Here is a 52,395-nt window from a genome sequence, read left to right as displayed (position 1 = left end):
GCTCCCATGCATGGGAGCCGGCGGTTCCGACCCTGGCGGCGGATGTCCGCCGCCGGCCCGCGCCTATTGCGTCAGGTCGATCTTGTAGCGCGACAGCTGCGTCACCGGATCCGGCGTGGCGTCATGCACGGACACGTTGCCCACGCCATGCGCCGTGGCCATCGCCAGGGTGCCCGGCACCGAGGCGAACACCACCGGTCCGGCCTGCCCGGCCAGCTTGACGAAGCGCCAGCTGCGGTCCAGGCCGTAGGTGGCCAGGTCCAGCGAGGGATGGCGCTTGATGTAGCTGATCAGCACGTCGCGGCTGGCGTCCGGCGCCTGCAGCACGATGTCGCCCTTGCCGCCGGCCAGGCCCGGGAAGTCGCCGCCGCCGCTGGCGCGGTAGTTGTTGGTGACGACCAGGAACTGGGTGGCGGGATTGAGCGGAGCGCCCTTGTAGGTCAGGTTGGCGATGCGCGAGCCCACCGGCTTGGTGACATCGATCTCGTAGCGCAGCGTATTGCCCTCGGCATACAGCACGTCGAAATTGAAGGTGGGGAAGGTCGTGTCGACCAGGTCCTGCGGCGCCACCTGGGCGGGGTCGATCAGGCGGAACTGCTCGGCCGTCTTCTCCAGCCACTGGCGCACGATGTCGCCGCTGACGCGCACCACCTGCAGCGTGTTGGGGTACAGGTACAGGTCGGCCGCGTTGTTGATCGCGATGTTGCCCTGCTTGACGAAGGTGAAGTCGCCGGGGCCATTGCGCCCGCCCTTGAACGGCGCCGCCGCCGACAGGATGGGCAGGGCGGCATAGGACGGGTTGTTGCGGGCGATGTAGTCCTTCAGGTAGTCGATCTGCGCCATGTTGACGATCTGCAGCGCAGACACGTCGCCGGCCATCGCGTAGTAGGTCGACATGTCGAACTGCGCCGCGCCGATCGGCGTCTTGACGTAGGCTATGGTGGCGGCGTGCTCGACCTGCACCAGCTGCTGCGTCGCCGCGTCGGGCGCGACGTAGGTGGCGGGCGTGTTGCCGCTCTGCGCGGTCAGGCGCGTGGAGATCCGCTGCACCTGGGTGGCGTCCTTCTGCACGCTCCAGCCCTTGTCATAGGCGAGCCTGAGCTTGATCTGGCCCAGGTTGTTGCCCCACTGGCCGGCCTGCACCGCCGGCACGCCGTTGATCAGGCCCTTGGCCAGGTCGATGCCGGGCTGGCCGGCGAACTGCGACTTGGGGTTGGTGTCCGGGAACAGCAGATGCTGGTGGCCGGTGATCAGCGCGTCGATGCCCGGCACCTGGGTAAGATAAGCCGCGCCGTTCTCCATGGACGCGCTGTAGGGCGTCTTCAGGTCGATGCCGCCATGCGCCAGCGCCACGATCAGGTCGGCGCCGGCCGCCTTCATTTCCGGCACATAGCGCGCGGCCGTTTCCTTCCAGCCCGTCACCTCGACGTGGCCTTCCAGGTTGGCCTTGTCCCATTGCAGGATGGGCGGCGGCGCGAAGCCGATCACGCCCACCTTCAGCGTTACGTCGACCGCCTTGCCGCCGGCATCGGTGGCCTTGAAAGTCTTGTTCAGCACCACCCAGGGCTTGAAGATGGGCTGCTTGCTCTGGGCCGACACCACGTTGGCCGACACGAAGGGAAAGCCTGGCGCCGCGCAATCCTTGGCGCCGGCGGGATTGGTCTGCGGCGTGCCCTTGGCGATGCCCTTCAGGCCGAAGTCCACGTTGGTGATCTGCGACAGATAGGGCAGGCCGTAGTTGAACTCGTGGTTGCCCATCGTGGCCGCGTCATAGGCCAGCAGCTTCATCTGCTTGTAGATGGCGATCATGTCCGTGCACTGCACCGGCTTGACCAGCGCCTGGTAGTCGGACAGCGCCGTTCCCTGGATGGTGTCGCCGTTGTCGAACAGTAGCGTGTTCGGATTCTGCTTGCGGGCCTCGGCGATCAGCGTGGCCGTGCGGTCCACGCCATAGCTCTTGTCCTCGGCCAGCTTGTAGTAGTCGTAGCCCAGCACGTTGGCGTGCAGATCGGTCGTGCCCAGGATGGCGACATCGAGCGTGGCGCCCTTGAGCGCGTTGGACGGGGGCGCGTCATCATCGTCATCGTCGCTGCCGCAGGCGGACAGGCCGGCCAGCAGGGCGGCGCTGGCCGACAGGGCGAAGATCTTGCGCAGGGCGGGCTTCATCGTCATTCCTCCGGATATGAAGGAGACGAATTCTGGGGACGCCGTGTGACCCATCCATGACACGGAAGACCCGGTTGCAACCGCAACTTGCGGTCATGCGGCCGTCATCAGGCGGTCATGCGCGGCGAGGGACGGTCACGGGCGCAGCGGCGATTCCGCGACCAGGTCGTCCGGCCGCAAGGCGGCCAGCGCGTCCAGGAAACGCCAGGCAAAAGAGCCCGGCCCATCGGCCAGCGCGCCGGCGCGGCGGCCGGCGATGGCGAAGCAGGACAGGGCGGCGACCGCCGCCGCGTAGGCCGCGTGTCGCGAGCCGGCGGCGCGGGGCGCCTGCCGCGATCCCGCGCTGTCGGCGGCCTGCCGCGCCACGGCGGCGAAGGCGCCCGTCAGCGCGGTCAGCGCGCAGCCCGTCGCCGTGACGCGCGGCATCAGCGCATCGCCGCCGGCGATGCGCACGGCGCGGTGTCCGTCTGTGACGTAGTCCACTTCGCCGGTGACGGCCACCACGGTCTCCTGCGCCAGCGCCAGCTCGCGCGCCGATTGCTCGGCCTGCGCCACCGGATCGCCCGCGTCCACGCCGCGCCCGGCGCTGGCGCCACCAGCCAGTGCGATGATCTCGGACGCGTTGCCGCGGATGATTGCCGGTTTCAGCGCCAGCAGCCGGCGCACCGCGTCGCGACGGAAGGCGGTGGCATGGTGGGCGACCGGGTCCAGCACCCAGGGCACCGATGCCTGCGACGCCGCCTGCGCGGTCAGCAGCATGCTGTCGAGCCAGGGCTGGGACAGCGTGCCGATGTTGATGACCACCGCGCCGCTGATGCGCGAGAACTCGGGCGCTTCCTCGGCCGCATGCACCATCGCCGGCGAGGCGCCGGCGGCCAGCAGCACGTTGGCTGCGTAGTTCATGGACACGAAGTTGGTCAGGCATTGCACCAGCGGCGCGTCGCGGCGCAGCGCGGCGTGGAGGTCGCGGGAGGTGTGGGCGAGGGAGGTGAGGACGAGGGAGTCTTGGTCGTTGCGTGCGTCAGCCATGCCGGCGGATCCTGGTTGCGCGGCTGGCCGGGGGCGCCGGGCCGCGGATGCGAGGCCGCGCGCGGAGCGGGCGCGGCAGTGTAGGCGAGGGCGGCGGCGCGGCGGAACTGGGAGGGTATGTTCCGAGCGGGGGCTGCGCTTGTCAAGTTGGCGGGCGCGCAGCCGTGTCCGGGCCGTCCGGGGAGCGCAGCCCCTACACTATGTGTCCGCCCGGCATGGCTGCACGCCGGTTTCGCCTTCGTCGTCCACGCCCGTCCCAAGGTCCCGCGATGCGCCTGAACCAGTGCCACAATTTCCACGACTTCCGCGCCATGGCGCGCCGGCGCCTGCCCGGGCCGATCTTCAACTACATCGACGGCGCGGCCGACGATGAAACCACCTACGCGCGCAACACCGCCGCCTTCGAGAACTGCGACCTGGTGCCCAATGTGCTGCGCGGCGTGGCCGATGTGGACATGTCCGTGACCGTGATGGGCCAGAAGCTGGCGCTGCCGGTCTATTGCTCGCCCACGGCCCTGCAGCGCCTGTTCCATCACGATGGCGAACGCGCCGTGGCGGCCGCCGCGGGCAGGCACGGCACCCTGTTCGGCGTTTCGTCGCTGGGCACCGTCAGCCTGGAGGAAGCGCGCCGGATCAGCGGCGGCCCCCAGGTCTATCAGTTCTATTTCCACAAGGACCGGGGCCTGAACCGCGACATGATGGCGCGCGCCAAGGAGGCTGGCGTGCAGGTGATGATGCTGACGGTGGACAGCATCACCGGCGGCAACCGCGAGCGCGACAAGCGCACCGGCTTCGCCATTCCGTTCCGGCTCAACCTGGCCGGCATCGCCCAGTTCATGGCCAAGCCCGGCTGGGCGCTGAACTACTTCACGCACGAGCGCTTCCGGCTGCCCCAGCTGGACGGCCACGTGGACATGGGCGGCGGCGTCATGTCCATCAGCCGCTATTTCACCGAGATGCTGGATCCGTCCATGACCTGGGACGACGTGGCCGAGATGGTCGCGCACTGGGGCGGCCAGTTCTGCCTGAAGGGCGTGATGTCGGTCGAGGACGCGCGCCGCGCCGCCGACATAGGCTGCACCGGCATCGTGCTGTCGAACCACGGCGGCCGCCAGCTCGACGGCTCGCGCAGCGCCTTCGACCAGCTGGCCGAGATCGTCGACGCGGTGGGCGACCGCATCGACGTGATGATGGACGGTGGCGTGCAGCGCGGCACGCACGTGCTGAAGGCGCTGTCGCTGGGCGCCAAGGCCGTGGGGCTGGGACGCTATTACCTGTTTCCGCTGGCCGCCGCCGGCCAGCCGGGAGTGGAGCGTGCGCTGGATCTGATGCGGGTGGAGATCGAGCGGGCGTTGCGGCTGATGGGGTGCAAGTCGGTGGGGGAACTGGGGCGGGGGAATCTGCGGTTCCGGTAGCCATGATGGGTTCGGTTGCTGTCATGCACCAGTCATGGTTCTTGCAGCTCTCGAAGCTCAGTCTATTGCGAGGGGATTGTCGACGTACCTTACACAGAGCTTGCCTTTTGACTGCGGCAACGGTATCGTGACCGCTGGCTATTCGCCAGGGCATTCGCCTGAGCTGCCGTCGGCTCAAAACACCATCCGGTTAGGGTGGTGCAGTACCAGTACTTCTCCCGAATGGGTGACGTCCTGCGGACTCGACGGTCAGGACTGTAAGTTCACTTCTACATCCTTTCGGAGATTTTTCATGTCTATCTATATGGGCAATTTCTTGCCCTCCCGTGCGAACGTTATCGGTGCAGCAGTTGGCAATCTGTTTCATGTTAGCAATAGCCATCTGATCGAAGCACTCTCTGCGGCATACGGCTTCAAGAGCCACGCTGCCTTTCTTGCCAGCAAGGAACCGGTTGAAGACGACACCTTCAATCGTGCAGCTTTCATCGCGCGACTGTCCACTTTGACTGATCCGTTGACGGCATGTTCGGTGGGCGTCTTGCTTGACGGCGTGACGCTGAAGATCGATATCCAGAAACGTCAGTTTCAGCCGGTTCGTGAAGTCTGGTATGACGTGCGTGTCGAGCTGTCTGGCTACGAACGTCCCGTGCATGGTGATCTGGTCTTTGTCTTGCCCGAACGCGATGCCGGTAGTGCTGAGCCGTTCCGTATTGATTCCACGTCAGACCACCGGTCGCAGCAGGTTGAGCCTATCGTGCGATCCGCGCACGATGGTCGCTTGTTGACGGCACAGTTGGTCGACGGAGTCTGGAACGGTGGCATGTATGTCTATGCCGTTGAGCACCAGCGTGATGATCGCAACAGTGTTGGCTGGGTCAGGGCTGGTTTGGCTCGCGCTATCTTGTCGGCGTTGGCCCCGGTGCGCTGCGATGTTTATCGCCCCGAAACGTACGAACATGGATGCTGGCGAGTCCGGCTCGTAGCAAGTCCGCAGGTTCTGTCGTTTTGGAACGATAGTTCGGTGACGTTCGATGTTCCGAACATCCCGTATCACCGGTTCCACCTCGAAAATGGTGGGTATTTGGCAGATATTCGAGCCGGCGGACCGCAGGTTGGTCGTTTTGTTGATGGTGTCTGGTTGAGCGATCTTTACCCGAATGGGCAGAGGGGGCTGGACAATCTGCGTTCTGCGCGTCAGGTGCAGAGCGAGATCGTCAAGAGCATGCATGCCATGCTGACTATTCAGGGGTATTTCAGCGGAAAGCAGGCTAAGGCCGTGGCAGCCTGATTGCTCAGTTGCTGACGAGAAAAGACAAGGGCGCCAGTAGGCGCCCTTGTCTTTCTTGTCCATGACAACATGAAAAGGTTGGCGATCGTGGTCGTCTTCTCTCAAGGGAAGCACCAATGTATGGTCAGTGTCTGGTCGGTAGTAGCCGTTGCGGTCGATACTTAGTAGCAAATCCGTGCACCTTCGCGTCGAAGCCCTTTATCCACGACCTACGCTAGCTTCTGCCGGCACCCGGCCGTGATCTCATCTTGCGGCCCGCATCCTGTGTTGGCAGGGAGCGCACATCACTGGCCGATTTTTCTGCTTCGCTTTTGTCGCCGGCGCGGCGCTGACGCAGACCCTGGCGGACCTGCCGGGGCCGGCGGCGCGTGTCGCGCTGCTGGCCGCGATCCTGCTGGCGGCGCTGGCGCTGCGACGGCCGAGGTGCGCCGTCTGGAAGCTGACCGCCGCGCTCGTCCTGGGCCTGTCCGCCGGCCTGCTCAACGCCAGCTGGCAGGCCCAGACACGCCTCGACGACGGCTTGTCCGACGCGCACCACGACCAGGTGGCGCGCCTGACTTTGCTGGTGACCGGGCTGCCGGACGGCGATGCCCGTCGCTGGCGCTTCGTCGCGGATACGCTGGAACCCGCGCCGTCCGGCATCCCCTCCCGCCTGCTGGTCACGTGGCACGCGCCGCCCGACGGACCGGACCTGCCGGCGCTGGCGCCGGGGCAGGTCTGGCGCATGGCGTTGGTGCTGCGCCGCCCGGCGGGACTGCGCAACGCGGGCCTGCCGGATGCGGAAGGCCGGATGTTCGCGCTGGGCCTGCGGGCCACCGGCACGGTGCGCGGCCAGCCGAGATTCGTGGCCGACCGTCCCTGGGCCGGCCCCGGCGTGGTGATCGAGCGCGCGCGTCACCGTATCCGCGTGGGCATGCGCCGGGCGTTGGACGGGCATCGCTACGCGCCGGTCCTGATCGCCTTGGCGATCGGCGACCAGGCTGGCGTGGCGCGCGAGGACTGGCGGCTGTTCAACCGCAGCGGCATCACGCATCTGGTGTCCATCAGCGGCATGCACGTCACCTCGATCGCCGGCGTGGCGGGCATGCTGGCCGCGTTCCTGTGGCGGCGCGCGCGTTGGCGCGGCACCGGATTGGCCGAGCGCGCGCCGTCACGCATCGTGGGCGGCATGGCGGCGGCCTGGGTCGCGTTGCTGTATTGCCTGCTGGCGGGTTGGGGCGTGCCGGCCCGGCGCACCTTCTTCATGCTGGCGACGGTGCTGGCGGCGGCCATGTCGCGCCTGCCCTTGACGGGCGGGCGGGTGCTGGCCGTCGCCGCCGCGCTGGTGACGGCGCTGGACCCCTGGGCGCCGATGGCGCCGGGCTTCTGGCTGTCGTTCGGCGCGGTCGCCATCCTGCTGCGCATCGTCGCGGCGCCGGTGGATCCGTCGGCCGGCCTGGGCCGCCGCGTGGCGGCGAGGGTGGGGCAGGCCAGCCATCTGCAACTGCTGGTGACGCTGGGGCTGACGCCCCTGCTGGCCTTCTGGGTGGGCCAGGTGTCGGTGGGCTCGCCGCTGGCGAACGCGGTGGCGATACCGGCGGTGAGTTTCCTGGTCACGCCCCTGTCTTTGCTGTGCGCGCTGTTCGCGGCGATTCCGGGCGCGGAACGCCTGGCTGCCGGCGCGGGGCAGGCGGGGCTGGCGGTATTCGACCTGACCATGATGCCCGTCGCCTGGGTGGGCGAGGCATCCTGGGCCAGCTTCGACGTGGCGGCCGCGCCCTGGCCCTGGCTGCTGCTGGCGCTGGCGGGCTTGGCCTGGGCCTTGCAGGCGCGAGGCTGGCCGGGGCGCCATTGGGGGTGGCTATGGATGCTGCCGCTGCTGTGCTGGCGTCCCGAGCGGCCCGAGCCGGGATACTGGCGGCTGACGGCGCTGGACGTGGGGCAGGGCGGCGCGGTGCTGCTCGAAACCGCCACGCGCGCGCTGCTGTTCGATGCCGGGCCGCGCCATCGGGGCGGATCCGATGTCGGCGAGCGGGTGGTGGCGCCCTATCTGCGCGCGCGCGGCGTCCGCATGCTGGATGATCTGGTGCTCTCACATGTGCACATGGACCATGTCGGTGGAACGCGGGCGGTGCTGAGCGCGGTGGCGGTGGCGCGCAGCCATGCGTCCTTTGACCTGGACGCCTTTCTGGCGCGGGACGCGCGCGCGGCGCGGATCGCGGAGGGGCGGGCGGATGCCGGCGCCCATGTCCCGCCTGTCGCACGGTTGCGCTGCGCGCGAGGACAGGCCTGGGAAGTCGACGGCCTGCGTTTCGCGTTCCTGCATCCGCTGGCGGCCGAGAGGGATCCGGCGGACCCCAACGCCGATAGCTGCGTGCTGCGCGTGCAGGGCGCGCGGCATTCCTTGCTGCTGACCGGCGACATCGGCGTGGCCCAGGAACGCGCGCTCGCGCCCGCGCTGCCGCCGACGGACGTGGTGATGGCGCCGCACCATGGCTCGGCCACCTCGTCGAGCCTTGAACTGATCGCCGCCACGCGCGCGGGGCACGCCATCGCCCAGGCCGGCATGCTGAACCGCTTCCGCCATCCGGCGCCGGCGGTGGAGCAGCGCTGGGCGGCGGCCGGCGCGCGCTTCTGGCGCAACGACCGGGATGGCGCGGTGGTGGCAGAATCCCTGCCTGCCGAATTGCGGGTGCGTGGAGAGAGGCAGCACAACGGGCGCTACTGGCAGGGACGCTGAAGCCGGCGCGACTTGCCGGGCGATGAGCGGGGCGACGTGCTGGGCGACGTGTGAGGCGAGGCGAGCGCGGGGAAGCGGCGCGGCAAGGCCAGGGCGAGGCCACGCGCTCAACTGGCCGTCAGCATTTCTTCAACCGGCACTTGCGCCAAACTCGCAGGTTTCATATGTTTATGCTTCAAGCACTATCCGGATAGTGTAAGCACTCAGCGGATAGCCGGCCCCGCCCAAGGCGGGTTTTCCTGTGGCGCGCCGCGTGAATGCGCGTAGTAGGATCTGTGCAAGTCCAGAGCTGCTGCAGGGTTGCGGCGGCGCGGGACAAGGCGTTGCGCGGATGCTGCGGCGCACAGGGCGCAGCCGGCGGGTAACCGGATGCCCAGACAAGATCAGGCTGACAGCCAGGCCCCAAGGGAGGCAGCAACCATGCCCACTACGTTGATCCCGATGTCCCCGTCCTCGGCCGCGCCGTCGCGCACGCCCGCCACCGGCACGCCCATCGACCGGCTGCTCAACGCGCCGGAAAAGCTGCTGTTCGCCTCCACCGACCTGGACGAGGTGCGCTCGATGGTCGGGCGCGTCATGAAACCCCACCAGCTGACCCGCACCGCCGGCGGCGAGCGGCTGGACGCGCGCATGCACTACACGGGGCTGGGCGACCTGTCGCTGAGCCGGCTGCGCTACGGCGCCACCGTGCGCATCGAGCCGGGGCCGCTGGAAAGCTTCTTCCTGGTGCAGATGCCGCTGTGCGGCACGGCCGCCATCGAGAGCGGCGGGCAGCGCATCGATTCCTCGCCGGACCTGGCCTCGGTGCTCAGCCCCGAATGCGATACGCGCATGTGCTGGGAGGCCGGCAACGACCAGGTCATGCTGCGCATCTCGCGCTCGCTGGTCGAGCGCACGCTGGTCGGCTACCTGGGCCATCCGCTGGACAAGCCACTGCATTTCGAGCTGGGCTTTCGCTGGCGCGACTGCGCGCCCTGGAGCTGCCTGCTGTCCTATCTGGTCGATTGCGCCACCCATTATCCCGACCTGGAGCAGCACAAGCTGGTGCTGTCGCAGGTCGAGCAGCTGGCCGCCTCGATCCTGCTGACCTCGCATCTGCACAACTACAGCGAGACCGCCCCGGCGCGGCGCAGCTCGATCCTGCCGCGCCACGTGCGGCGGGCGCAGGACTACCTGCAGGCGCACGCGCACGAACCGCTCAGCGTCGAGCAGCTGGCGCAGGTGGCCGGCGTCAGCGTGCGCAGTCTCTACAGCGGTTTCAAGGAATTCCTGGGCGTCAGCCCCATGCACTACCTGCGCGATCTGCGCATGGAACGCGCGCGCACCGAGCTGCTGAGCGGCGAGGCCGCCAGCGTCGCCGGCGTGGCGCTGCGCTGGGGCTTCGCGCACATGGGCCGTTTCAGCAATGACTACAAGGCCCGTTACCTGGAAACGCCCAGCCAGACGCTGCGGCGGCACTGAGTCCGCGCGCCATTCAGCGCCGGAACCGCAGGCGGTCCCGGCGCCTTTCCCTCAGAACGGAATCACCAGCTTGGCCAGCAACTGGTTGCCCTCGGGCCGGTTGCGCACCTCGAAGTCCTTCTGCCACTTCAGCGTGAACAGCCAGCCGCCCTGGCTGGCGTAGCGGATCGACGGACCGACGCCCAGGGCGCGCGCCTTGCCCATCGCGCTGTTGGGACCCTTGTCGTCCGTGACCTGCTGGTAGACATAGCCGCCCACGCCCGCCACCCAGCCGCCGCCCAGGCCCCAGCCCAGGCTGTAGTCGGCGTGGATCGCCTGGCCCGAACGGGTGCGCGTGTCGCTGTTGCGCTGGTTGAAGTCGTACATGACCTTCAGGTCGGCGTTCAGGCCGGTGGGCTGCGTGTAGGTCAGCGCGGCCAGGGGCTGGATGGTCCAGTAGTTCTTGCCCAGGCTGGACGGATCCTTGGCGTCGTATTTGCCGGTGGGCGCGTAGACGTCGACGCCGAACAGATAGTGCAGCGCCGGCGAGGCGTGATAGCCCAGCGCCGCGCCCACGGCGATGTCGCCCAGGCCCGAGCTTTTGAAGCGCGCGCCGTTGGCGCGGAAGTCCACGTCCAACAGCGGCACCACGGTGTGCAGCGCCAGGCTGCCGCCCAGCACCGGCTGGGGCGCGACCCAGATGAGACGCGGCGCCAGCATGTTGACATTGACCTTGAAGTCGCGCACCAGCGACTCGCCGCTGTTGCCGCGCAGCGTGTCGTAGCGCAGCGCGCCGCCATAGGTCAGGAAGTGCACGCCCGGCGGGGGCAGGGCGCCGACCATGTAGTTTTCCAGGCCGTCGGGATAGATCGGCAGGGCGCCGCCCTCGATGGCCAGCGCCGCGGACGGCCCCAGGGCCGACGCCAGCAGTAGAGCCCAGGCGGGCATGGATTTACGCATAGCTTTGTCTCCTAACCACGGTGTGTTGTTGTTGGTACGGCAACTGGCTGGCGTGGCGCGCGTCGCCCTTGATGGGCGGAAGGCGCGCGCGGCCGTCCCGGGCGCGCGGACGGATCCGCGCGCCGGAATGTGTGGCAAGGCCCGGGGCGTCGGGCCGCTATTTCCGCGCGATCTCCCGGGCGACCAGCGTGCCCGAGCCCGCGCCCAGTCCGGGACCGGGGTGGGTGGACGCGCCGATGTGATACAGGCCGGCGACCGGCGTGCGGTGGCCGCGCGCGCCGCCGCCGCTGGCGAAGGGGCGCAGCCAGAAGAACTGGTCGGGCGAGCAGATGCCCGAGTACGGATCGCCGCCGACCAGGTTGCAGTTCAGCGCCTCCAGGTCGGCCGGCGAGTAGGCGCGGCGGCCGACGATGCGCTCGGCCAGCCCGGGCATGACGCGTTCCAGGCGGGCCTGCACGCGGTCGGCATAGGCCTCGCGCACGGCCTCGTTCCAGCGGCCGTCGGCGGGCGTGTCGATCTGGCCGGCGGCGTCGCCTTTCAGGCGCGCGGGCATCTCCTGCATCTGGATCCACAGGATCCAGCCGCCCTCGGGCGCGCGGGACGGGTCCACCGCCACCGGCTGGCCGATGGCCAGCGTTGGACGCGCGGGCAAGAGGCCGTTGTTGGCCTCGGTGACCGAGGCGCAGACCTGTTCCAGGCTTTCGGTCAGGTGCACCAGCGGCACCTTGACCAGCTCGGGCTCCATCCAGGCTGGCGGCGCGTTCAGCGCGAAATGCAGCTGCATGCAGCCACGGCCGTAGCGATAGGCTTGCGCGCGCTCGCGCGCCGGCGGCGGCGCGTCGGGCAGCAGCTGGCCGTAGAGTTGTTGCGGCGTGACGTTGCAGACCACGGCGTCGCGGGCGCGCACGCGACGGCCGTCGGCCAGTTGCACGCCGGCGGCGCGGGCGCGCCGTCCCTGGCCCTCGACCAGCACGCGGTCCACCTGCGCGTTGGTCAGCAGCTGGCCGCCGCGATTCTCGATGACGCGGGCCAGCGCCTCGACCAGCCGGCTGCCGCCGCCCTTGATCACCGGCATGCCGCCGCTGACCACGGCGGCGAAGGTCAGCTTGCCGATCAGCGCCGAACCGGCATCGTCCGGCCCCAGGCCGGAATGCAGGGTCCAAGGCGCGATCAGCGCGCGCGCCGCGTCCGAGCGCAGCGTGCGCTCGGACCAGCGGCGGAAATTCTCCAGCGCGCCGGCGGCGAAGGCGGTCATGCCGTCCAGGCCGCGCTTGCGCCATTCGCTGTACAGCAGCTTGAGCAGGTCCCAGCTGTAGGGGTTCTTGCCCAGCAGGCCGAAGGTCAGCGCGGCGTCCTCGCCGAACATGCGCGCGGCCATGTCCTGCAGGGCCTGGCCGTCGCCGGGCGAAAGCGCGTCCAGCCGCCGGGCGGCGTCGGCCATGTCCTGCCTGAGCGCCAGGCCCCGGCCGTCGGGACCGACCAGGCCGGTCGAATAGTCGCCGCACAGCACTTCCAGCCCGGCCTGTTCCAGCTCGGACTTAAGTTCGGCATAGCCCGGACTGCCGACGAATAGCGGATGCCAGGACGAGAACACCTCGTGGCGGTAGCCGGGAAACAGTTCCTCGGTGCGGATGCAGCCGCCGAGCCGGTCGTTGCGTTCCAGCACCAGCACGCGCTTGCCGCGCACGGCCAGCAGCGCCGCGCCGACCAGCGAATTGATGCCGCTGCCGACGAACACCACCTGGGTTTCGCTTGGCGCGCTCATGCCTGCTCTACCAGCGCCAGCACGCGCAAGGGGCTGCCCGAGCCGCCCTCGATCTTCAGCGGCGCGGCCAGGATCATGGCGCCCTGCGGCGGCAGCTGGTCCAGGTTCTTCAGGCATTGCAGGCCGTAGCGGTTGGCGCCGTGCATCAGCGTGTGGCAGGGATAGGGCTGCGGCCAGGCATGGGACTGGCCGGCATCGGTGTTGATGGTCTCCACGCCGAAGCCGTGCGCGTCACGCTCGCGGATCAGCCATTGCACGGCCTCCTGCGTCGGGCCGGGCGTGTGCGCGCCGTCCTCGCGCAGGTTGAGGAAGGCGGCCGGGTCCCGCGCGCGCCGCGACCAGTCGCTGCGCAGCAGCACCCAGGCGCGCGGCGGGATGCGGCCGTGGCGACGTTCCCAGTCCTCGATGAATTCCACGGTCAGCAGCCAGTCTTCGTCCTGCGCGACCTCGGCGCTGGCGTCCAGCACCACGGCCGGCGCGATGAAGTGCTCGGGCGCGATGGTGTCGACGCTGTTGGCGGGATGGTCGCGGCCGCTGATCCAGTGGACCGGGGCGTCGAAGTGCGTGCCGGTGTGCTCGCCACAGGAGAAGTTGTTCCAATACCAGCCGGGGCCGGCCTCGTCGTAGTGAGAGATGCGTTCGATCTTGAAGGCCTGCACCTGGCCGAATTGCGGCGGCAGCTGCAGCGCCGGGAACGAGGGCGACAGGGTCTGGGTCAGGTCGACCACGCGGACGGCGCCCCGCGCCATGCGCAGGGCCAGTTCGGGCAGGAGGGCCGGGGCGCTCATGGCTGGGAATCTCCGGGTTGGGATGGCGGGACGGTCGGGGCGCGGGCCGGCACAGAGGTGAAGCGGCCGGCATGGAACACCAGCGGTTCGCTGGGCTGGCTGGCCACGCGCACCACCTGGCCGACCAGCAGCAGGTGGTCGCCCACCGTGCGGCAGTGGTCGTGGACGCAGACCAGGGTGGCCAGCGCGCCGTCGATGGCGGCCACGCCCTCGGGCGTCTCGCGCACCGTCACGTCGGCGAATTTGTCCGGCACCGCCGGATCGGCGAAGCGCCGCGCCAGCGCCTCGTGGCCGCTGGCCAGGATGTTGATCGCGAAATGCGCGCTGTCGCGGAACACCGCCAGGTTGGGCGAGCGGTTCACCAGGCTCCACAGCACCAGCGGCGGATCCAGCGACAGCGAGGCGAAGGAGTTTATGGTCAGCCCCACGTTGCGGCCGTCGGCGGCGCGCGTCGTGACGATGGCCACGCCGGTCGGATAGCTGCCCAGCAGGTCGCGCAGCGCGCGGGGCGCCAGGTCGACGCTGCCCCAGGCGGCGCAGGCGGGGGCTTCATGGCATTGCCGGACGGCCAGGAGCGTGCTCATGCTGGGTTCCTCATGCACGGGCGGTCAGGCGGCGCGCGCCACGGCCTGGTGCCGCTTGAGCAGCTCGCCGGCCTCGGCGGCGTCGCTCCACCAGGGGAAGTAGCTGGGCGGATGGTTGAAGCCGTTGGCGATGAGGCCGGCCAGCCCCGGCGACTGCTGCGCCGCGCCCAGTACCTGCAGGATGTGTGGCGGGGGCGGCAGCAGCAGCGAGTTGGTCCATTGCACCACCCACTTGGCATAGTCCCAGTAGCGCTCGAAGGTCTGTTGCATCCACTCGCGCGTATAGGGCGCGTCGCCGTGCGCCAGGATCGCGTCCAGGTAGACCTTGGCGGCCTTGGTGGCGTTGTTCGAGCCCTGGCCGGTGACCGGATCGTTGACCACCACCGCGTCGCCCAGGCCGAACACCAGCTTGCCGGACGGCAGCGTCATCACCGGCTTGCGGATGGTGGGCGCGAAGGCGCCGGCCAGGATGCCCTTGGCGTCGGTCAGCTCGACCTTGGCGGCGCGCGCGCCTTCCCAGGGCAGGTAGGTGTCCAGGAAACGCTTGCTCGCGGCCAGGTGCTCGGCCGGCGATTTAAGGTCGCGCCAGCAGTCCAGCGGGCCGCCGGGCACGCCCTCGAACACCATGATGTCGCAGGGGCCGCTGAGCGTCAGCGCGGGGAACACGAAGTATTCGCCGACGCCGGGCACCAGGTTGAAGGACACGCGAGAGAAATCGGGCGAGGGCGCCAGGCCATGCACATAGGTCAGCGCCAGCGCGCGTTGCGGCTTGTCGAACTGCGAGCGCGCGGCGTCGCGTTCGAACAGCTTGACCACCTCGCCCTTGCCGGCGGCCAGGATGACCAGGTCGTGGCTTTGCGCCAGCGCTTCCAGCTCGGCCACGCCCACGTCCTGGATCAGCAGATTGCCGCCGCGGGCGGCGAAGCGTTCCAGCCACACCGGCATCTTCAGGCGCTGGTCCACGGCCTGGGCCGGGCGGTCCAGCGGCGCGGCCCAGTCGATGACCTTGGCGCCGGCCTGCTCCGGATGCGGCACGGCGAAGCCGATGCCCTCGACCGGCGGACAGGCATCGCCCCATTCGTCGATGCCCAGATCGCGCTCGATCTGCAGCGCCGGGTCGAAGATGCACTGGCTGGACATGACCTGGCCGGCGCGCACCTCGTCGGGCTTGCGGTTGGTGGCCACGGTCACGTCATAGCCTTTGTCCAGCAGGCCCAGGGCCAGCGGCATGCCCGCCTGGCCGCCGCCCACGATTGCGATTCGAGTCATCAAGTTCTCCTGAATGGAATGTCCGGATTGCGGCAAGGGATGGCGCGGGCCTTATTCGGCCAGGCGCGGAATGGCGGGCTTGGCCTGCTCGGGGCCCATGGCCGAGTAGCCGCCGTCGACCGCGTAGTCGGCGCCGGTGACGAAGGAGGCATGGCCCGACAGCAGGAAGGCCACCACGTCGGCCACTTCGCGCGGATCGCCGACGCGGCCGAGCAGGTGGTAGTCGGCGGCCACGCGGTCGGTCTTGGCGCGGTCGCCGCCGGTGATCTCGTCCATCACGCGCGACCAGGTCCAGCCCGGCGATACCGAGTTGACGCGGATGCGGTCGCCGGCGTAGTCCATCGCCATGTTGCGGGTGAGCTGGACCAGCGCGGCCTTGGACACCGGATAGAGCCAGCGGCCGGTCTGCGCGGCCTTGGCCGAGATGCTGGTGAAGTTGACGATGGCGCCGCCGCCGGCCGCGACCAGATGGGGGCGCGCGGCGCGCGCGGCCATGACCGCGCTGACCAGGTTGATGTCCAGCGCGCGCAGCCAGTCCGCGCGGCCCGATGCGGCGCCGTCGTCCAGGTAGGTGGCGGCCAGGTTGACCAGGAAGTCCAGCCGGCCGAAGTGCCTGGCGGCCTCGGCCACGCACTGTTCCAGCCGCGCGTCGTCGGTGATGTCGACCTGCCAGGCGCGGCAGCCTTGCGGGTCTTCGGCGGCGACCTTCTCGCCGCCCGCGCCGTCCACGTCCAGCACGGCGACGCGCACGCCATAGCCGCGCAGCGCGCGCACCACGCCCGCGCCGATCAGGGTGGCGCCGCCGGTGACGATGGCGACCTTGCCTTCCAGATCCTTCATGCGATTTCCCCTTTGCAGTTGGCCTCGTTCGCGGCGGGCGCTTGCGCCTGGCGCCGCGGTTTCATTGAGACGCATGGTGTGGCCGAGGGGGCGCGCGGACATAGCCGGGACCTGCGCCTGCTATCCGCGCAATGCCGGTATTGCGTGTTTATTTACGCGGCGTCATGCCGGCTGTCCGGATAGCGCGCGCGCTGTCCGCTGCGTGCAGACGCGCGGCGGCCGTATCAGGAGAAGGCCGCGCGCACCGCGTCGAAGGCGGCCGCCACCAGCGGTTCCTCGCTGCGCGAGGCCAGGCAGACGAAGGACAGCTCGGTGCGGATCTCCAGCCCCTGCACCAGCAGCAGGCCGTGCGTCTGCGATTCGCGCAGGGCCAGCGAGTCGCGCGCCAGCGACAGGCCCACGCCCGAGCGCACCAGATCCAGCATGGAGGCCTCCTGGTCGACCTCAGCCACCGCGTTGGGCACGGCATCCAGCTCGGCGAACTTGCGCGCCAGCAGACGGTGGTGGACCGAGTCCGGCGGCGTCCAGATCCAGGGCAGGGCGGCGATTTCCTTCCAGCCCCGGCCGCTGACCATCTGGCCCCAGCCCTTGGGCGCGACCACGTAATAGGAGAAGGCCGCCAGCGGCTGCGCGTGCAGCGGGGGCTGGGCGCGCGGCGCGTCCAGCGGGCCAAGGAAGTAACCCGCGTCCAGCTCGCCCGCGCGCACCAGCCGCGCCGCCGAGCCGGACATGCCGTGGCGCAGCATGGGCCGCAGCTTGGGATAGCGCGCCATCAGATGCTGCAAGGCGGCGCCCAGGCGCAGGAACTCCGGATCGAGGATGGTGCCCAGCCGCAATTCCCCCTGCAGCGTGTCGCGCAGCGTGGCGATGGCGCGCTGGAAATCGTCCAGCGCGTCCAGCACGCGCAGCGCCGGCGGCAGCAGCGCGCGGCCGTCGGCGTTGGGTGACAGGCCCTGCGCGCTGCGCGAGAACAGCGTCAGGTCCAGCGACTCCTGGAAGCTCTTGAGCTGCAGGCTGAGCGCGGGCTGGGTCAGGTGCAGGTGCTCGGCGGCGCGTGTCAGGTTGCCTTCGCGGGCCACGGCGGCAAAGCTGCGGATGTGCTTCAGGTCCATGGTCGGATCCGGAAAGTGGGCTGAGCTTTATTAAAGATGCTTATGAAGCGCTTTTCAACAAATCATTGGACAGCCGTGGACGCCTGGGCGAAAGTGACGGCAAAACAGCGAACTCCCCCGGGGCGGCAAGGCCCGGGCGGTTTTCCCGGCCTGCAAAACCGGGGCAACAACCATAAGAAGCGCATATGGAGACATACGACTACATCATCGTGGGCGCGGGGTCGGCCGGCTGCGTGCTGGCCAACCGGCTGAGCCGCGACCCGGCGACGCGGGTGCTGCTGCTGGAGGCGGGCGGGCGCGACAACTACCACTGGATCCACATCCCCGTCGGCTATCTGCACTGCATCGGCAACCCGCGCACCGACTGGATGTACCGCACGGCCAGCGAGCCCGGCCTGGGCGGACGCTCGCTGATCTATCCGCGCGGCCGCGTGCTGGGCGGCTGCTCGTCGATCAACGGCATGATCTACATGCGCGGCCAGCGCGAGGACTACGACCAGTGGGCCGCGCTGAGCGGCGACGAGGCCTGGAGCTGGGACCGGGTGCTGCCCGTGTTCAAGCGCAGCGAGGACCACCATCGCGGCGCGTCCGAGCATCATGGCGCGGGCGGCGAGTGGCGGGTGGAGTCGCAGCGGTTGCGCTGGGACATCCTGGAAGCCTTCGCCCAGGCGGCGGAACAGGCCGGCATCCCGCCGGTGGACGATTTCAATCGCGGCGACAACTTCGGCAGCGGCTACTTCGAAGTGAACCAGCGCGGCGGCTGGCGCTGGAACACAGCGAAGGCCTTCCTGCGGCCGGTGCGCCAGCGCGCCAATCTGCAGGTGCTGACCGGCGTCCACGCGCGTGAACTGCTGTTCGAGGGCAATCGCTGCGTCGGCCTGCGCCTGCGGCGCGACGGCCGCGATGAGACCGTGCGCGCGCGGCGCGAGGTGGTGCTGGCCGCCGGCGCGGTCAATACGCCCCAGCTGCTGGAACTGTCCGGCGTGGGCGAGCCGGCGCGTCTGCGCGAGGCCGGCATCGCCATTCGCCACGCCCTGCCCGGCGTGGGCGAGAACCTGCAGGACCATCTGCAGCTGCGCGTCATCATCAAGGTGCAAGGCGTCAAGACGCTGAACCGGCTGGCCTCCACCTGGTGGGGCAAGGCCGGCATCGGCCTGGAATACCTGCTCAAGCGCAGCGGTCCGATGAGCATGGCGCCGTCGCAGCTGGGCCTGTTCGCCCGCTCGGACGAAGGTCAGGCCCGCGCCAACGTGGAATTCCACGTGCAGCCGCTGTCGCTGGGCGCCTTCGGCGAACCGCTGCACAGCTTCGATGCCTTCACGGCCAGCGTGTGCAACCTGCGGCCCATGTCGCGCGGCAGCGTGCACACGCAGGGCGCCGATGCGCAGGCGGCGCCGCTGATCCAGCCCAACTACCTGAGCACGGACGAAGACCTGAAGGTGGCGGCCGACTCGATACGGCTGGCGCGGCGCATCGCTGCCTCGCCCGCGCTGAGCCGCTATCGGCCAGAGGAATGGCTGCCCGGTCCGGCCTACCGCAGCGATGATGAGCTGCGCCAGGCGGCCGGCAAGATCGGCACCACCATCTTCCATCCTGTCGGCACCTGCGCGATGGGCCGGCGGCCGGACCAGGGCGCGGTGGTGGATGCGCGGCTGCGCGTGCATGGGCTGGAAGGATTGCGCATCGCCGACGCTTCGGTCATGCCGTTGATCACTTCGGGCAACACCAATTCGCCGACCATCATGATCGCGGAGCGGGCGGCCGACATGATCCGCGAGGATGCAGCGGGCTCGTAAGGTCCCCGGCATCCTACGCGGCGGTCGCCGCAAGTGTTGACGGTAGCTATCAAGCGTAGGCGGTAGCCACCCCAAGCGGGGCCGCGCGGATCCGGCTCTGCCGGTCCGCAGCGGGGCCCCCTTGAGGGGGCCGCCTAGGGGCGCGTAGCGCTCGGGGGTGGGCCTTTCCTTTCCCTCTAGCGCAGCGAACGGTAGGTGTCGCCGCGTTGCGGATGGGTCAGGATCACCTGCCAGAGCTGGCCTTCGCGCGAGCGGAAGAAGCCGGCGCAACACATCAGGTAGTACTGCCACATGCGGTAGAAGCGCTTGCCGTAGCGTTCCTCCAGCTGCGGCCAGGCGCGCTGGAACCGGTCCCACCACGCCATCAGCGTGCGATCGTAGTCGGCGCCGAAGTTGTGCCAGTCCTCGATGATGAAGCGGCCTTCGACGGCGGTGGAGATCTCCACCGCCGAGGGCAGCTTGCCGTTGGGGAACACGTAGCGGTCGATCCAGGGATCGGTGCTCTGGCTGGTGGCGGCGATGCCGATGGTGTGCAGCAGGAAAATGCCTTCGGGGGCCATCAGTCGCTGCACGTTGGTGAAGTAGGTGTCGTAGTTCTTCGGGCCCACGTGTTCGAACATGCCCACAGACACGACCTTGTCGAAGCTGCCCTGCAGGTCGCGGTAGTCCTGCAGCAGCAGTTCCACCGGCAGGCCCTGCACGCGCTGCTGCGCCAGCGCCAGCTGTTCCTTGGACACGGTCACGCCGGTGACTTTCACGCCGTAGTTCTCGGCGGCGAACTTGGCCAGCCCGCCCCAGCCGCAGCCGATGTCCAGCAGCGTCTCGCCGGGCTTGAGGCGCAGCTTGCGGCAGATCATGTCGAGCTTGGCGTACTGCGCCTCTTCCAGCGTCGCGGCGTTTTCCCAATAGGCGCAGGAATAGATCATGCGGCTGTCGAGCATGGCCTCGAACACGTCGTTGCCGGCGTCGTAGTGCTGCTCGCCGACTTCGAAGGCGCGGCTCCTGGATTGCAGGTTGAACAGCTTGTGGCGCAGATGCTCGGCGATCAGCTTGACGCGCGCGATGCCCATGGCGGCCGATCCCAGGTCGGCGCGCAGCAGGCGGGTGAACAGCTCGTCGAGCGCGTCACAGTCCCATTCGCCGTCCATGTAGGACTCGCCCAGGCCCAGCGACCAACTGGTGAAGACGCGCTCGTACATGTGCTTGTCATGTACCTGGATGTCCCAGGGACGCGAGCCGTTGAGCTGCACGTCGGCGCGGGCCAGCAGGTCCTGCAGCACGCGCGGCGGTTCGGGAGGAGGGGCGGCATGCTGGGCGGCGCCCAGCGGGGAAGCATGACGATCGTGATCGACGGAGGTGGGACTGCTTTGCTCCATGTGGACTCCATATCAATTCGGGGATGACTGATCTGGCAAGGCGTGAAGCTGGTTACTGTGGCCTGAAAGCGCGCTCGCATCCAATGCAATGATTGAATGGCGGCGATAGGCTGAACCAATCTTAACCACTATATCCTGCAACACAAGCCTCACAGGAATCTGAAAGTCCCTTGCGCCGCGTCGGGAAAAGGCGCGGGCGGGGCGGGCGTGCATCCGGCGCATCCGATAAGATACCGGCCATCTTCGCGATTTGGAGCGTATCGATGCAGCAAGCCAGCCTGGAACCCCGCCTGGAATATGTCACCTGCGCCAGTCCGGCCGGCCTGCACCGCATGGCTTATTGGGAATGGGGCGATCCGGCCAACGATCAGGTGCTGGTCTGCGTGCACGGCCTGACGCGCACCGGCCGCGATTTCGATGCGCTGGCGCGCCGGCTGGCGGGGCGTTATCGCGTGGTCTGCCCCGACGTGGTCGGACGCGGCCGTTCCGACTGGCTGGCCAATCCCGCGTTCTACACCGTGCCGCAGTACGCGGCGGACATGGTCACGCTGATCGCGCGCCTGAAGCCGGCGCGGCTGGCGTGGGTCGGCACGTCGATGGGGGGCTTGATCGGCATGGCGCTGTCGGGCTCGGCGGCGTTTTCACGCGCCGCGGCGGCCATGCGGCCGCATCCGGGCATGCCGTCGGCGCAGGAAGGGTTGCGTTTCGACCGCATGGTCCTGAATGACGTCGGCCCTAGGCTGGAGCTCGGCGCGCTGGCCCGCATCGGCCAGTACGTGGGCATGCCGCGCGAGTTCGATTCCTTCGATCAGGCGGTGGCCGCGATGCGCGCCGATTCCCTGCCGTTCGGGCCGCACAGCGACGAGCAATGGGCGCAGCTGGCCCGCTACGTCTATCCCGAGCAGGAGGGACGCTGGGTCAAGCACTACGACCTGGCGCTGGCGCAGCCGCTGGCCGCGCAGACCCCGCAGGAACTGGCAACGGGCGAGCAGCTGTTGTGGCAGTGCTATGTGGGCACGGACTGCCCGGTGCTGATCGTGCGCGGCGAACAGTCCGATTTGCTGACTACCGTCACCGTGGACGAGATGCTTCAGCGCAATCCGCGGGCGCGCGCGGTCGTGATGCCGGGCGTGGGCCACGCGCCCACGCTGATGTCGGACGCGCAGATAGAGCCTGTGGCCGCGTTCCTGCTGGACTGACGTGGCAGGCGAGGAAACGGGGACGCCGGCCGGCCCCGTGGGGCGGGCCGTGGCGCGGTCGCGGCGCTGTGCAGCAATTTCCCGCTTCTCTACAATAGGCCCATGACCTCGCCCATCCTGAACATCGACCTGCATTGCCATTCCACCGTTTCGGACGGCGCGCTCGCGCCGCGCGAGGTGGCGGCGCGGGCGCATGCCAACGGTGTGGACGTCTGGGCCCTGACCGACCACGACGAGATCGGCGGACTGGCCGAGGCCGCCGGCGCCGCCCAGGAACTGGGCATGCGCTTCGCCACCGGGGTCGAAATCTCGGTCACCTGGGCCGGCCTGACGGTGCATATCGTGGGCCTGCGGTTCGACCCGTCCAATGTGGCGCTGGACCAAGGCCTGCGCAAGACCCGCGCCGGCCGCGCCGAGCGCGCCAAGCGCATCGGCGAGCGGCTGGCCGGCATGGGCATGCCCGGCGCCTACGAGGGCGCGCTGCCCTTCGCCGGCAATCCCGAGCTGATCAGCCGCACGCACTTCGCCCGCTACCTGGTCGAGGCCGGTTATTGCCCGGACGTGCAGACCGTCTTCAACAAGTACCTGGGCGACGATTGTGCCGGCCACGTGCCGATGCAATGGGCCACGCTGGCCGAGGCCGTGGGCTGGATACGCGGGGCCGGCGGGCGCGCCGTCATCGCGCACCCGGGCCGCTACAAGTACACGCCGCTGCAGTTCGCCGCGCTGTTCGACGAATTCATCGAACTGGGCGGCGAGGGCATCGAAGTGAACACGGGCAGCCATACGGCCGATGAAGCCCGCAAGTACGCCGAGGTGGCGCGCCGCTACGGCTTCCTGGCCTCGCGCGGCTCGGACTTCCACAGCCCCAAGGAAAGCCGGATGGATCTCGGGCGCCTGCCCGCGCTGCCGCCGGACCTGAAGCCGGTCTGGCACGACTGGTTCTAGCGCACGCCTCGCGTCCGCCCCGCAACGCCATTGATCCTGATCGCGCCCACGCGGCGCCGCCGCCATGAATAAAGCCTTTGTCAAAGAATCCGACAACGATGACGACGATGACCTGCCGCAGGCCCAGGCCCTGCCGGCGGGCACCAAGAATTACATGACGCCCGAAGGCTACGAGCGGCTGCGCGGCGAACTGACGCACCTGATGAACGTGGAACGGCCCTCGGTAGTGCAGGTGGTGTCCTGGGCGGCGTCCAATGGCGACCGTTCCGAGAACGGCGATTATCTCTACGGCAAGAAGCGCCTGCGCGAGATCGACCGCCGTATGCGCTTCCTGACCAAGCGGCTGGACATCGCCGAAGTGGTGGATCCCGCCATCCAGCCCAACCGCGACCAGGTCTTTTTCGGCGCCACCGTGCTGTACTCGGACAAGGCCGGCGAGGACCACACCGTCACCATCGTCGGCGTGGACGAGGCCGAGCCGCTGGCCGGCAAGATCAGCTGGATCTCGCCCGTGGCGCGCGCGCTGATCAAGGCCAGGGAAGGCGACACCGTGGTGCTGCGCACGCCGGGCGGCATCGAGGAACTGGATATCCTGGAAGTGCGGTATCCGGGTTGATGCCCGCCGGGCATGCAGCAGCTGTGGCGCCCTTTTCGGGGGCGCCACAGGGAAGCGCAAGGTTGAGGGAGGTTCCTAGTGCTGGCTATACCGGCCAGACTGGAAGTCCTGGAAGGCCTGCACGATTTCCGCCTGCGTGTTCATCACGAACGGGCCGTAACCCACCACTGGCTCGTCGATCGGCTCGCCCGACAGCACCAGGAAGACGGCGTCGTTGTTGGCCTCGACCGTGATGTCCTCGCCGTCCCTCGAGAACAGCGCCAGCTGCGCATCGCGCGCCACCGATGCGCCGTTGACCAGCAGCGTGCCGCGCAGCACCACCAGCATGCTGTTGCGGCCCGAGGCGAGCGGAAAGCGCGCCGACTTGCCAGCCGCCAGCCGCACGTCCCACACATCCATCGGCGTATGGGTGCGCGCCGGCCCGGCGTGGCCCGCATAGCTGCCGGCGATCACGCGCAGCGTGCCGGCGCCGTCGGGCAGGTCCACGGACGGGATCTCGGCGGCCAGGATGCCCTGGTAGCCGGCCGGCCCCATCTTGTCCTTGGCGGGCAGGTTGACCCACAGCTGCACCATTTCCAGTTCGCCGCCCTGGCGCGTGAACGCGTCGGAATGGAATTCCTCGTGCAGGATGCCCGAGGCGGCAGTCATCCACTGCACGTCGCCGGGACCGATGACGCCGCCGTTGCCGGCGGAGTCGCGGTGCTCGACCTCGCCGCTGTAGACGATGGTCACGGTTTCGAAGCCGCGATGCGGGTGCTGGCCCACGCCGCGCGGACGCTCAGCCGGCTCGAAATGCGCCGGGCCGGCATAGTCCAGCAGCAGGAAGGGGCTGGTGGCCTTGTCCTGGTCGTTGTACGAGAACAGCGAGCGCACCGGAAAGCCGTCGCCCACCCAGTGGGGACGGGGGCTGGCGTGCAGGCCGAGGATCTTCTTCATGGTGTCAGTTCCTGTTGCGCGGCCCCTGCGGGGCCGTTCGTCATGAGTAAGAAGATAAGGGCGGCCCGGGCATTGCGGTAGTGCCGCCGTTGGCAAGCACCGTTCCATCCATCGGACGATCACGGGCGCGGCATCGCGCATCGGGTTTCCAGCGTCCGGCAATCGGCCTCCGCGAACGGCGCGCTATCCTTGCGGCATGAAAAAGACAGACAGCGCCCCTGCCGCCGAGCGGCCCGCCAGCCAGGCCGCGCGCCGCGCGCGGGACGGCGTGGCGCCGGCGGACGCGCCGGTCCTGCAAGGCTTCGCCCCGGTGACGGCGCCGCACGCCAGGGTGCTGGTGCTGGGTTCCATGCCCGGCGCCATCTCGCTGCGCCAGGGGCGCTATTACGCGCATCCGCGCAACGCCTTCTGGCCGATCGCGGCCGAGATCCTGGGCTTCGATCCGGCGCTGGACTATGCCCTGCGGCTGGAGCGGTTGACGCGGGCCGGCGTGGCCTTGTGGGACGTGCTACAAGGCTGCGAGCGCGAAGGCAGCCTGGACGCCGACATCCGCAACGCGGTGCCCAACGATTTCGCCGGCTTCCTGCGCGCGCATCCGCAGCTGCGCCGCGTCTGCCTGAACGGCGGCAAGGCCGCCAGCCTGTTCCGGCGCCAGGTGCTGCCAGCGCTGCCGGCCGCGCTGGCCGACCGGCTCGTCTGCCTGGACCTGCCGTCGACCAGCCCGGCGCATGCCGCCATCAGCTATGAGCAGAAGCTGGCCGCCTGGCGACCCGGCTTGAGTCTGCCCGCCGGGCAGGGCTGAACGCCCACGCCCGTTCCTTTTCGCCAGGCGGATGGCGCCGCCCGCCGTCGCCTGTCGCGCGTGGCCGTCACACCTCATCCGTCTCCCGTCTCCCGTCTCCGGGCATTCGCGAGCGTCCACGTGCGTCCAGGCGTGGCCGGACTGCGTTTTCCCCGACATTCCGTCCCTGAATTGATCCAGGTCAACGCTCTATATAACTCCGGGTGATAAGTTAATTCCTACAACTAGCTGAAAGCACGGAGAAGCATATGCGTACCCCCCCAAGCCCCCCGGAAACCCCTCTCCCGGGCAAGCGAGGCTTCCTGAAGGGATTGCTCGGGCTGGGGGCCGCGGCCACCGTCATACCGATACACGCCGAGGCCATGCCCGGCATCAACGGCCAGCCGCCTCGGCGGCCGGGCATGGCCGGCAAGCGCTATGGCATGCTGGTGGACATGCGCAAGTGCATCGGCTGCCAGTCCTGTACGGTCAGCTGTTCGCTGGAGAACCAGCCGCCGATTGGGCAGTTCCGCACCACCGTGCTGCAGTACGAGGTCGTGCCCGACCAGGGGCAGGCCGCCATGGTCATGCTGCCGCGCCTGTGCAACCACTGCGACAACCCGCCCTGTGTGCCGGTCTGTCCGGTGCAGGCCACCTTCCAGCGCGAGGACGGCATCGTGCTGGTCGACAACGAGCGCTGCGTGGGCTGCGCCTATTGCGTGCAGGCCTGTCCGTATGACGCGCGCTTCATCAATCACGAGACCCAGACCGCCGACAAGTGCACGTTCTGCGAGCACCGGCTGGAGGTCGGCCTGCTGCCGGCCTGCGTGGAAAGCTGCGTGGGCGGCGCGCGCATCATCGGCGACCTGAACGATCCGGACAGCGCGATCTCGCGCCTGATGGCCGAGAACAAGGCCGACATCAAGGTGCTCAAGCCCGAGATGAAGACCGATCCGCACGTCTATTACATCGGGCTGCCCGACGCGTTCGTGCATCAGGTGGACGGGCAGGGCGGCGTGCGCCTGGCCGGCGGACATTGAGACGGGAAGGGGATTTTCATGCAGATTTCTGAATTGCTCACGCCGGTCTACGACGCCGCCTGGCTACCCTGGGCCGTGCAGTATTTCTTCCTGGTCGGCATCAGCGCCACGACGGCGCTGACGGCGGCCTTCGCGGCCTTTGGCCGGCCCGGCTCGCCGGCGCGGCGGCTGCTGCCGTCGGCGGTGGCGGTGCTGCTGGTCAGCGCCATCGCCGCGCCCATCTCGCTGCTGGCCGACCTGCACCAGCCGGGCCGCTTCTGGCATTTCTACGCGCATGCCACGCCCTGGTCGTGGATGTGGCTGGGCGCCTTGCTGCTGCCCTGCTTCGTGGGGCTGGCCGTGCTGTTCGGCGCGGCCTGGTGGTGGGGCCGCACGGGCCTGATGCGCCTGCTGGGCGTGGCGCTGGCCCTGTCGGCCGTGTCCATCCTGGTCTACACCGGCGCCGAGGTCATGGTGCTGCGCTCGCGGCCGCTGTGGCACACGGTGTTCCTGCCGGTGAACTTCGCGCTGACCGCCTGGCTGGGCGCGCTGGGCGCCATGTTCCTGGTGGCGCGCTGGCTGCCCGGCGGGCTCAAGGCGCTGCCGGTGGACATGCTGCGCCAGCTCAGCCTGAGCGCGGTGGTGCTGATGGCGCTGGGCGCGGGGGCCTGGGCCGTGCTGGGCCTGCTGGGCGTGGACCCGTCGTTCGAGGCCGCGCTGCGCCTGTTCCGCGAATTCCCGATCTGGCGCATCAGCCTGGCCGGCGCGGTCGCCACGGGCTTCTGCATCGTCGGCCTGCTGCAGAAGCCGGCCCGCGTGCTGGCCACGCCGCTGGCCTCGGGCGCGCTGGCGCTGACCATGCTGGCGGCGGCCTGGATCTTCCGCTGGGTGGTGTTCATGAGCGTGCAGGGCGTGCCCAAGTATGGCGCCGGCCTGTACCTGTACGACATGCCCTGGGGCAGCGACGGGCTGCTGGGCATGGCGGGCGTGCTGGGTCTGTGCGTGGCGCTGGTCGCGGCGGTGACTTACGCGCTGGAACTGTTCCCGGCCCGCGACCGCGGCGTGTCGGCCTGAGCCGGCGGCAGCAAGGATTGAGGAAAGAGTAGCTATGGACAAGCAACACGAAGACGACAAGACCGGCAAGCCCGGCATGGCGCAGGATGCGCCGGAATCGACCCAGGAACAGCCGCGCGACGAAGCCCGGCGCAAGCTGATGCTGCGCGGCGGCGTGGTGGCGGGCGGCATGGCCGCGTTCGCCGCCGGCTACGGCGAGACGGTGGTCAAGGCCGTCAAGGGCCTGGCGCAGGGCACGGCCGGCGCGCCCACGGCGCATGCGGTGCGCGGCAATTCGCTGACGCCCGAATTCCGCATCGACCCGGTCTCCGGCGTGCTGAGCGCCCAGCCGGGACAGACGGTCAGCCCGTCGAGCTGCCTGGGCTGCTGGACGCAGTGCGGCGTGCGCCTGCGCGTGGACGCCAAGGAAAACCGCATCCTGCGCGTGGCCGGCAATCCCTATCATCCGCTGGCCACCACGCGTCCGGCCGCCATGGAGACGCCGGTGCGCGAGGTCTACGCGCAGCTGGGCGGCGACAACGGCCTGGAAGGCCGCGCCACGTCCTGTGCCCGCGGCTCGGCCATGCTGGAACAGCTGCACAGCCCGTATCGCGTGCTGCAGCCGCTCAAGCGCGTCGGCCCGCGCGGCGCCGGCAAGTGGCAGACCATCTCCTTCGAACAGCTGGTGCAGGAAGTGTGCGAGGGCGGCGACCTGTTCGGCGAGGGCCATGTCGACGGCCTGCGCGCGATCCACGACCGCGAGACGCCGCTGGACCCGGCCAACCCGGAGTACGGCGCCAAGGTCAACCAGTTCCTGTTCACCGACGCGTCGAACGAGGGCCGCACGCCGCTGATCCAGCGCTTCGCGGGCCAGTCCTTCGGCACGGTCAATTTCGGCAACCACGGTTCGTACTGCGGACAGAGCTTCCGCGTGGGCGCGGGCGCCGCGCTGGGCGACCTGAAGGGCATGCCGCACGGCAAGCCGGATTGGGACAACGCGCGCTTCGGCCTGTTCATCGGCGCGGCGCCGGCCCAGGCCGGCAACCCGTTCCAGCGTCAGGCGCGGCAACTGGCCGAAGCGCGCACGCGGCCGCAGGAAGAGGGCTTCCAGTATGTGGTGGTGTCGCCCGTGTTGCCGGCCTCGTCCAGCCTGTCGGCCGGTTCGGGCAATGAATGGGTGCCGGTCAACCCGGCCAGCGACCTGGCGCTGGCGATGGGTCTGATCCGCTGGATCCTGGACAACGAGCGCCACGACGCGCGCGCGCTGGCCCAGCCCGGCCCGCAGGCCATGAAGGCGGCCGGCGAGGCGGCCTGGACCAATTCGACTCACCTGGTGGTGGCCGAACCCGGTCATCCGCGCCTGGGCAGCTTCCTGCGCGGCGCCGACCTCGGTTGGGCCAGGCCGGCCGACGCCGACGAGAAATGGGAAGACGTGTACGTGGTGCGCCTGGCCGACGGCACGCTGGCGCCGCACACCGTCGCGGCCGAGGCGCAGCTGTACGTCGAGGACGCGGTGGCCGCGCCCGGCCTGGACGGCGCGCCCGGCGCGCTGGCGGTGCGCAGCGCCCTGTGGCTGCTGCGCGAGGAAGCGCGCCGCAAGACGCTGGACGAGTACGCCGCGCTCTGCGGCGTGCCGGCGGACAAGATCGCCGAGCTGGCCAAGCGCTTCACCAGCTACGGCAAGCGCGCCGTGGCCGATGCCCACGGCGGCACGATGAGCGGCGCAGGCTTCTACACCGCCTATGCCATCGCCATGCTCAACACGCTGGTCGGCAACCTGAACGTGGAGGGCGGGCTGGTGCTGGACGCCGGTCCGTTCCCGCCCTATGGCGCGGGCCCGCGCTACAACATCGCCGGCTTCGCCAACCGCGCCACGCCCAAGGGCGTGGGCCTGTCGCGCAATCGCTTCCCCTACGAGAAGTCGAGCGAGTTCAAGCGCAAGAAGGCGGCGGGCAAGCCGGCCTATCCGGCCGCCGCGCCCTGGTATCCGGCCACCGGCGGACTCAGCTCGGAAATGCTGGCCTCGGCGCTGGCGGGCTACCCGTACCGCGCCAAGGTCTGGTTCAACCACATGAGCAATCCGGTCTACGGCATCGCGGGCTTTCGCCAGGCCCTGGCCGACAAGCTCAAGGATCCGAGCGCGCTGCCGCTGGCCGTCTCGATCAATCCGTTCATCAACGAGACCAGCGCGCTGGCCGACTACATCGTGCCGGACACCGTGACCTATGAAAGCTGGGGCATGTCCGCGCCCTGGGCCGACGTGATCGCCAAGGCCTCCACCGTGCGCTGGCCCGCCGTGCAGCCGCGCGTGGCGCGCACCGCCACGGACGAGCCGGTGTGCCTGGAAACCTTCCTGATCGCCTGCGCCAAGCGCCTGGGCATGCCGGGTTTCGGCGCCGGCGCCATCACGGACAAGGACGGCGCCAAGTACGCGCTGGACACGCCCGAGGACTTCTTCCTGCGCGGCATGGCCAACATCGCCTACGCCGCCGGCAAGCCCGTGCCAGAGGCCAGCGACGACGACATGGCGCTGACCGGCGTGGACCGCTACGCCGCGCTGCTGCAGGCCAAGCTCAAGCCGGGCGAATGGCGCCAGGTGGCGATGCTGATGAGCCGGGGCGGGCGCTTCGACCGCATGCAGGACGCCTGGACCGAGGCCGGCCAGACGCGCCAGGCCTGGGTCAAGCCGCTGCAGGTCTGGAGCGAGGAGCTGGCGGGCTTCCGCCACGCCATGACCGGCGAGCGCTACAGCGGCTGCCCGACCTGGTACCCGGCGCGCCTGGCCGACGGCCGCGACGTGCGCGCCGAATATCCGCGCCAGGACTGGCCCTTCCTGCTCAGCTCCTTCAAGTCCAACCTGATGAGCTCGATCTCGATCGGCGTGGACCGGCTGCGCCAGGTGCATCCGCACAACCCCGTGTCGATCAACAGCCAGGATGGCGAGCGGCTGGGGCTGCGCAACGGCGACAAGGTCCGCATCGTCACGCCGGGCGGGTCGGTGATCGGGCTGGCGCTGCTGCGCGACGGCATCCAGCCGGGCGCGGTGGGCATCGAGCACGGCTACGGGCATACCGAGCTGGGCGCGCGCGAGCATGTGGTCGACGGCAAGGCCATGCCGCACAATCCGGCGCTGGCCGCCGGGGTGAACCTGAACGACCTGGGCTTCGGCGATCCCACGCGCGGGGCGCATGCCAACGTGTGGATCGACTGGGTATCGGGCGCGGCGGTGCGGCAGGGTTTGCCGGCCAGGATCGAGCGCGTCTAGGCGGATCTGTTGGTTCGTTCATGAGTACAGGCGCCGCCCGCGTGGGCGGCGCCTGTTTTCGTTCTCACCCGGTTTCTTGGCGGCGCCAGCCCGCGCTAGCAGCAGCTGAGCACGACGCTTCTCAGCCAGCAAAGCGCCGGATCGGAATCGCGCCTGCCGTGCCATGCCTGCTGGAATGAGAATTGCGGCAGGTCGAAGGGCGGCTTGAACTGTCTCAAGGCCTTGCCCGCGGCGACGTTTGCCAGGGCCCGGCTGGCAACCGTCAGGATCAGGTCGGTTCCGGCCAGCACTTCCGTCGACGCGCTCCAGTGCGGCAGCGTCAGGGCGACATGCCTGCGCAGGCCCTGGGCCTTCAGCGCGGCATCGATCTCGTTTTCGGCGTCGGGCCGCATCGCGACCAGGACGTGGGGGCGCTCCAGCCATTGCGGCAACGGCAGGTCGCCCCTGGGGGGCAGCGATCGCCGGTCGGCAACGCTGACGAAGTGTTCCTCGAACAGCGTCTCGCGCTTGATGTCGCCGGGCGCGTCCGGAAAGACGCCCAGCGCCAGGTCGATTTCCCCGTCGGCCAGTTGCGCCAGCATGGCTTCGCGGCTGGCCTGGCTGATGGCCAGGTCTATCCCGGGCGCCTGGGCGCGCAGCCGGCGCAGCAGCGGCGGCAGCAGCAGGTGCGCTGCATAGTCGGACAGCGCGAGGCGAAAGCGGCGCACCGCCAGCGAGGCGTCGAATTCGCCCTGGTGCAACAGCGCGTTGAGTTGTCCGAGCGCTGCTTCCAGCGGTTGCTGCAGCTCCCACGCGCGCGGCGTCAGGGCCATGCCGCCGCCCTGACGCGTCAGCAGCGGATCCTGGAAGATGTCGCGCAGCTGCGCCAGCGCGTGGCTCACCGCCGGCTGGCTTTTGTACAGGCGCAATGCGGCGCGGGTGACGTGTTTTTCCGCCAGGAGCGCCTGGAGCGTCAACAGCAGGTTGAGGTCGATGCGGCGAAGATCATCCATGCCATGAATAATATATGTGCAGGATTAGAATTTCCATTCTGCATGCGAATGGATCACGATGAAGTCCATGCTGATTTCATTGGAGCGCCTGCCATGAACGGGTCCTTGTCTCTTTCCAGTCTTTTATCCATGGCAGTTGCCTTGCTGGCCGGCGCCGCCGTGCCCTTCCAGGGCGGCAGCAATGCCGCGCTGGGGCGCATGCTGGGTCATCCGCTATGGGCCACGCTGGCGTCGCTGCTCGTCAGCATCGTGGTGGTCCTGCCGCTGCTGTTCGTCATGCGGGTGCCGGCGCCCACGGTCGGCGCGGCGGTCCAGGGGCCGGCATGGCTGTGGCTGGGCGGCGTCGCCGGCGTGGCCTATCTGACGGCGGCGCTGGTGTTGACGCCCAAGCTGGGCGCGGCCAGCTTCATCGTCAGCGTGATGGCGGGGCAGATGCTGGCGTCGCTGGTGATCGACCATTTCGGTCTGATGGGATTGGCGCCCAAGCCCATCGCGCTGGGGCGTCTGGTGGGCGTGGGGTTGATCCTGGTCGGGGCGGGCATCGTGCAGGCGCACAGCGTTGCCGCCCCGCCGCCGATTGCGGGTTCAGTTCCGGTGGAACAGCGCTGAGAACCGTATCAGGCAGGTCGCGCTTGTTTCCCGGCCTGTCGCATGCCTGGAACGATTTCCCGATGCAACGCGTCGTTCGGCGACCCTCGGACAGATCTATCACGACCTGTTGCGAGTTCCCTGGCCGCTCAACCGTCTGTCCAGGACTGCCAGGCCAAGCGCGGCCACGCCCAGCGCCACGCCGATCCAGCCCACCGAGGGCAGGCCATGGCCCAGGCTGAGCGGCAGGCCCGCGAGCAGCGGCGCAAGCGTCAGGCCGGCCTGAAAGGCGGATGAGTTCGTGGCTCCCGCGAGCATCGGCGCATCTGGCGCCAAGGTGTAGACGCGGACCCAGACCGCCGGGTTCAGCAGGAAGCCCGCCAGGCCGAGGAGGAATACCAGTGCGATGGTGGTTTCCCGATGCGAGGCAAACAGCGCCATGGCAGCGGACGCGAGGATCAGGCCGACGGTTCCCGTGACGAGCGTGCGGAACGGGTGGTGATCGGCGGTTCGGCCTCCAATCGTCAGCCCGACGAAGGCGCCGACGCCGAACAGGGTCAGCACGGCGGGCAGCCAGGCGGCGGCGACACCGCTCACGTCCAGCAGCAGGGCGCCCAGGTAGCCGAACGTTCCCATGTACGCCGCCGTCGTGACCATGGTCGTGGCATAGGCCACCCAAAGAGCCGGACGCTTCATGGCACGCAGTTCCGTGCCCAGGTCCGGCACGGCGGCCTGGCCGGGCGTCTTTGCCGGTAGCGCCGCCAGGCCGGCCACCGCGGATATCGCCGTCATCGCCACCACCGCCCAGAAGCCGCCGCGCCAGCCGGCCGCATCGCTTATGAATGTGCCGACGGGTCCGCCGATGACCATGGCGGCGGTTAAGCCGCTCACGACAATGGCAAGCGCCTTGGCGCGCCGATCGGGCGGCGAGAGCTGCACGGCCATTGCCGCCGCGACCGCCCAGAAGCAGGCATAGGCCAGGCCCATCGCGAAACGGGCGGCCAGGATGGGCCAGTAGCCTTGCGCCAGCAGGCTGACTATCGTCGCGGCCATGAAGGCCATCTGGCTGAGGAACAGGGTGCGGCGGCCGGGCCAGCGCAGCGCCAGAATGGCAAATGGAGGCCCGCCAATCAGCGCGCCCACCGCGAACGCAGAGATCAATGCGCCTGCGGCCGGCAGCGTGATGCGCAGATCGGCCGCGATCATCGGGAGTATGCCTCCCATCAGAAACTCGGCGCTGCCCATTGCAAACAGGCTGAGGGCAAGCAGATGGACCGATAGCGGGATGGCCCGCGCCGCGCCGGTCCCGGTCCGGGCCTGCCGTGCCGTTGCGTCCGTCGATATCATTTCCCTTCCTTTCGATTGCGGAGATCCGAATGCGCAGGCATGATAGAAGTTGAAGTCAACTTCAAGTCAAGCGACGCCTCATGGATATCTCGGAAGTTGCCCGCCGCACGGGCCTGCCTGCCTCCACCTTGCGGTTCTACGAGAAGAAAGGCCTGATCAGGGCGGTCAGCCAGACGGGCGAGCGACGGCGTTTCGCGCCCGACGTGCTGGATCAGCTGGCCTTGATTGCGCTGGGACAGGCCGGAGGGCTGTCGCTGGACGAGATCAGCGCCATGCTGCCAGTCGATGGGAGCCCTCGGGTGGACAGACAGGTGTTGCTGGCCAAGGCGGACCAGATCGACGCGACCATCAAGCGCCTGCGCGCGATGAGCCAGGGTCTGCGTCATGCCGCTGAATGCCCGGCCGCCAACCACGCGCAATGCCCGACATTTCAGCGCCTGCTCAAGGCCGCCGCGGGCAGATCCAGGCACGCCAGGGCGGCGGCCCAGGGCGCGTTCGCGTCCAGAGTGGCCTAGCGCATCAACATCGCCACGAGTACCGCGGCGATGTACAGCGCGACGCCGTAGTACAGATGCGCGATGACGCCCTGGCGGCGCGCCGCCCAGGGATCCGGCGCGCGCGCACAGAGCACGCCCATGCCGAACGCGGGAACCACGATGAAGAAGGGCACCGCGAGCGTGAGCAGGCCCGCTCCGATCGCGGCCAGCCACGTCGGATCGGCAACCCAGCCCGCGCCGCCGCCGAGCAGGATGGGCAGGAAGCCGAACGCTGCGCCCAGCGCGTAGTGCGCGATCCAGCCGATGATCTTCTCGCCGGGAATCGGCGGCGAGGCGAAGATCGGCTTGTGCAGGAACTGCCCGTGCGCCATGTGCCCGATCCAGCGGCCGACGACGTTGAAGCCGTAGTTCGGCACCTTGAATGCCTTTTCCAGGAACACCGCCCAAAGATCCGACAGGGCCGTGGCGATCAGGCCGATAAGAACGCCCGCAATGATCATGCTGTCCATATGGCTTTTCTTTCCGCTGCTTGAATGGATGGCTATTATCAACCCTGCACGGTTCCTCCATCCCTACTCATTCCCACGGGCAGGAAACACAGCAATGAAGAAAGTCATGATCGTGACCGGCGCCAGCCGGGGCATCGGCGCCGCCGTCGCCGCGCTCGCGGCCGCGCGCGGTTACGCCGTGTGCGTGAACTACAAGTCGCGCGCCGACCGCGCGCAGGCGGTGGTCGACGCGATCCGCGCGCAGGGAGGCACCGCCGTGGCCGTGGGCGCGGATGTGTCGACCGAAGCCGGCATCCTGGCCCTGTTCAACGCCACGGACCGCGAGCTGGGGCCGGTCGCCGCGCTGGTGAACAACGCCGGCATCCTGGAAACCCAGATGCGCGTGGAGCAGATGGACGCCGCGCGGCTGCAACGCATCATGCAGGCCAATGTGGTCGGCCCGTTCCTGTGCGCCCGCGAGGCGGTGCGCCGGATGTCCACGCGGCATGGCGGCGCGGGCGGCGTCATCGTCAATGTGTCCTCGGCCGCCGCGCGCCTGGGCTCTCCCGGCGAATACGTGGACTACGCGGCGTCCAAGGGCGCGCTCGACACCATGACCATCGGGCTGGCCAAGGAGGTCGGCGCCGAGGGCATACGCGTCAACGCCGTGCGCCCCGGGTCCATATACACGGAGATCCATGCCAGCGGCGGCGAGCCGGACCGCGTCGACCGCGTGGCCGCGCGCGTGCCGATGGGCCGGGGCGGACGCGTCGAGGAAATCGCCGCCGCGGTGCTGTGGCTCTGCTCGGACGAAGCGACCTACGCCAACGGCGCCATCCTCGACGTGAGCGGCGGAATCTGACCATGGATCCCAGCCTCGAAGACCTGCGCCGCTACGCCGTCGCCCGCAGCCTGTTCACCCCGACCACGCTGCCGGCGGCGATCCGCCGCCTGGGCTTCGTGCAGGCCGATCCGATCCGCGCCCCGGCGCGGGCGCAGGACCTGACGCTGCGCCACCGCGTCAAGGACTACCGCGCCGGCGATCTGGAAAGCCGCTACGCGCGCCTGGCGATCGATGAGGACTGCCTGGTCAACTACGGGTTCCTGCCGCGCGAGCACCTGGCCCTGATGCATCCGCGCCAGGCGCGCAAGCCCTGGAGCGCCGAGACGCGGCGCAAGGCGGCCGACGTGCTGGACTTCGTGCGCGCGCGCGGCGCGGTGCATCCGCGCGAGGTCGATCAGCACTTCGCGCATGGGCGCGTGAAGAATTACTGGGGCGGCTCGAGCAACGCCAGCACGCAGCTGCTCGACGACATGCACTATCGCGGCCTGTTGCGGGTGAAGCGGCGCGACAGCGGCACGCGCGTCTACGAGGCGGTGGCGCATCCGCCGGCCGAGGACGGCCCGGCCGCCAACGCCCGGCGCGCGCAGGCCCTGGTCGATCTGGTCGTGCGCAAGTACGCGCCGCTGCCGGCCGCCAGCCTGACCTATCTGGCGCGCCTGCTCGGCTACGGCGCGCCGCAACTGGCGGCGCCGATCCAGGCGGCGTTGCGGCGCGCGCGCGAACAGCTGGCGAGCTGCCGCATCGACGGCACCGTCTGGTACTGGCCCGCCGACGAGAACCCGCGCTCGCGCCGCTACGCGTTCGACGAGCGGCTGCGGCTGCTTGCTCCCTTCGATCCGGTGGTCTGGGACCGGCGCCGCTTCACGCTGTTCTGGGACTGGACGTACAAGTTCGAGGCCTATACGCCGCCGGCCCGGCGCCAGTTCGGCTACTACGCGCTGCCGATGCTCTGGCAGGGCCGGGTGATCGGCTGGGCCAATCTGCCGGCGCGCGACGGCGGCGTGGAGCCGGCGTTCGGCTACGTGGCCGGCGCGGCGCCCAGGGGCGCGGACTTCCGGGGCGCGCTGGACGAGGAATTGCAGCGCATGCGGCAGTTCCTGGCGGCGCGCTGATGCCGTTCGGCTATTGCGCGTCGGTCGCCTGCAATGCCTTGAAGCGGTTCTGCCACTGCCGGATCAGCTCGACCATTTCCGCGCCGGTGCGATCGTCGAGCCGATTGGGATCATGCGGCGTCACGGGCAGCATGTTCTCTTCGAGCAGCATGTGATTCAGGACCAGGAATGCGATGGTGCGTATGTTTCCATCCGGGAACAGGTGGTGTTGCTCCAGGGCCTGGCAGCATTCAGCGATCGATGCCAGCACGAGGGCCTCGCGTTCGTGGCCCCGCGTGTCTTGCAACAGCGCCATCCGTTCGTAGTGCGCATTGATGATCTGATCGGCCTTCGCGCGGCACTGTTCCGGCGACCGAGGGGTCGCGCGGACATGAATCCCGTCGCTTCGATTCATGAACTTGCTCCATTCCTCGCGGGGCGAGTATTTTTCCTGGCGGTGACGCCAATCCTGCTTGCGCTTCTCGCCAAGATCGCCATCGCCGAAATCCACGCCATACATGACCCATGTGTTGTCACGGTAGCTCGGGGGCAAGGCCTTTCCCTCGCTGTGCTGCACCCCTTCCACCGCCCAACGGTGGTACTGCTCGAACAGGGCGCCATCCAGCCGCCGCGCGTCCCTGACCGTGCCCAGCATGTTGGCGAACGCGGCCATCATCGCGGCCATGTAGCCTCTCTCATCTTCGTACAGGGCGGGATTGCAGAAGTCGGCATCGTCGCCATCCATCAACAGGCGGTAGCCGTCGCGCAGCGGATTGCGCACCCGCGCGAAGCAGGGAAATCCGCTGTCGCGCAGGGCCGAGGCAAAGCGCAGCTGGGCGGCCTCCAGGTTCAGCAGGTTGCGGATCGCATCGACATATTCCTTGCCTAGCTTCTCGCGCAACGCGCTGGCGTCGCAGAGCAGCTGCATGACCGCCGCCAGCTTCGCCGGCGTACCGGCGCCGGCGGGCAACCGCGCATAGGCTTCGGAAATTCTCTTTTGAACCGCTGCCTGGATCTGATCGAACGCCTGGGGAAGATTCGACTCGCGATCCGGCAACACGCGCGCGCCCTGCAGCGAGTCCGGCAGCGCCGGCCAGTCGTCTGGCAGCCGATGCCCCTCCCAGAATCCCGCATGCTGCAGGCAGGTTTTCACCGTGGCCAGGCGCAGGCTGGGCGCCAGCTTTTCTTCCGGGTCGATGTCGCGTTCCAACATCAGTCTGGCCACGCCGTGCGAAGCGCCCGTGATCAGCGTCAGGAACTGCTGATATGGCGTCACGGCGCCCGCGTTGGCATGCCTGTCCACCCTGGGGGGCGGGCTGGGCGCCAGGCATGGCAGGCCGTTCGCGCCAATGCCGATGTGCGTCGTGCCATCGCCCTCGTCGCAGGCGCGGGCAAGCGTGTACCAGTGCCTCAAGGCGGACGCGTCGGCCGTCAGGGTCATGCCCGTTCTCCATGCGCTCGATGGCGCGTTCGAGTGTTCGCGGCAAGCCGGATATTGGGCGCCGTCCAGCCTTGTGTGACGTCGCCGGGCCTTGCGGTTCCTTCGAAGCGGGCAATTGCCCTTGCCTGCATGGCGCCGGCCGAACGCCGACAGGCGCTAGGGCGCGACGGTGTCGGCCACCAGGTCCAGGCCGGCGCTGCCGGGCGCCACGTCGGACAGCGCGCCGGCGACATCGCCCGGCCGCGCGGCGGCCAGGCCGTCGCGGCTGACGCGGATCTCCAGGCGGACCTTGCCGCCCGCCGTCGACAGCCGGGCGGCGGGCGACATGGCGAGGCTGTCGTCGAGCGAAAAGGCGCGGGGCAGATCCGCGGCCCGCAGGCGCAGGACCGCCAGCGGCATGCGCGGGCCGTCCACGGCGCGCGCCAGGATGAATACCGTGTCCGTGGGCTGGACCCGCGCGCGCTGCGCGTCGGCGATGCGGGCTTGTCCGCTGATGCGCTCCGGCGCGGTAGCGGACGCCGGCCCTGGCATCGGGCCCGATACCGGCGCCGGGGAGGCCGCCGTGGCGCGCGCCGGACCGGCCGATGCGGCCAGCGTCCGCGCCTGCGCGATGTTGCTTTCGATCTGGCGCGCGGCCTCGGAATCCGGCGGCAGCAGCGGGCGCAGGCGCTCCCAGTATCCCAGCGCCTCGGCCGCGTCGCCGCGCCGCAAGGCCATCATGCCGGCCAGGGCCAGCGCCTTGGGATGATCGGGCTCCGCCGCCAGCGCCTGGGCGACGGCGGCAATGGATGCGGCGTCGGGCGCGCCCTGGTTGGCGGACAGCAGGGCATCGGCCATGTCCGCCAGCACCGAGGGCTGGCTGGGGTACAGGCGCAGCACTTCCCGGTATGCGGCCACGGCGTCGCCGTAGCGGCCCAGCGTTTCATAGGATCTGGCCAGCATGTACCAGCCATCGGCGTCGCCGGGCGCGGCGCGCAGCCGCTGCGCCAGCGCATTGACCGCCAGCGCCATGTCGTCGCCGGCGTCGGCTTCGTGCGGCTGCGGCGCGGCGACCTGGGCGGCGCTGGCCGCCGCGCGCGGATTGCCCAGCTTGCCATACAGGGCCGCCGCGGCCAGCGGCACGGCCACGCTCAGCAGGCAGGCCGTGGCCAGGGCGGCGCGCTGCCCGCCGGGGCGTCCCAGGGCCGGTTGCGCCGAGCGGCGCAGCGCCAGGTCGTGCAGCAGTTCGCGTTGCAGCTCTTCCTCGGCTGCCAGGTCCGGCGCGCCGCCGGCTGCGTCCAGCCGCAATTGCTCGCGCCGCGCCAGGTAGAAGTCGCGCAGGCCGTCCTCGCCGGCGTCCATCGCGGCAGCGGCGTTCTTGCGCAGCAGTGGCGCCACCAGGCAAAGCAGCGCGGCCAGCAGCAGGAACAGGAAGGCGAGCCAGAGCGTGGTCATGGTTCGGTGTCCAGGAAGCGCGCCACGCGGGCGCGTTCCTGCTCGGTCAGCGGGGCGCGCGGGCCCTGGCGGCGCCGGATGGCGCGCCACAGGACCGCCGCGCCCGCAGCCAGCAGCGCGAAGGGCCCCAGCCACAGCAGCCAGGTCGCGGGTTTGAACGGCGGGTCGTAGCGCACGAAATCGCCGTAGCGGTCCTCGAAGAAGCGCATGACTTCGCGATCGGATCTGCCCTCGGCGAGCTGCTTGCGGATCAGCGCGCGCATGTCCTCGGCCAGCGGGGCGCTGGATTCGGCCAGGCTCTGGTTCTGGCAGACCAGGCAGCGCAGGCCGTGCGCGAGCCGGTCGGCGCGTTCGGCCAGCGCGGGCGCAAGCGGGACGGCGGCCTCGCCGGCCAGGGCGGGCGCGGCGGCATGCAGGGCCAGCAGCAGGAGCAGCAGCGCGCGCGTCATCGCAGCGACTCGATCAGGGGCAGCAGCTGGTCGCGCCAAATGGCGGGCGTGATCAGCCCGAGCTGGCGGTAGCGGACCCGGCCGTCGCGGTCGATGATGAAGGTCTCGGGCACGCCGTAGACGCCATAGTCCATGCCCACGCGCCCGTCCGGATCGCTGGCGGACGCGGCATAGGGGTCGCCGTTGCGGGCCAGCCAGGCCAGCGCGTCCTCGGGCTTGTCCTTGTAGTTCAGGCCGTACAGCGGGATGGCGTGGCGCTGGCTGGCGTCGCGCAGCACCGGCAGCTCGTCGCGGCATGGTCCGCACCAGGAGGCCCAGACGTTGAGCAGCCAGACCTGGCCGCGCAGCGCGTCGACGTCCAGCCGCTGGCCGGGCTGGCCCAGCACCGGCAGGCCGATGGCCGGCGCCGGCTTGTCGACCTTGACCGAGGGCAGGGCGCGTGGATCGCGCGACAGGCCCAGCGCCAGGAACAGGGCCATGGCTAGGAAGGCGGCCAGCGGCAGCACGTAGCGCATCAGGTCTCTCCCCGGCGGGCCGTCAGCGCCGGCGCGGCGTCGCGCCGGGCCGCGCGCGCTTCGCGATAGCGCTTGTCGCCGGCGGCCAGCGCGCCGCCCAGCGCCATCAGCAGGCAGCCGGCCCAGATCCAGGCCATGAAGGGCTTGGTCTGCAGGCGCACCGACCAGGCGTCGCCGCCGGCCGGCTCGCCCAGCGCCACGAACAGATCGCGGCTGAAACCGCTGTCGATGGCGGCCTGCGACAGCGGCATGTCCTGGGCCGTGTACAGGCGCTTTTCCGGATGCAGCACGGCCACGGTCCGGCCGTCGCGCGAGACGTCGAAGCGCGCGCGCTGCGCCGTGTAGTTCGGGCCGGCGGCCGGCTCCAGGCCGACGAAGGCGTAGCGGTAGCCGCCGGCTTCCTCGACCGCGCCGGGCGCCATGCGCAGCTCGCGCTTGACCTCGTAGCCGTTGGCCAGCGTGACGCCGGCGATGAAGACGCCCATGCCGGCGTGGGCCAGCAGCATGCCGTACCAGGCGCGGGGCTGGCGCGGCAGCCGGCGAGTCCAGCCGCCGTCGCCGTCGTTCAGCCGCTGCCAGGCATGCGCGAAGGCGCTGGCCACGGACCAGCCCGCCAGCCACAGGCCCAGCACGACCAGGGGCGAGCCCAGCCGCGCCGGCCCGGGCATGGCCAGCGGCGCCAGCACGGCGGCGGCCACGCTGACGCCGAAGGCCAGCCGCAGCCGGCGGGCCAGGTCCGGCGCCTCGGCGCGCTTCCAGCGCGCCACCGGGCCCACGCCCATGAGGAAGATGGCCGGCGCCATCAGCGGCACGAACACCGCTTCGAAGTAGGGCGGGCCGATGGAGATCTTGCCCCAGTCCAGCACGTCCAGGACCACCGGGTACAGCGTGCCCAGCAGGACCGAGGCGGCCGCCACCGCCAGCGCCACGTTGTTGCCCAGCAGCAGCGATTCGCGCGACAGCAGGCCGAAGCCGCCGCCCAGCCCGACCTTGGGCGCGCGCCAGGCGTACAGCGTCAGCGAGCCGCCGACGATCAGCGTCATGAAGCCGAGTATGTACAGTCCGCGCCCGGGATCCACGGCGAAGGCATGCACCGACGTCAGCACGCCCGAACGGACCAGGAAGGTGCCCAGGATGCTGAGCGAGAAGGCGCCGATGGCCAGCAGCACGGTCCAGCTGCGAAACGCGCCGCGCTTTTCGGTGACGATGAGCGAGTGGATCAGCGCGGTGCCCGCCAGCCAGGGCATGAACGAGGCGTTCTCGACCGGGTCCCAGAACCACCAGCCGCCCCAGCCCAGCACGTAGTAGGCCCAGGCGCTGCCCAGCAGGATGCCCAGCGTGAGGAATGTCCACGCCGCCAGCGTCCAGGGCCGTACCCAGCGCGCCCACATGGCGTCCAGCTCGCCGGACAGCAGCGCGGCGATGGCGAAGGCAAAGGCCACCGAGAAGCCCACATAGCCCATGTAGAGCATGGGCGGATGCAGGATCATGCCCGGGTCCTGCAGCAGCGGGTTCAGGTCTCGGCCCTGCATGGCGGCGGGTATCAGCCGTTCGAAGGGATTGGACAGGAACAGCAGGAACAGCAGGAAGCCCACGCCGATCCAGCCCATCACCGCGAGCGCGCGGCCGGCGAAGGCCGGCGGCAGGCGCCGGCTGAACAGCGCCACCGCCAGCGTCCAGGCGGTGAGCAGGTACAGCCACAGCAGCAGCGAGCCTTCGTGGCCGCCCCAGACCGCCGCGTAGCGGTAGGCCAGCGGCAGGTCGGCGTGCGAATTGGCCGCCACGTACAGCACGGAGAAATCGTTGCGGGCGAAGGAGATCGACAGGCAGGCGAAGGCGACGGTGGTCAGGCCGAACAGGGCGAAGGCCGCCGGCCGGGCGACGCGCAGTCCCGGCTGCCAGTCCAGCGCGGCGCCGGCCAGGGGCAGGATGCCCAGCGCCAGCGCGGCCAGCAGCGCCAGGATCAGGCTGAACAGGCCGATCTCGGGAATCATCGGGCCGCCTCCCGCCGGGGCGCGGCGGCCGCGCGCTGCAGGGCGTCGGCGGCCTGGGGCGGCATGTAGTTCTCGTCGTGCTTGGCCAGCACCTCGGTGGCGCGGAACACGCCATCCTCGCCCAGCTTGCCGGCGGCGACCACGCCCTTGCCTTCGCGGAACAGGTCGGGCACCAGCCCGCGATAGACCACGGGCACGGCGTGCGCGGTGTCGGTCACGCGGAAGCGCAGCGTCAGGCCGTCGGCGTCGCGGCGCAGCGAGCCGGGCTCGACCAGCCCGCCCACGCGGAAGCTGCCGTGGCGGGGCGCCTCGTGCGCCGCCACCTGGGTGGGGCTGAAGAAGAACACCAGGTTCGATCGCAGCGCATTGATCACCAGCGCGGCGGCCAGCGCCAGCACGGCGAGTCCGCCCGCCAGGAGCAGGGCGCGGCGCCGGCGCGGGGAGACGGCCGGCTTCATGGCAGGTCCGCGCCGGGGCCGTGCCGGCGCTTGCGGGCGCGGCGCCACAGCAGCAGCGCCTCCAATGCCAGCGCGGCCAGCGTCACCCCGTAGGCGCCCAGCAGATAGGGGCCGTGTCCGGATAGCGAGAACAGCGCGTCCAGGCTCATCGCCGGGCCCCCGCAAGCGCCGCGGCCGGCTCGCGTTCGGCGATGATGCCGCGCACGCGCGCCAGCACCACTGCCGCGCCATACAGCCAGAACGCGGCCACCATCAGCAGCATGGCGCCGAGCATGGGGTCTGCCATGCTGGGGGCGCTGGTGAAGGTGATGCTGGCGCCCTGGTGCAGCGTGTTCCACCAGCGCACCGAGAAATAGATGACGGGCACGTTGACCGCGCCGGCCAGCGCCAGGATGGCGCCGCCATGGTCGGCGCGGCGTTCGTCGTCCGAGGCGGCCTGCAGCGCCATGAAGCCCAGGTACAGGAACAGCAGCAGCAGTTCGGAGGTCAGCCGGGCGTCCCAGACCCACCAGGCGCCCCAGGTCGGCTTGCCCCACAACGCGCCGGTCCACAGGGTCAGGAAGGTGAACAGCGCGCCGGTGGGGGCCAGCGCGCGCATCATCATGAACGACAGGCGGGTGCGGTAGATCAGTCCCAGCGCCGCGTACAGGGCCATGAGCAGGTAGAGGAACATGGACATCCAGGCCGCCGGCACATGGATGAACAGGATGCGGTAGACCTCGCCCTGCTGCGCGTCGACCGGCGCGAGCGCCAGTCCGGCATACAGCCCCAGGCCGCCGCAGGCGCAGGCGGCCAGCGCCAGCAGCGGAATCAGGCGGCCGGCCAGGGGATGGAAGCGCGCCGGCGAGGCATAGCGCAGCCAGCCGCCGCCGGCGGCGGATGGCGCGGGCGGCGTGGCGGGGCCGAGGACGGGCTGTTCAGGCATGGGCATTCCTCAATCCAGCGCGATGCGCAAGGCGGCCGATGTGGCCCAGGGGCAGAGCAGCGCGGCCAGGCACAGGCAGGCGCCCAGCAGCGACAGCTGCGGCCCGGCCGGCAGTCCCGCCTGGGTGGCCGCGACGGCGCCGCTGCCGAAGATGAGGATCGGCACGCACAGCGGCAGCACCAGCAGCGGCAGCAGCGCGCCGCCGCGCAGGCCCAGCGTCAGCGCCGCGCCCAGGCCGCCCACCAGCGCCAGCGTCGGGGTGCCCAGCAGCAGCGACAGCGCCAGCACGCCGATGGCCTCGGGCGCGAGGCCGAACTGCAGCGCCAGCGCCGGGCCCGCCAGGACCAGGGGCAGGCAGGCCGACAGCCAGTGCGCGGCCAGCTTCACGGCCACCAGCAGCGGCAGCGGATGCGGCGACAGCAGCAGCTGGTCCAGCGCGCCGCTGTCCAGGTCCTGGCCGAACGGACGCTGCAGGCCCAGCAGCAGGCCCAGCAGGGCGCAGACCCAGAGCACGCCAGGGCCGATCGCGCGCAGCAGCTCGGGGTCGGGGCCGACGGCCAGCGGGAACAGCGTGCCGGCCACGATGAAGAACAGCGTGGCGCCCAGCGTGTCGGCCGGCCGCCGCCAGGCCAGTTTCAGGTCACGTTGTCCCAACAGCCGCAACGTCGCCAGCATGCGCGTAGCCATCCATGTCCAGGGTTGATGCGATGCAGGCCCGAGCGAGTTCGGCGGTCTGGCGGTGCGAGGCGACCACGGCGCCGCCGCCGGCCGCGAGGTGGACGCGCAGCGCCTCGCGCAGCAGGTCCAGGCTGGCGGCGTCCAGGCCGGCGTCGGGTTCGTCCAGCAGCCATAGCGGCTTGCCGCCCAGCGCCACTGCGGCCAGCGCCAGCCGCCGGCCCTGGCCCTGGGACAGGCGGGCGGCGGGCGCGTCGGCGCAGCGATCCAGCCGCCAGCGGGCGAGCGCGGCGCCAATGTCGGCCTCGGCGCGCGGCGTGCCGGCCAGTGCCAGGGCGCAGCGCAGGTGCTCGCGCGCGCTCAGTGCGCCGTTCAGGCCGTTGCCGTGTCCCAGATAGGCCATGCCGGCGAAGTAGGCGGCGGGGTCGCGCCGGACGGACGCGGCCCGCCACAGCAGTTCGCCCGCCAGGGGCCGCAGCAGTCCGGCCAGCATGCGCAGCAGGCTGGTCTTGCCGCTGCCGTTGGCGCCGCGCAGGTGCAGCAGGCGGCCCGCGTGCAGTTCCAGGTCCACGGGACCGAACCCGGCCGGCCCGCCCCGGGGGCAGATCATGCCGTGCGCGGCCAGCAGGGGCGGCGGCGCGTCAGCGGGCCGCACTTGCGCTTTCCTTGCCCGTCGCGGGCGCCGACGAGAATTCGCCCGGCGGGATGTTCGGCAACTGGTGCGCGATGCCCTTGTGGCAGTCGATGCAGGTCTTGCTCTTGTCGGCCAGGTAGGTCGAGTGCATGTTCTGCGCCCGCACGCTCTGGCGGGTGAAGTCCATGTATTCGTAGTTGTGGCAATTGCGGCATTCCAGCGAATCGTTGGCCTTGAAGCGCGCCCATTCGTGGCGCGCCAGCTCCAGCCGCTTGTCGACGAATTTCTCGCGGGTGCTGATGGTGCCGAAGATCTTGCCCCAGACTTCCTTGGACGCCTGCATCTTGCGCGCGATCTTGTCGGTCCAGTTGTGCGGCACGTGGCAGTCGGAGCACAGCGCGCGCACGCCGGAGCGGTTGGTGAAGTGGATGGTGCCCTTCAGTTCGGCGTACACGTTGTCGCGCATCTCATGGCAGCCGGTGCAGAACTTCTCGGTGTTGGTCAGCTCCATCGCGGTGTTGAAGGCGCCCCAGAACAGGATGCCGGCGATGAATCCGCCCACCGTCAGGAAGCCCAGGCTGAAATGCCCGCTGGGGCGGCGGATGATATTCCAGTAGCGCTTGATGAGTGCGACCATGCGAGCCTCCCGTCGGCGTCAGCGCTTGCCCGAGGCCGGCGCGGTCAGGCGCTTGAGGATCACGTCGATGTCCTCGTAGGTGTTGGACACCAGCGGCTTGGCCTCGGCCTGCGGCACGTGGCATTGGACGCAGAAGTAGCGCCGGGGCGAGACCTCGGCCAGCACGTTGCTGTCGCGGTCCATGTAGTGGGTGACGCTCAGCGGCGGCGCCTGCGTTTCCTCGGTGTTCACGCGCGCGTGGCAGGCCAGGCAGCGGTTGAAGTTCTTGTCGATCTGATAGCCGTCGATCTTGTGCGGGATGGTGGGCGGCTGCATCGAATACGTGCGCATCCGCTTGATGTCCTTGTTCTCGATCGGGCTGATGAGCGGCGGGTCGGCTTCCTCGGCGATGGGCGTGGGGCCGCGCATGGGGTCTTGCAGTTCCACGGGCGGCGCGGCCCAGGCGGAGGACGCGAGGGCCAGGCACAGGGCGGGCGGCAGGACGCGTAGGTTCATGGCTGTCTCCGGTTCGCCGCTCAGACCTTGACGATCTTGACCGCGCACTTCTTGAAGTCGGTCTGGAACGAGATCGGGTCGGTGGCGTCCAGCGTCACCTTGTTGATGAGCTGGCCGGCGTCGAACCAGGGCACGAACACCAGGCCGCGCGGAGGCTTGTCGCGTCCGCGCGTTTCCAGGCGGGTGCGCATCCTGCCCCGGCGCGAGATGATCTCGACCTCGACGCCGCGCCGCAGGCCCATGGCCTGGGCGTCGTCCGGGTGCATGAAGCAGACGGCGTTCGGAAAGGCGCGATACAGCTCGGGCACGCGCCGCGTCATGGAGCCGGAGTGCCAGTGTTCCAGCACGCGTCCGGTGGACAGCCAGAAGGGATATTCCTTGTCCGGCGATTCCGGGGGCGGCTCGTAGGGCAGGGCAAAGATCACGGCGCGGCCGTCGGGGTTGCCGTAGAACTCGAAGCCCGCGCCCGGTTTGACGTAGGGGTCGCTGCCTTCGCGGTAGCGCCACAGGGTTTCCTTGCCCTTGACCACGGGCCAGCGCAGGCCGCGCGCCTCGTGGTAGGTGTCGAACGGCGCCAGGTCATGGCCGTGGCCGCGGCCGAATTCCGCGTATTCCTCGAACAGGCCCTTCTGCGCGTAGAAGCCGAAGGCGTCGGCCTCCTGGTTGGCGTAGTCCTTGTCGCGCTCGCTGTTGGGATAGCGGTTGACCTTGCCGTTGGCGTAGAGCACATCGAACAGGGTCTTGCCTCGGTACTCGGGTTTCCTGGCCAGCAGATCGGCGGGCCAGACTTCCTCGAGCTTGAAGCGCTTGGCGAATTCCATCAGCTGCCACAGGTCCGAGCGCGCCTCGCCCGGCGCGTTCACCAGCTGGTGCCAGAACTGGGTGCGGCGCTCGGCGTTGCCGTAGGCGCCTTCCTTTTCCACCCACATGGCGGCGGGCAGGATCAGGTCGGCCGACAGGGTGGTGACGGTGGGGTAGGCGTCCGACACCACGATGAAGTTGTCCGGGTTGCGATAGCCGGGCAGGCCTTCGTTCATGAGGTTGGCGGCGGCCTGGATGTTGTTGTTGACCATCACCCAGTAGGCGTTGATCTGGCCGTCCTTGAGCATGCGGTTCTGCAGCACCGCGTGCGCGCCCACCTTGTCCGGAATCGTGCCCTCGGGCAATTGCCACAGTTCCTCGGCGTGGGCGCGATGCTTGGGGTTGGTGACCACCAGGTCGGCCGGCAGGCGGTGCGAGAACGTGCCGACCTCGCGCGCGGTGCCGCAGGCCGACGGCTGGCCCGTCAGCGAGAACGGGCTGTTGCCCGGCGTGGAGATCTTGCCGGTCAGCAGGTGGATGTTGTAGACCATGTTGTTGGCCCACACGCCACGGGTGTGCTGGTTGAAGCCCATGGTCCAGAAGGACGTGACGCGCACCTTGGGGTCGGCGTAGAGCTCGGCCAGGTCCTGCAGCTGCTTTTTCGGCACGCCGGACAGCTTGGACGTGTATTCCAGGTCGTACTTGGCGACGAAGCGGGCGAAGTCGTCGAAGGTGATGGGCTTGGAACCGCCCGCGTCGCCGGCGTTCCTGGCTGCCTTCTGCAGCGGGTGGTCGGGCCGCAGGCCGTAGCCGATGTCGGTATTGCCCTCGCGGAAGACCGTGTGCTTGTCGACGAATTCGCGGTTGACCCGCTTGGTCTGGATGATGTGGTTGGCGATGTAGTTCAGGATCGCCAGGTCGGTCTGCGGCGTGAACGTCAGCGTCAGGTCCGCCAGTTCATAGGAGCGGTGCTCGAACGTGGACAGCACCGCCACCTTGGTTCCGGGCGCGGACAGGCGGCGGTCGGTCACGCGGGTCCACAGGATGGGATGCATCTCGGCCATGTTCGAACCCCACAGCACGAAGGCGTCGGCGTTCTCGATGTCGTCATAGCAGCCCATGGGCTCGTCGGCGCCGAAGGTGCGCATGAAGCCCACCGCCGCCGAGGCCATGCAGTGGCGCGCGTTCGGATCCAGGTTGTTCGAGCGAAAGCCCGCCTTCATCAGCTTGAGCGCGGCGTAGCCTTCCCAGATGGTCCACTGGCCCGAGCCGAACATGCCCACGGCCGTCGGACCCTTGTCCTTGAGCACCCGCTTGAACTGCTCGGCCATCACGTCGAAGGCCTGGTCCCAGGACACCGGCGCGAATTCGCCGTCCTTGGCGTACTTGCCGTCCTTCATGCGCAGCAGCGGCGTGGTGAGCCGGTCCTTGCCGTACATGATCTTGGACAGGAAGTAGCCCTTGACGCAGTTCAGGCCCTTGTTGACCTCGGCGTTGAAATCGCCATGCGTGGCCACGACCTGGTTGTCCTTCACGGCCACGTTGACCCCGCAGCCGGTGCCGCAGAACCTACAGGGCGCCTTGGACCACTTCAGCTTGGCCGCCTCGGACTCGGTCACGATGTTCTGCGCGTAGCCGACGATGGGAATACCGGCCACGGTGGCGGCCGCGGCGGCGGCGGACTGCTTGATGAAATCCCTACGGGCCATTGCCATCGTCGATCTCCTCGTTCATCGCGTCCAGCGTGTCGGCGTGCTGATAGACCAGCGCCGACGCCAGCACGCCGTCCAGGCGCTGGATCGTGGAGATCTGCGCCATCATGTCGTCGGTGGAGGGGGCTTCCAGGGTGACCACCAGCTTGCCGGTGTCGGAGGCGCCATGGATGTCCGCGCCGGGAAGGGCGAGGATCGCGCGGCGCACCTCGTCCAGCCGGCGCGGCGCGGCATGCACCACCAGGCTGGCGATGTGCAGTTCCAGGGAGGGGGAGCCGGGCGGTTCGGCCCTGCTACAGGAGGCGGCGGGCTCCATCAGCTGCCCGGGGGACCGGCGAAGAGCTGGTAGAACCAGACGATGAAGCCATAGCCCGCGACGATCAGCACCGACAGGACGGGCGCCATGACCGCGGTCAGGAAAAGGAAACTTCGCAACTCCTGGGGCTTGGTATAGCCGTCAGACTCGTTTGACACACACCACCTCACCATTGCAGTCGGGGTATTGCGTTTAACGTGCGGATTTCGAAGTTTTTAGCAGAAGCCTTTTCGGGCCGTCAATGTTGCGGCACGGCGAAACCGGAATCCGGCCTCGCCGTGCCGGGGCTTGATCAGGCGATGGCGCCGTAGATGCGGCGCGCGTCGGCCGCGTTGGCCAGCGGACGGCCCAGGGCGAGCGCGCCTTCGGCCGCCTGCCGCACCAGCGCGGCGTTGTCCGATGCGATGGCGCCGTCGCGCAGCTTCAGGTTGTTCTCGAAGCCCACGCGCATGTGGCCGCCGAAGGCCGCCGCGGTCGTGACGCAGGCGTTTTCTTCCGGTCCGAAGGCGCAGACGGCCCAGGGCAGCGAGTGATCGCTGGTGGCCAGGAAGGGCAGCAGATCGTGGGCGGATGAGGTCTGCCCCGCGCTGTAGCGGCCCAGCACGAACAGCACCGACCAGGCGCCGGCCGGCACCAGTCCGCGCTGGCGCAGCGCCTGCCAGCGGCGCACGTCGGCCTCGTCGTACAGGATGATCTGGGTCAGCACGCGGCGCCCGGCCAGCCAGGCCAGGAAGGCCGCCAGCTCGCTTTCCGGGATCTCGGGCACGGCGATCTCGCGCAGGCCGACGGAGACGGCCTCGGGCGCCAGTTCGCGCACCATCGCCATCTGTTCGGCGGCGCGGTAGACGCCGGCGGCTTCGCTGGTCACCTGCACCAGCAGCTCGTCGCCCACCGTCTTGCGCACCGCGGCCAGCGCGTCGCGATAGGCCTGGGCGTCCAGCAGGTGGCGGCCGTCCGGGCGGCGCACGTGCATGTGCATCATGGCCGCGCCGGCGTCCAGGCAGGCGCGCGCCTCGCGGCCCAGCGCCTCGGCCGTCAGCGGCACGGCGGGATGGTCGGCGGCCTGCTTGTAGGCGCCGTTGGGCGCCACGGTGATGATGACGGGGGATTCGGCCAGCGGCAGGCGCGGCGCCTGCGGCTTGGGATCGGTGGCGGCGGTCATGGCTGGATCTCCGGCAGTTCGGGCGCGATCAGGTCCAGGCCGGCGCGCAGCAGCCGGTCGTAGCGCGCGCGCTCGGCGGCGATGGTCTCGGGCGTCCAGGCGTAGAAGCCTTCGCCGGCCTTCATGCCATGGCGGCCGTCGGCGGCGCGCTCGGCCAGGCAGCGCGCCGGGCGGTCCGCGTTGCAGAACGTGGGGTACATGGTGGCGCCGGCGGCCGCGTGCACCTCGATGCCGGCGTGGTCGCGCTGCATGACCGGGCCGGCCGCCAGGAAGCGGAAGCCGAAGCCGAAGCGCACCGCCGCGTCCACGTCCTCGGGCGAGGCGATGCCGCGATCGATCAGGTCGAAGGCCTCGCGCGACAGCGCGTGCTGCAGGCGGTTGGCCAGGAAGCCCGGCAGGTCCTGCCGCACCTTCACCGGCATGCTGCCGCAGCGCTTCATGAAGGCGATCAGCGCGTCGGCGCAGGCTTCGTCGCTGGTGTCGGCCATCACCACTTCCACCAGCGGCACCAGGTGCGCCGGCATGAAGAAGTGCAGGCCCAGCATGCGCTCGCGCGTGTCCAGTCCCTGGCCGATGGCGCTGATCGGGAAGCTGGAGCTGTTGCTGGCCAGGATGGCGTCGGGGCGCGCGCGGCGCGCCAGGTCGGCGAACAGGGCCTGTTTGATGTCGAGCCGTTCGGGGATGCACTCGATCACCAGGTCGACGCCGGCCCAGTCCACCTGGTCCAGGCTGGCCGCCACGGCCAGGCGCGGCAGATTGGCCTCGCGGCCGATCTGGGCCAGGTTTTCGCCGACCCGTTGCGGCAGCGCGGCGGCGCGGTCCGGGTTGGATTCGATCACCGTCGTGCGGCACGACGCGCGCGTCAGCACCACGGCCACGTCGGCCCCCATGGTGCCGCCGCCCACCACCACCGCATGCGCCGCGCCCGGATTGGGCAGCGCCTTGGCGTCTGTTTGCATGGTTTGCTCCTGGTCTGTCCTGGCGCCGCTTGCGCCACTGCAATGGGGGCCGAGTGTAGAGAAGCTTGTTTGATTGATGAATCAGATTTTTTGGATAGAATGATCTTTAAATTCGATCAATAGGGCGGGCGAGGGCGGACATGCAGATCAACCTGTCGATGCGCGACATCGACACCACGCTGGTGCTGGGGCGCACGCTGAACTTCCGGCAGGCGGCGGCACAGCTGCACCTGTCGCAGTCGGCGCTGTCGACCCAGGTGCAGCGCATCGAGGACGCGCTGGGCGTGCGCCTGTTCGATCGCACCACGCGCACCGTGCGCCTGACGGCGGCGGGCGAGGTCTTCATGCAGCAGGCCGCCTCGCTGCAGGCGGCGTTCCGCGACGCCATCGCCGCCGTCAGCGGCATCGCCAGCGTGGAGCAGGGGCAGGTGTCGGTGGCGGCGCTGCCGTCGCTGGCCGCGCGCCTGCTGCCGCGCGTGCTGATGGCGTATCGCCAGGCCCATCCGCAGGTGGCGCTGAAAGTGCGCGACACGCTGTCCGGCCCCGCCTTCGACCTGGTGCGCGCCGGCGAGGTGGACTTCGCGCTGACGGCGGCCGACCCGCAGCAGGCCGACCTGCACTACGTGCCGCTGATGTCAGACAGTTTCCTGCTGCTGATCCCCGAGGCGCATCCGCTGGCCAAGGCGCGCGGCCCGCTGCGCTGGGCCGACACGGCTGGCGCCGAGCACGTGTCCATGGTGCATCCGAGCAGCGTGCGCCAGTACACCGAATGGGCTTTCCTGCAGAACCGCATCCGCTTCACGCCGGCCTTCGAGGCCGAGCACCTGACCACCATCGTCTCCATGGTGGAATGCGGTTTCGGCGTGGCGGCGCTGCCCGAGATCGCGGCGGGCGCGGTGGCGCAGAACGGCATCGTGCAGCGTCCGCTGATCGGGCCGGTGGCCGAGCGCTCGATCGGGCTGGTCACCTCGCGCGGCCGCAGCCTGTCGCCGGCGGCGATGGCGCTGGTGCAGGTGCTGAAGGAATATCTGGCGAAGCAGGCGCGCTAGGCTGCTCTTGCCCTGCGCGGGCAGGCGTTGATCTGGCGCATGCGTCCGTCTTGCGGCGCTCGACAGGCGATGGCCGGTGGTATTATCCTCAGTGCACTAACTAAATTGGAGCTGCCTCAACGTGCCGGATGTACAGAAAAAGACGACGTCCCAGAAGCGCGTCGCAACTCAGAAGACAGACAGCAAGATTTTCGATCCGGCCAAACAGGTGCTGTGGTCGCGCCCCGGCTATCTGGTGCGACGCCTGAACCAGATCCACTACGCCATGTTCTACGAGGAATGCAAGACGCAGAACGTGACGCCGGTGCAATATGGCGTGCTGACCGCGCTGTCGCTCAGCCCCTGGCTGGACCAGACCGCCATCGGCATGGAACTGGGACTGGACCGCACCACCACCGCGGACGTGGTCAAGCGCCTGCAGGAACGCGGCCTGGTGGAGCGGCGCACCAATCCCAACGACAAACGCTCGCGCCAGGCGGTCATCACCCAGGAAGGGCTGCGCATCATGGGCCTGCTGCAAGAAGGCAT

49 protein-coding genes (1 of these 49 only partly in view) are annotated in these 52,395 nt (G+C 69.6%); 18 read left to right on the top strand and 31 right to left on the bottom strand.

Annotated features, from left to right (window positions below; all coding sequences use genetic code 11):
* Positions 1–63 precede the first annotated feature (63 nt).
* Positions 64–2,166, bottom strand: coding sequence for a 5'-nucleotidase C-terminal domain-containing protein (locus AC6LJ9_RS06425; protein ID WP_212320973.1), 2,103 nt, complete (start codon positions 2,164–2,166; stop codon positions 64–66).
* 135 nt (positions 2,167–2,301) lie between these two features.
* On the bottom strand, positions 2,302–3,195 hold the full coding sequence (gene thiM / locus AC6LJ9_RS06420; RefSeq protein ID WP_498146901.1) for a hydroxyethylthiazole kinase: 894 nt from the start codon (positions 3,193–3,195) through the stop codon (positions 2,302–2,304).
* Positions 3,196–3,464: 269 nt separating this feature from the next.
* Between thiM and AC6LJ9_RS06415 the strand changes: the two genes are divergently transcribed.
* The 4 genes from AC6LJ9_RS06415 (at position 3,465) to AC6LJ9_RS06400 (ending at position 10,078) form a co-directional block, all read left to right on the top strand.
* Positions 3,465–4,610 (top strand): alpha-hydroxy acid oxidase, encoded by a 1,146-nt coding sequence (locus AC6LJ9_RS06415; protein ID WP_498146900.1) that lies wholly within the window; start codon positions 3,465–3,467, stop codon positions 4,608–4,610.
* 292 nt (positions 4,611–4,902) lie between these two features.
* Positions 4,903–5,898 carry a hypothetical protein gene (locus tag AC6LJ9_RS06410; RefSeq protein WP_498146899.1) on the top strand — a complete coding sequence of 332 codons (996 nt, stop codon included), beginning with the start codon at positions 4,903–4,905 and terminating at the stop codon, positions 5,896–5,898.
* 340 nt (positions 5,899–6,238) lie between these two features.
* Positions 6,239–8,617, top strand: coding sequence for a DNA internalization-related competence protein ComEC/Rec2 (locus AC6LJ9_RS06405; protein ID WP_498146909.1), 2,379 nt, complete (start codon positions 6,239–6,241; stop codon positions 8,615–8,617).
* Positions 8,618–9,037: 420 nt separating this feature from the next.
* The gene (locus AC6LJ9_RS06400; RefSeq protein ID WP_249205369.1) at positions 9,038–10,078 is read left to right on the top strand and encodes an AraC family transcriptional regulator; all 1,041 of its coding nucleotides are present in this window, start codon (positions 9,038–9,040) and stop codon (positions 10,076–10,078) included.
* A 51-nt stretch (positions 10,079–10,129) separates the two neighbouring features.
* On the opposite strand, the gene AC6LJ9_RS06395 is transcribed toward AC6LJ9_RS06400, so the two are convergent.
* From AC6LJ9_RS06395 to AC6LJ9_RS06365, 7 genes are all read right to left on the bottom strand, one after another.
* Complete coding sequence (locus AC6LJ9_RS06395; protein ID WP_392409418.1) at positions 10,130–11,017, bottom strand: SphA family protein; 888 nt, start codon at positions 11,015–11,017, stop codon at positions 10,130–10,132.
* Positions 11,018–11,174: 157 nt separating this feature from the next.
* Positions 11,175–12,782 (bottom strand): phytoene desaturase family protein, encoded by a 1,608-nt coding sequence (locus tag AC6LJ9_RS06390; RefSeq protein ID WP_498146898.1) that lies wholly within the window; start codon positions 12,780–12,782, stop codon positions 11,175–11,177.
* Positions 12,779–13,570 carry a cyclase family protein gene (locus tag AC6LJ9_RS06385; protein ID WP_498146897.1) on the bottom strand — a complete coding sequence of 264 codons (792 nt, stop codon included), beginning with the start codon at positions 13,568–13,570 and terminating at the stop codon, positions 12,779–12,781. The genes AC6LJ9_RS06390 and AC6LJ9_RS06385 overlap by 4 nt, the downstream gene beginning before the upstream one ends.
* Positions 13,567–14,154: a flavin reductase family protein gene (locus AC6LJ9_RS06380; protein ID WP_498146896.1), complete on the bottom strand. Its 588-nt coding sequence runs from the start codon at positions 14,152–14,154 to the stop codon at positions 13,567–13,569. The genes AC6LJ9_RS06385 and AC6LJ9_RS06380 overlap by 4 nt, the downstream gene beginning before the upstream one ends.
* A gap of 24 nt (positions 14,155–14,178) precedes the next feature.
* Positions 14,179–15,423 (bottom strand): styrene monooxygenase/indole monooxygenase family protein, encoded by a 1,245-nt coding sequence (locus AC6LJ9_RS06375; protein ID WP_498146895.1) that lies wholly within the window; start codon positions 15,421–15,423, stop codon positions 14,179–14,181.
* A gap of 51 nt (positions 15,424–15,474) precedes the next feature.
* Positions 15,475–16,263: an SDR family oxidoreductase gene (locus tag AC6LJ9_RS06370; RefSeq protein WP_498146894.1), complete on the bottom strand. Its 789-nt coding sequence runs from the start codon at positions 16,261–16,263 to the stop codon at positions 15,475–15,477.
* 224 nt (positions 16,264–16,487) lie between these two features.
* Positions 16,488–17,375: a LysR family transcriptional regulator gene (locus AC6LJ9_RS06365; RefSeq protein WP_212320692.1), complete on the bottom strand. Its 888-nt coding sequence runs from the start codon at positions 17,373–17,375 to the stop codon at positions 16,488–16,490.
* Positions 17,376–17,560: 185 nt separating this feature from the next.
* Between AC6LJ9_RS06365 and AC6LJ9_RS06360 the strand changes: the two genes are divergently transcribed.
* Positions 17,561–19,171, top strand: a complete 1,611-nt coding sequence (locus AC6LJ9_RS06360; RefSeq protein WP_498146893.1) for a GMC family oxidoreductase — start codon at positions 17,561–17,563, stop codon at positions 19,169–19,171.
* A gap of 176 nt (positions 19,172–19,347) precedes the next feature.
* Here the strand turns inward: AC6LJ9_RS06360 and cfa are convergent, their stop codons facing one another.
* Positions 19,348–20,547: a cyclopropane fatty acyl phospholipid synthase gene (gene cfa / locus AC6LJ9_RS06355; protein WP_498146892.1), complete on the bottom strand. Its 1,200-nt coding sequence runs from the start codon at positions 20,545–20,547 to the stop codon at positions 19,348–19,350.
* Between the two features lie 263 nt (positions 20,548–20,810).
* Between cfa and AC6LJ9_RS06350 the strand changes: the two genes are divergently transcribed.
* From AC6LJ9_RS06350 to greB, 3 genes are all read left to right on the top strand, one after another.
* Positions 20,811–21,746: an alpha/beta fold hydrolase gene (locus tag AC6LJ9_RS06350; protein WP_212317495.1), complete on the top strand. Its 936-nt coding sequence runs from the start codon at positions 20,811–20,813 to the stop codon at positions 21,744–21,746.
* Between the two features lie 102 nt (positions 21,747–21,848).
* Positions 21,849–22,694, top strand: coding sequence for a 3',5'-nucleoside bisphosphate phosphatase (locus tag AC6LJ9_RS06345; RefSeq protein WP_498146891.1), 846 nt, complete (start codon positions 21,849–21,851; stop codon positions 22,692–22,694).
* A gap of 64 nt (positions 22,695–22,758) precedes the next feature.
* The gene (gene greB / locus AC6LJ9_RS06340; RefSeq protein ID WP_498146890.1) at positions 22,759–23,310 is read left to right on the top strand and encodes a transcription elongation factor GreB; all 552 of its coding nucleotides are present in this window, start codon (positions 22,759–22,761) and stop codon (positions 23,308–23,310) included.
* Between the two features lie 75 nt (positions 23,311–23,385).
* On the opposite strand, the gene AC6LJ9_RS06335 is transcribed toward greB, so the two are convergent.
* Positions 23,386–24,246, bottom strand: coding sequence for a pirin family protein (locus tag AC6LJ9_RS06335; RefSeq protein ID WP_498146889.1), 861 nt, complete (start codon positions 24,244–24,246; stop codon positions 23,386–23,388).
* Positions 24,247–24,442: 196 nt separating this feature from the next.
* Here AC6LJ9_RS06335 and AC6LJ9_RS06330 point away from each other — a divergent pair, with 196 nt between their 5' ends.
* From AC6LJ9_RS06330 to AC6LJ9_RS06315, 4 genes are all read left to right on the top strand, one after another.
* Positions 24,443–25,048 carry a DNA-deoxyinosine glycosylase gene (locus AC6LJ9_RS06330; RefSeq protein ID WP_498146888.1) on the top strand — a complete coding sequence of 202 codons (606 nt, stop codon included), beginning with the start codon at positions 24,443–24,445 and terminating at the stop codon, positions 25,046–25,048.
* A gap of 248 nt (positions 25,049–25,296) precedes the next feature.
* Positions 25,297–26,067, top strand: a complete 771-nt coding sequence (dsrO, locus tag AC6LJ9_RS06325; protein WP_212317511.1) for a sulfate reduction electron transfer complex DsrMKJOP subunit DsrO — start codon at positions 25,297–25,299, stop codon at positions 26,065–26,067.
* Positions 26,068–26,085: 18 nt separating this feature from the next.
* Positions 26,086–27,120 carry an NrfD/PsrC family molybdoenzyme membrane anchor subunit gene (nrfD, locus tag AC6LJ9_RS06320; RefSeq protein ID WP_498146887.1) on the top strand — a complete coding sequence of 345 codons (1,035 nt, stop codon included), beginning with the start codon at positions 26,086–26,088 and terminating at the stop codon, positions 27,118–27,120.
* A gap of 76 nt (positions 27,121–27,196) precedes the next feature.
* Positions 27,197–30,364: a tetrathionate reductase subunit A gene (locus tag AC6LJ9_RS06315; RefSeq protein WP_498146908.1), complete on the top strand. Its 3,168-nt coding sequence runs from the start codon at positions 27,197–27,199 to the stop codon at positions 30,362–30,364.
* Positions 30,365–30,459: 95 nt separating this feature from the next.
* On the opposite strand, the gene AC6LJ9_RS06310 is transcribed toward AC6LJ9_RS06315, so the two are convergent.
* A complete protein-coding gene (locus AC6LJ9_RS06310) occupies positions 30,460–31,356 on the bottom strand; it encodes a LysR family transcriptional regulator (RefSeq protein WP_498146886.1) in 897 nt (298 codons plus the stop codon).
* 129 nt (positions 31,357–31,485) lie between these two features.
* Here AC6LJ9_RS06310 and AC6LJ9_RS06305 point away from each other — a divergent pair, with 129 nt between their 5' ends.
* The gene (locus AC6LJ9_RS06305; RefSeq protein ID WP_498146885.1) at positions 31,486–31,965 is read left to right on the top strand and encodes a DMT family transporter; all 480 of its coding nucleotides are present in this window, start codon (positions 31,486–31,488) and stop codon (positions 31,963–31,965) included.
* 99 nt (positions 31,966–32,064) lie between these two features.
* Here the strand turns inward: AC6LJ9_RS06305 and AC6LJ9_RS06300 are convergent, their stop codons facing one another.
* Positions 32,065–33,291, bottom strand: coding sequence for an MFS transporter (locus AC6LJ9_RS06300; protein ID WP_498146884.1), 1,227 nt, complete (start codon positions 33,289–33,291; stop codon positions 32,065–32,067).
* Between the two features lie 80 nt (positions 33,292–33,371).
* Between AC6LJ9_RS06300 and AC6LJ9_RS06295 the strand changes: the two genes are divergently transcribed.
* Complete coding sequence (locus AC6LJ9_RS06295) at positions 33,372–33,806, top strand: helix-turn-helix domain-containing protein (RefSeq protein ID WP_498146883.1); 435 nt, start codon at positions 33,372–33,374, stop codon at positions 33,804–33,806.
* Here AC6LJ9_RS06295 and AC6LJ9_RS06290 read toward each other — a convergent pair.
* The gene (locus AC6LJ9_RS06290; RefSeq protein ID WP_498146882.1) at positions 33,803–34,297 is read right to left on the bottom strand and encodes a DUF2938 family protein; all 495 of its coding nucleotides are present in this window, start codon (positions 34,295–34,297) and stop codon (positions 33,803–33,805) included. The two genes, AC6LJ9_RS06295 and AC6LJ9_RS06290, sit on opposite strands and share 4 nt — an antisense overlap.
* 94 nt (positions 34,298–34,391) lie before the next feature.
* Between AC6LJ9_RS06290 and AC6LJ9_RS06285 the strand changes: the two genes are divergently transcribed.
* Positions 34,392–35,138, top strand: coding sequence for an SDR family oxidoreductase (locus tag AC6LJ9_RS06285; protein WP_498146881.1), 747 nt, complete (start codon positions 34,392–34,394; stop codon positions 35,136–35,138).
* Positions 35,135–36,232, top strand: coding sequence for a DNA glycosylase AlkZ-like family protein (locus AC6LJ9_RS06280; RefSeq protein ID WP_498146907.1), 1,098 nt, complete (start codon positions 35,135–35,137; stop codon positions 36,230–36,232). The genes AC6LJ9_RS06285 and AC6LJ9_RS06280 overlap by 4 nt, the downstream gene beginning before the upstream one ends.
* Before the next feature lie 10 nt (positions 36,233–36,242).
* Here AC6LJ9_RS06280 and AC6LJ9_RS06275 read toward each other — a convergent pair whose 3' ends face one another.
* The 17 genes from AC6LJ9_RS06275 to AC6LJ9_RS06195 form a co-directional block, all read right to left on the bottom strand.
* Positions 36,243–37,652: a hypothetical protein gene (locus tag AC6LJ9_RS06275; protein ID WP_498146880.1), complete on the bottom strand. Its 1,410-nt coding sequence runs from the start codon at positions 37,650–37,652 to the stop codon at positions 36,243–36,245.
* A 156-nt stretch (positions 37,653–37,808) separates the two neighbouring features.
* Complete coding sequence (ccmI, locus tag AC6LJ9_RS06270) at positions 37,809–39,086, bottom strand: c-type cytochrome biogenesis protein CcmI (protein ID WP_498146879.1); 1,278 nt, start codon at positions 39,084–39,086, stop codon at positions 37,809–37,811.
* Entirely contained in the window at positions 39,083–39,535 is a 453-nt protein-coding gene (locus tag AC6LJ9_RS06265) for a cytochrome c-type biogenesis protein (protein ID WP_498146878.1), read from the bottom strand. Before AC6LJ9_RS06265 ends, ccmI begins: the two co-directional genes overlap by 4 nt.
* Complete coding sequence (locus AC6LJ9_RS06260; RefSeq protein ID WP_103276536.1) at positions 39,532–40,053, bottom strand: DsbE family thiol:disulfide interchange protein; 522 nt, start codon at positions 40,051–40,053, stop codon at positions 39,532–39,534. The genes AC6LJ9_RS06265 and AC6LJ9_RS06260 overlap by 4 nt, the downstream gene beginning before the upstream one ends.
* Positions 40,050–42,044 (bottom strand): heme lyase CcmF/NrfE family subunit, encoded by a 1,995-nt coding sequence (locus tag AC6LJ9_RS06255; protein ID WP_498146877.1) that lies wholly within the window; start codon positions 42,042–42,044, stop codon positions 40,050–40,052. Before AC6LJ9_RS06255 ends, AC6LJ9_RS06260 begins: the two co-directional genes overlap by 4 nt.
* On the bottom strand, positions 42,041–42,502 hold the full coding sequence (gene ccmE, locus AC6LJ9_RS06250) for a cytochrome c maturation protein CcmE (RefSeq protein WP_498146876.1): 462 nt from the start codon (positions 42,500–42,502) through the stop codon (positions 42,041–42,043). The genes AC6LJ9_RS06255 and ccmE overlap by 4 nt, the downstream gene beginning before the upstream one ends.
* Positions 42,499–42,651, bottom strand: a complete 153-nt coding sequence (gene ccmD / locus AC6LJ9_RS06245) for a heme exporter protein CcmD (protein WP_498146875.1) — start codon at positions 42,649–42,651, stop codon at positions 42,499–42,501. The genes ccmE and ccmD overlap by 4 nt, the downstream gene beginning before the upstream one ends.
* The gene (gene ccmC / locus AC6LJ9_RS06240; RefSeq protein ID WP_498146874.1) at positions 42,648–43,427 is read right to left on the bottom strand and encodes a heme ABC transporter permease CcmC; all 780 of its coding nucleotides are present in this window, start codon (positions 43,425–43,427) and stop codon (positions 42,648–42,650) included. The genes ccmD and ccmC overlap by 4 nt, the downstream gene beginning before the upstream one ends.
* A 9-nt stretch (positions 43,428–43,436) precedes the next feature.
* A complete protein-coding gene (gene ccmB, locus AC6LJ9_RS06235; protein ID WP_498146906.1) occupies positions 43,437–44,102 on the bottom strand; it encodes a heme exporter protein CcmB in 666 nt (221 codons plus the stop codon).
* The gene (gene ccmA, locus AC6LJ9_RS06230) at positions 44,068–44,757 is read right to left on the bottom strand and encodes a heme ABC exporter ATP-binding protein CcmA (RefSeq protein ID WP_498146873.1); all 690 of its coding nucleotides are present in this window, start codon (positions 44,755–44,757) and stop codon (positions 44,068–44,070) included. Before ccmA ends, ccmB begins: the two co-directional genes overlap by 35 nt.
* Positions 44,744–45,373 carry a cytochrome c3 family protein gene (locus AC6LJ9_RS06225; protein ID WP_498146872.1) on the bottom strand — a complete coding sequence of 210 codons (630 nt, stop codon included), beginning with the start codon at positions 45,371–45,373 and terminating at the stop codon, positions 44,744–44,746. Before AC6LJ9_RS06225 ends, ccmA begins: the two co-directional genes overlap by 14 nt.
* 18 nt (positions 45,374–45,391) lie before the next feature.
* Complete coding sequence (locus tag AC6LJ9_RS06220) at positions 45,392–45,868, bottom strand: nitrate reductase cytochrome c-type subunit (RefSeq protein WP_498146871.1); 477 nt, start codon at positions 45,866–45,868, stop codon at positions 45,392–45,394.
* Positions 45,869–45,888: 20 nt separating this feature from the next.
* Entirely contained in the window at positions 45,889–48,384 is a 2,496-nt protein-coding gene (gene napA, locus AC6LJ9_RS06215; RefSeq protein WP_498146870.1) for a periplasmic nitrate reductase subunit alpha, read from the bottom strand.
* Positions 48,368–48,697 carry a chaperone NapD gene (locus tag AC6LJ9_RS06210; protein ID WP_498146869.1) on the bottom strand — a complete coding sequence of 110 codons (330 nt, stop codon included), beginning with the start codon at positions 48,695–48,697 and terminating at the stop codon, positions 48,368–48,370. Before AC6LJ9_RS06210 ends, napA begins: the two co-directional genes overlap by 17 nt.
* Entirely contained in the window at positions 48,697–48,870 is a 174-nt protein-coding gene (napE, locus tag AC6LJ9_RS06205) for a periplasmic nitrate reductase, NapE protein (protein ID WP_369869695.1), read from the bottom strand. Before napE ends, AC6LJ9_RS06210 begins: the two co-directional genes overlap by 1 nt.
* A gap of 119 nt (positions 48,871–48,989) precedes the next feature.
* Positions 48,990–49,859: a beta-keto acid cleavage family enzyme gene (locus tag AC6LJ9_RS06200; RefSeq protein WP_498146868.1), complete on the bottom strand. Its 870-nt coding sequence runs from the start codon at positions 49,857–49,859 to the stop codon at positions 48,990–48,992.
* Positions 49,856–50,818 (bottom strand): 3-hydroxyacyl-CoA dehydrogenase family protein, encoded by a 963-nt coding sequence (locus tag AC6LJ9_RS06195; RefSeq protein WP_498146867.1) that lies wholly within the window; start codon positions 50,816–50,818, stop codon positions 49,856–49,858. Before AC6LJ9_RS06195 ends, AC6LJ9_RS06200 begins: the two co-directional genes overlap by 4 nt.
* Positions 50,819–50,958: 140 nt before the next feature.
* Between AC6LJ9_RS06195 and AC6LJ9_RS06190 the strand changes: the two genes are divergently transcribed.
* A complete protein-coding gene (locus AC6LJ9_RS06190; protein WP_103276535.1) occupies positions 50,959–51,867 on the top strand; it encodes a LysR family transcriptional regulator in 909 nt (302 codons plus the stop codon).
* A gap of 187 nt (positions 51,868–52,054) precedes the next feature.
* A protein-coding gene (locus AC6LJ9_RS06185) for a MarR family winged helix-turn-helix transcriptional regulator (protein WP_369869794.1) crosses the window boundary here: on the top strand, positions 52,055–52,395 show its 5' portion. The gene runs 127 nt beyond the window's last position; the window shows 341 of its 468 coding nt (coding positions 1–341); it begins with the start codon at positions 52,055–52,057; its stop codon lies beyond the right edge, outside the window.

This window comes from Achromobacter sp. 1011811831 (genome assembly GCF_059760905.1).
This window is presented reverse-complemented; position numbering and strand designations above follow the sequence as displayed.

What these genes read in the sequence shown, in the direction of transcription:
- AC6LJ9_RS06225 (WP_498146872.1), bottom strand. Translation starts at nt 45,373, where the DNA reads ATGGTCGCACTCATCAAGCGCTACTGGAATATCATCCGCCGCCCCAGC.
- AC6LJ9_RS06190 (WP_103276535.1), top strand. Translation starts at nt 50,959, where the DNA reads ATGCAGATCAACCTGTCGATGCGCGACATCGACACCACGCTGGTGCTG.
- dsrO (WP_212317511.1), top strand. Translation starts at nt 25,297, where the DNA reads ATGCGTACCCCCCCAAGCCCCCCGGAAACCCCTCTCCCGGGCAAGCGA.
- AC6LJ9_RS06400 (WP_249205369.1), top strand. Translation starts at nt 9,038, where the DNA reads ATGCCCACTACGTTGATCCCGATGTCCCCGTCCTCGGCCGCGCCGTCG.
- napE (WP_369869695.1), bottom strand. Translation starts at nt 48,870, where the DNA reads ATGGTGAGGTGGTGTGTGTCAAACGAGTCTGACGGCTATACCAAGCCC.
- AC6LJ9_RS06410 (WP_498146899.1), top strand. Translation starts at nt 4,903, where the DNA reads ATGTCTATCTATATGGGCAATTTCTTGCCCTCCCGTGCGAACGTTATC.
- AC6LJ9_RS06380 (WP_498146896.1), bottom strand. Translation starts at nt 14,154, where the DNA reads ATGAGCACGCTCCTGGCCGTCCGGCAATGCCATGAAGCCCCCGCCTGC.
- AC6LJ9_RS06385 (WP_498146897.1), bottom strand. Translation starts at nt 13,570, where the DNA reads ATGAGCGCCCCGGCCCTCCTGCCCGAACTGGCCCTGCGCATGGCGCGG.
- AC6LJ9_RS06255 (WP_498146877.1), bottom strand. Translation starts at nt 42,044, where the DNA reads ATGATTCCCGAGATCGGCCTGTTCAGCCTGATCCTGGCGCTGCTGGCC.
- AC6LJ9_RS06375 (WP_498146895.1), bottom strand. Translation starts at nt 15,423, where the DNA reads ATGACTCGAATCGCAATCGTGGGCGGCGGCCAGGCGGGCATGCCGCTG.
- AC6LJ9_RS06330 (WP_498146888.1), top strand. Translation starts at nt 24,443, where the DNA reads ATGAAAAAGACAGACAGCGCCCCTGCCGCCGAGCGGCCCGCCAGCCAG.
- AC6LJ9_RS06295 (WP_498146883.1), top strand. Translation starts at nt 33,372, where the DNA reads ATGGATATCTCGGAAGTTGCCCGCCGCACGGGCCTGCCTGCCTCCACC.
- AC6LJ9_RS06310 (WP_498146886.1), bottom strand. Translation starts at nt 31,356, where the DNA reads ATGGATGATCTTCGCCGCATCGACCTCAACCTGCTGTTGACGCTCCAG.
- AC6LJ9_RS06285 (WP_498146881.1), top strand. Translation starts at nt 34,392, where the DNA reads ATGAAGAAAGTCATGATCGTGACCGGCGCCAGCCGGGGCATCGGCGCC.
- ccmD (WP_498146875.1), bottom strand. Translation starts at nt 42,651, where the DNA reads ATGAGCCTGGACGCGCTGTTCTCGCTATCCGGACACGGCCCCTATCTG.
- AC6LJ9_RS06390 (WP_498146898.1), bottom strand. Translation starts at nt 12,782, where the DNA reads ATGAGCGCGCCAAGCGAAACCCAGGTGGTGTTCGTCGGCAGCGGCATC.
- AC6LJ9_RS06195 (WP_498146867.1), bottom strand. Translation starts at nt 50,818, where the DNA reads ATGCAAACAGACGCCAAGGCGCTGCCCAATCCGGGCGCGGCGCATGCG.
- AC6LJ9_RS06360 (WP_498146893.1), top strand. Translation starts at nt 17,561, where the DNA reads ATGGAGACATACGACTACATCATCGTGGGCGCGGGGTCGGCCGGCTGC.
- AC6LJ9_RS06315 (WP_498146908.1), top strand. Translation starts at nt 27,197, where the DNA reads ATGGCGCAGGATGCGCCGGAATCGACCCAGGAACAGCCGCGCGACGAA.
- greB (WP_498146890.1), top strand. Translation starts at nt 22,759, where the DNA reads ATGAATAAAGCCTTTGTCAAAGAATCCGACAACGATGACGACGATGAC.
- ccmE (WP_498146876.1), bottom strand. Translation starts at nt 42,502, where the DNA reads ATGAAGCCGGCCGTCTCCCCGCGCCGGCGCCGCGCCCTGCTCCTGGCG.
- AC6LJ9_RS06275 (WP_498146880.1), bottom strand. Translation starts at nt 37,652, where the DNA reads ATGACCCTGACGGCCGACGCGTCCGCCTTGAGGCACTGGTACACGCTT.
- AC6LJ9_RS06265 (WP_498146878.1), bottom strand. Translation starts at nt 39,535, where the DNA reads ATGACGCGCGCGCTGCTGCTCCTGCTGCTGGCCCTGCATGCCGCCGCG.
- ccmI (WP_498146879.1), bottom strand. Translation starts at nt 39,086, where the DNA reads ATGACCACGCTCTGGCTCGCCTTCCTGTTCCTGCTGCTGGCCGCGCTG.
- napA (WP_498146870.1), bottom strand. Translation starts at nt 48,384, where the DNA reads ATGGCAATGGCCCGTAGGGATTTCATCAAGCAGTCCGCCGCCGCCGCG.
- AC6LJ9_RS06300 (WP_498146884.1), bottom strand. Translation starts at nt 33,291, where the DNA reads ATGATATCGACGGACGCAACGGCACGGCAGGCCCGGACCGGGACCGGC.
- AC6LJ9_RS06425 (WP_212320973.1), bottom strand. Translation starts at nt 2,166, where the DNA reads ATGAAGCCCGCCCTGCGCAAGATCTTCGCCCTGTCGGCCAGCGCCGCC.
- AC6LJ9_RS06305 (WP_498146885.1), top strand. Translation starts at nt 31,486, where the DNA reads ATGGCAGTTGCCTTGCTGGCCGGCGCCGCCGTGCCCTTCCAGGGCGGC.
- AC6LJ9_RS06395 (WP_392409418.1), bottom strand. Translation starts at nt 11,017, where the DNA reads ATGCGTAAATCCATGCCCGCCTGGGCTCTACTGCTGGCGTCGGCCCTG.
- AC6LJ9_RS06335 (WP_498146889.1), bottom strand. Translation starts at nt 24,246, where the DNA reads ATGAAGAAGATCCTCGGCCTGCACGCCAGCCCCCGTCCCCACTGGGTG.
- AC6LJ9_RS06350 (WP_212317495.1), top strand. Translation starts at nt 20,811, where the DNA reads ATGCAGCAAGCCAGCCTGGAACCCCGCCTGGAATATGTCACCTGCGCC.
- AC6LJ9_RS06290 (WP_498146882.1), bottom strand. Translation starts at nt 34,297, where the DNA reads ATGGACAGCATGATCATTGCGGGCGTTCTTATCGGCCTGATCGCCACG.
- thiM (WP_498146901.1), bottom strand. Translation starts at nt 3,195, where the DNA reads ATGGCTGACGCACGCAACGACCAAGACTCCCTCGTCCTCACCTCCCTC.
- cfa (WP_498146892.1), bottom strand. Translation starts at nt 20,547, where the DNA reads ATGGAGCAAAGCAGTCCCACCTCCGTCGATCACGATCGTCATGCTTCC.
- AC6LJ9_RS06365 (WP_212320692.1), bottom strand. Translation starts at nt 17,375, where the DNA reads ATGGACCTGAAGCACATCCGCAGCTTTGCCGCCGTGGCCCGCGAAGGC.
- nrfD (WP_498146887.1), top strand. Translation starts at nt 26,086, where the DNA reads ATGCAGATTTCTGAATTGCTCACGCCGGTCTACGACGCCGCCTGGCTA.
- AC6LJ9_RS06345 (WP_498146891.1), top strand. Translation starts at nt 21,849, where the DNA reads ATGACCTCGCCCATCCTGAACATCGACCTGCATTGCCATTCCACCGTT.
- AC6LJ9_RS06415 (WP_498146900.1), top strand. Translation starts at nt 3,465, where the DNA reads ATGCGCCTGAACCAGTGCCACAATTTCCACGACTTCCGCGCCATGGCG.
- AC6LJ9_RS06200 (WP_498146868.1), bottom strand. Translation starts at nt 49,859, where the DNA reads ATGACCGCCGCCACCGATCCCAAGCCGCAGGCGCCGCGCCTGCCGCTG.
- AC6LJ9_RS06210 (WP_498146869.1), bottom strand. Translation starts at nt 48,697, where the DNA reads ATGGAGCCCGCCGCCTCCTGTAGCAGGGCCGAACCGCCCGGCTCCCCC.
- AC6LJ9_RS06220 (WP_498146871.1), bottom strand. Translation starts at nt 45,868, where the DNA reads ATGAACCTACGCGTCCTGCCGCCCGCCCTGTGCCTGGCCCTCGCGTCC.
- AC6LJ9_RS06370 (WP_498146894.1), bottom strand. Translation starts at nt 16,263, where the DNA reads ATGAAGGATCTGGAAGGCAAGGTCGCCATCGTCACCGGCGGCGCCACC.
- ccmC (WP_498146874.1), bottom strand. Translation starts at nt 43,427, where the DNA reads ATGCCTGAACAGCCCGTCCTCGGCCCCGCCACGCCGCCCGCGCCATCC.
- ccmB (WP_498146906.1), bottom strand. Translation starts at nt 44,102, where the DNA reads ATGCTGGCGACGTTGCGGCTGTTGGGACAACGTGACCTGAAACTGGCC.